At 59.9% G+C, this 56,343-nt stretch carries 55 protein-coding genes, 1 rRNA gene and 1 pseudogene; 28 read left to right on the top strand and 29 right to left on the bottom strand.

Translation table 11 applies throughout. The features are described from left to right. Window positions 1-33 precede the first annotated feature (33 nt). Both REA38_RS17235 and REA38_RS17230 read left to right on the top strand, forming a co-directional pair. Complete coding sequence (locus REA38_RS17235) at window positions 34-369, top strand: MbeD/MobD family mobilization/exclusion protein (RefSeq protein WP_033635672.1); 336 nt, start codon at window positions 34-36, stop codon at window positions 367-369. Window positions 370-436: 67 nt separating this feature from the next. Next, window positions 437-883 carry a DUF1198 family protein gene (locus REA38_RS17230; protein ID WP_025303978.1) on the top strand — a complete coding sequence of 149 codons (447 nt, stop codon included), beginning with the start codon at window positions 437-439 and terminating at the stop codon, window positions 881-883. 25 nt (window positions 884-908) lie between these two features. Here the strand turns inward: REA38_RS17230 and REA38_RS17225 are convergent, their stop codons facing one another. The 3 genes from REA38_RS17225 to REA38_RS17215 all read right to left on the bottom strand — a co-directional run bounded on the left by REA38_RS17225 (window position 909) and on the right by REA38_RS17215 (window position 3,515). Continuing rightward, the gene (locus REA38_RS17225) at window positions 909-1,247 is read right to left on the bottom strand and encodes a DUF2002 family protein (protein WP_016929830.1); all 339 of its coding nucleotides are present in this window, start codon (window positions 1,245-1,247) and stop codon (window positions 909-911) included. Between the two features lie 91 nt (window positions 1,248-1,338). Beyond that, window positions 1,339-2,520, bottom strand: a complete 1,182-nt coding sequence (locus REA38_RS17220) for an MFS transporter (RefSeq protein ID WP_033635673.1) — start codon at window positions 2,518-2,520, stop codon at window positions 1,339-1,341. A gap of 98 nt (window positions 2,521-2,618) precedes the next feature. Beyond that, window positions 2,619-3,515 (bottom strand): LysR substrate-binding domain-containing protein, encoded by an 897-nt coding sequence (locus REA38_RS17215; protein WP_308886308.1) that lies wholly within the window; start codon window positions 3,513-3,515, stop codon window positions 2,619-2,621. 105 nt (window positions 3,516-3,620) lie between these two features. Here REA38_RS17215 and REA38_RS17210 point away from each other — a divergent pair, with 105 nt between their 5' ends. Together REA38_RS17210 and REA38_RS17205 are read left to right on the top strand one after the other, a co-directional pair. Continuing rightward, window positions 3,621-5,003, top strand: coding sequence for an MFS transporter (locus REA38_RS17210; protein ID WP_308886307.1), 1,383 nt, complete (start codon window positions 3,621-3,623; stop codon window positions 5,001-5,003). After that, the gene (locus REA38_RS17205) at window positions 5,000-5,380 is read left to right on the top strand and encodes a DUF4440 domain-containing protein (protein WP_308886306.1); all 381 of its coding nucleotides are present in this window, start codon (window positions 5,000-5,002) and stop codon (window positions 5,378-5,380) included. Before REA38_RS17210 ends, REA38_RS17205 begins: the two co-directional genes overlap by 4 nt. A 195-nt stretch (window positions 5,381-5,575) precedes the next feature. Here the strand turns inward: REA38_RS17205 and asr are convergent, their stop codons facing one another. From asr to REA38_RS17125, 16 genes are all read right to left on the bottom strand, one after another. Continuing rightward, window positions 5,576-5,926: an acid resistance repetitive basic protein Asr gene (gene asr / locus REA38_RS17200; RefSeq protein ID WP_308886305.1), complete on the bottom strand. Its 351-nt coding sequence runs from the start codon at window positions 5,924-5,926 to the stop codon at window positions 5,576-5,578. Window positions 5,927-6,104: 178 nt separating this feature from the next. Further along, on the bottom strand, window positions 6,105-7,142 hold the full coding sequence (locus tag REA38_RS17195; protein WP_308886303.1) for a 3-deoxy-7-phosphoheptulonate synthase: 1,038 nt from the start codon (window positions 7,140-7,142) through the stop codon (window positions 6,105-6,107). Between the two features lie 29 nt (window positions 7,143-7,171). Beyond that, the gene (locus REA38_RS17190) at window positions 7,172-8,584 is read right to left on the bottom strand and encodes an FAD-dependent oxidoreductase (RefSeq protein WP_308886302.1); all 1,413 of its coding nucleotides are present in this window, start codon (window positions 8,582-8,584) and stop codon (window positions 7,172-7,174) included. Further along, window positions 8,581-9,039, bottom strand: coding sequence for a hypothetical protein (locus tag REA38_RS17185; RefSeq protein ID WP_308886300.1), 459 nt, complete (start codon window positions 9,037-9,039; stop codon window positions 8,581-8,583). Before REA38_RS17185 ends, REA38_RS17190 begins: the two co-directional genes overlap by 4 nt. Window positions 9,040-9,108: 69 nt before the next feature. Continuing rightward, window positions 9,109-10,878, bottom strand: coding sequence for a non-ribosomal peptide synthetase (locus REA38_RS17180; protein ID WP_308886298.1), 1,770 nt, complete (start codon window positions 10,876-10,878; stop codon window positions 9,109-9,111). Between the two features lie 44 nt (window positions 10,879-10,922). Next, the gene (locus tag REA38_RS17175) at window positions 10,923-11,858 is read right to left on the bottom strand and encodes a hypothetical protein (protein WP_308886297.1); all 936 of its coding nucleotides are present in this window, start codon (window positions 11,856-11,858) and stop codon (window positions 10,923-10,925) included. After that, a complete protein-coding gene (locus REA38_RS17170) occupies window positions 11,852-13,222 on the bottom strand; it encodes an aldehyde dehydrogenase family protein (protein WP_308886296.1) in 1,371 nt (456 codons plus the stop codon). Before REA38_RS17170 ends, REA38_RS17175 begins: the two co-directional genes overlap by 7 nt. A gap of 2 nt (window positions 13,223-13,224) precedes the next feature. Continuing rightward, window positions 13,225-14,283 (bottom strand): phenazine antibiotic biosynthesis protein, encoded by a 1,059-nt coding sequence (locus tag REA38_RS17165; protein WP_308886295.1) that lies wholly within the window; start codon window positions 14,281-14,283, stop codon window positions 13,225-13,227. 15 nt (window positions 14,284-14,298) lie between these two features. Further along, entirely contained in the window at window positions 14,299-14,934 is a 636-nt protein-coding gene (locus tag REA38_RS17160; protein ID WP_308886294.1) for a pyridoxal 5'-phosphate synthase, read from the bottom strand. Window positions 14,935-14,947: 13 nt separating this feature from the next. Continuing rightward, on the bottom strand, window positions 14,948-15,793 hold the full coding sequence (locus REA38_RS17155; protein WP_308886293.1) for a PhzF family phenazine biosynthesis protein: 846 nt from the start codon (window positions 15,791-15,793) through the stop codon (window positions 14,948-14,950). Further along, window positions 15,772-16,125 (bottom strand): hypothetical protein, encoded by a 354-nt coding sequence (locus tag REA38_RS17150; RefSeq protein ID WP_308886292.1) that lies wholly within the window; start codon window positions 16,123-16,125, stop codon window positions 15,772-15,774. Before REA38_RS17150 ends, REA38_RS17155 begins: the two co-directional genes overlap by 22 nt. Continuing rightward, entirely contained in the window at window positions 16,122-17,987 is a 1,866-nt protein-coding gene (locus REA38_RS17145) for an anthranilate synthase family protein (protein ID WP_308886291.1), read from the bottom strand. Before REA38_RS17145 ends, REA38_RS17150 begins: the two co-directional genes overlap by 4 nt. Continuing rightward, the gene (locus REA38_RS17140) at window positions 17,984-18,604 is read right to left on the bottom strand and encodes an isochorismatase family protein (protein ID WP_308886289.1); all 621 of its coding nucleotides are present in this window, start codon (window positions 18,602-18,604) and stop codon (window positions 17,984-17,986) included. The genes REA38_RS17145 and REA38_RS17140 overlap by 4 nt, the downstream gene beginning before the upstream one ends. A 79-nt stretch (window positions 18,605-18,683) precedes the next feature. After that, window positions 18,684-19,142: a PhzA/PhzB family protein gene (locus REA38_RS17135; RefSeq protein ID WP_308886288.1), complete on the bottom strand. Its 459-nt coding sequence runs from the start codon at window positions 19,140-19,142 to the stop codon at window positions 18,684-18,686. Between the two features lie 47 nt (window positions 19,143-19,189). Then, on the bottom strand, window positions 19,190-19,972 hold the full coding sequence (locus REA38_RS17130; RefSeq protein WP_308886287.1) for an SDR family NAD(P)-dependent oxidoreductase: 783 nt from the start codon (window positions 19,970-19,972) through the stop codon (window positions 19,190-19,192). 125 nt (window positions 19,973-20,097) lie between these two features. Further along, a complete protein-coding gene (locus REA38_RS17125) occupies window positions 20,098-20,484 on the bottom strand; it encodes a VOC family protein (protein WP_308886286.1) in 387 nt (128 codons plus the stop codon). Between the two features lie 550 nt (window positions 20,485-21,034). Here REA38_RS17125 and REA38_RS17120 point away from each other — a divergent pair. Both REA38_RS17120 and REA38_RS17115 read left to right on the top strand, forming a co-directional pair. Then, window positions 21,035-21,763 (top strand): DUF2461 domain-containing protein, encoded by a 729-nt coding sequence (locus tag REA38_RS17120; RefSeq protein WP_308886285.1) that lies wholly within the window; start codon window positions 21,035-21,037, stop codon window positions 21,761-21,763. Between the two features lie 83 nt (window positions 21,764-21,846). After that, complete coding sequence (locus REA38_RS17115; protein ID WP_308886284.1) at window positions 21,847-22,155, top strand: YqjD family protein; 309 nt, start codon at window positions 21,847-21,849, stop codon at window positions 22,153-22,155. Between the two features lie 61 nt (window positions 22,156-22,216). Here REA38_RS17115 and REA38_RS17110 read toward each other — a convergent pair whose 3' ends face one another. Continuing rightward, complete coding sequence (locus REA38_RS17110; RefSeq protein ID WP_308886327.1) at window positions 22,217-23,650, bottom strand: PLP-dependent aminotransferase family protein; 1,434 nt, start codon at window positions 23,648-23,650, stop codon at window positions 22,217-22,219. 95 nt (window positions 23,651-23,745) lie between these two features. On the opposite strand from REA38_RS17110, the gene REA38_RS17105 reads away from it, so the two are divergent. The 5 genes from REA38_RS17105 to nrdF all read left to right on the top strand — a co-directional run bounded on the left by REA38_RS17105 (window position 23,746) and on the right by nrdF (window position 28,201). Next, window positions 23,746-24,177 carry a carboxymuconolactone decarboxylase family protein gene (locus REA38_RS17105; RefSeq protein WP_041036428.1) on the top strand — a complete coding sequence of 144 codons (432 nt, stop codon included), beginning with the start codon at window positions 23,746-23,748 and terminating at the stop codon, window positions 24,175-24,177. Between the two features lie 273 nt (window positions 24,178-24,450). Further along, entirely contained in the window at window positions 24,451-24,681 is a 231-nt protein-coding gene (gene nrdH / locus REA38_RS17100) for a glutaredoxin-like protein NrdH (RefSeq protein WP_033654333.1), read from the top strand. Between the two features lie 9 nt (window positions 24,682-24,690). Then, window positions 24,691-25,095, top strand: a complete 405-nt coding sequence (gene nrdI, locus REA38_RS17095) for a class Ib ribonucleoside-diphosphate reductase assembly flavoprotein NrdI (protein ID WP_033649781.1) — start codon at window positions 24,691-24,693, stop codon at window positions 25,093-25,095. Then, entirely contained in the window at window positions 25,077-27,221 is a 2,145-nt protein-coding gene (nrdE, locus tag REA38_RS17090) for a class 1b ribonucleoside-diphosphate reductase subunit alpha (RefSeq protein WP_072021607.1), read from the top strand. Before nrdI ends, nrdE begins: the two co-directional genes overlap by 19 nt. An 8-nt stretch (window positions 27,222-27,229) precedes the next feature. Further along, on the top strand, window positions 27,230-28,201 hold the full coding sequence (gene nrdF, locus REA38_RS17085) for a class 1b ribonucleoside-diphosphate reductase subunit beta (RefSeq protein ID WP_033635683.1): 972 nt from the start codon (window positions 27,230-27,232) through the stop codon (window positions 28,199-28,201). A gap of 62 nt (window positions 28,202-28,263) precedes the next feature. Here the strand turns inward: nrdF and REA38_RS17080 are convergent, their stop codons facing one another. The 3 genes from REA38_RS17080 to REA38_RS17070 all read right to left on the bottom strand — a co-directional run bounded on the left by REA38_RS17080 (window position 28,264) and on the right by REA38_RS17070 (window position 30,368). Then, complete coding sequence (locus REA38_RS17080; protein ID WP_033654334.1) at window positions 28,264-28,467, bottom strand: DUF1289 domain-containing protein; 204 nt, start codon at window positions 28,465-28,467, stop codon at window positions 28,264-28,266. 64 nt (window positions 28,468-28,531) lie between these two features. After that, entirely contained in the window at window positions 28,532-29,272 is a 741-nt protein-coding gene (locus REA38_RS17075) for an SDR family oxidoreductase (RefSeq protein ID WP_161727073.1), read from the bottom strand. A gap of 151 nt (window positions 29,273-29,423) precedes the next feature. Next, a complete protein-coding gene (locus REA38_RS17070; protein WP_308886281.1) occupies window positions 29,424-30,368 on the bottom strand; it encodes an MBL fold metallo-hydrolase in 945 nt (314 codons plus the stop codon). A 206-nt stretch (window positions 30,369-30,574) separates the two neighbouring features. Here REA38_RS17070 and REA38_RS17065 point away from each other — a divergent pair, with 206 nt between their 5' ends. Further along, on the top strand, window positions 30,575-31,546 hold the full coding sequence (locus REA38_RS17065) for a patatin-like phospholipase family protein (RefSeq protein ID WP_033649775.1): 972 nt from the start codon (window positions 30,575-30,577) through the stop codon (window positions 31,544-31,546). A gap of 97 nt (window positions 31,547-31,643) precedes the next feature. Here the strand turns inward: REA38_RS17065 and REA38_RS17060 are convergent, their stop codons facing one another. Further along, entirely contained in the window at window positions 31,644-32,999 is a 1,356-nt protein-coding gene (locus tag REA38_RS17060) for a 2-hydroxycarboxylate transporter family protein (RefSeq protein ID WP_033635692.1), read from the bottom strand. A 326-nt stretch (window positions 33,000-33,325) separates the two neighbouring features. Between REA38_RS17060 and REA38_RS17055 the strand changes: the two genes are divergently transcribed. Both REA38_RS17055 and REA38_RS17050 read left to right on the top strand, forming a co-directional pair. Further along, window positions 33,326-34,918 carry a sensor histidine kinase gene (locus REA38_RS17055; RefSeq protein ID WP_060423805.1) on the top strand — a complete coding sequence of 531 codons (1,593 nt, stop codon included), beginning with the start codon at window positions 33,326-33,328 and terminating at the stop codon, window positions 34,916-34,918. Between the two features lie 32 nt (window positions 34,919-34,950). After that, window positions 34,951-35,637 (top strand): response regulator, encoded by a 687-nt coding sequence (locus tag REA38_RS17050; RefSeq protein ID WP_033635694.1) that lies wholly within the window; start codon window positions 34,951-34,953, stop codon window positions 35,635-35,637. A 16-nt stretch (window positions 35,638-35,653) separates the two neighbouring features. Here the strand turns inward: REA38_RS17050 and REA38_RS17045 are convergent, their stop codons facing one another. After that, a complete protein-coding gene (locus REA38_RS17045) occupies window positions 35,654-35,812 on the bottom strand; it encodes a hypothetical protein (protein WP_158663939.1) in 159 nt (52 codons plus the stop codon). Window positions 35,813-36,044: 232 nt separating this feature from the next. Between REA38_RS17045 and proV the strand changes: the two genes are divergently transcribed. The 3 genes from proV (at window position 36,045) to proX (ending at window position 39,418) form a co-directional block, all read left to right on the top strand. Beyond that, window positions 36,045-37,247, top strand: coding sequence for a glycine betaine/L-proline ABC transporter ATP-binding protein ProV (gene proV / locus REA38_RS17040; RefSeq protein ID WP_033635695.1), 1,203 nt, complete (start codon window positions 36,045-36,047; stop codon window positions 37,245-37,247). Further along, window positions 37,240-38,346, top strand: coding sequence for a glycine betaine/L-proline ABC transporter permease ProW (gene proW / locus REA38_RS17035; protein WP_049194985.1), 1,107 nt, complete (start codon window positions 37,240-37,242; stop codon window positions 38,344-38,346). The genes proV and proW overlap by 8 nt, the downstream gene beginning before the upstream one ends. Window positions 38,347-38,416: 70 nt before the next feature. Continuing rightward, on the top strand, window positions 38,417-39,418 hold the full coding sequence (gene proX / locus REA38_RS17030; RefSeq protein ID WP_033635697.1) for a glycine betaine/L-proline ABC transporter substrate-binding protein ProX: 1,002 nt from the start codon (window positions 38,417-38,419) through the stop codon (window positions 39,416-39,418). A 29-nt stretch (window positions 39,419-39,447) separates the two neighbouring features. Here the strand turns inward: proX and REA38_RS17025 are convergent, their stop codons facing one another. Further along, a complete protein-coding gene (locus REA38_RS17025) occupies window positions 39,448-40,326 on the bottom strand; it encodes a LysR family transcriptional regulator (RefSeq protein ID WP_033649770.1) in 879 nt (292 codons plus the stop codon). Window positions 40,327-40,431: 105 nt separating this feature from the next. On the opposite strand from REA38_RS17025, the pseudogene REA38_RS17020 reads away from it, so the two are divergent. The 7 genes and pseudogenes from REA38_RS17020 to emrB all read left to right on the top strand — a co-directional run bounded on the left by REA38_RS17020 (window position 40,432) and on the right by emrB (window position 47,649). Next, window positions 40,432-41,533, top strand: a pseudogene (locus REA38_RS17020) (MFS transporter). 121 nt (window positions 41,534-41,654) lie between these two features. Next, window positions 41,655-42,401, top strand: a complete 747-nt coding sequence (locus REA38_RS17015; protein ID WP_033649769.1) for an AzlC family ABC transporter permease — start codon at window positions 41,655-41,657, stop codon at window positions 42,399-42,401. Further along, on the top strand, window positions 42,391-42,738 hold the full coding sequence (ygaH, locus tag REA38_RS17010) for an L-valine transporter subunit YgaH (RefSeq protein WP_033649768.1): 348 nt from the start codon (window positions 42,391-42,393) through the stop codon (window positions 42,736-42,738). The genes REA38_RS17015 and ygaH overlap by 11 nt, the downstream gene beginning before the upstream one ends. Before the next feature lie 161 nt (window positions 42,739-42,899). Next, window positions 42,900-43,418: a transcriptional repressor MprA gene (gene mprA / locus REA38_RS17005; RefSeq protein ID WP_004928879.1), complete on the top strand. Its 519-nt coding sequence runs from the start codon at window positions 42,900-42,902 to the stop codon at window positions 43,416-43,418. A gap of 27 nt (window positions 43,419-43,445) precedes the next feature. Further along, on the top strand, window positions 43,446-44,897 hold the full coding sequence (locus REA38_RS17000; RefSeq protein ID WP_033635706.1) for an efflux transporter outer membrane subunit: 1,452 nt from the start codon (window positions 43,446-43,448) through the stop codon (window positions 44,895-44,897). Between the two features lie 23 nt (window positions 44,898-44,920). After that, window positions 44,921-46,093 carry a multidrug efflux MFS transporter periplasmic adaptor subunit EmrA gene (emrA, locus tag REA38_RS16995; protein ID WP_033649764.1) on the top strand — a complete coding sequence of 391 codons (1,173 nt, stop codon included), beginning with the start codon at window positions 44,921-44,923 and terminating at the stop codon, window positions 46,091-46,093. Between the two features lie 17 nt (window positions 46,094-46,110). Then, window positions 46,111-47,649 (top strand): multidrug efflux MFS transporter permease subunit EmrB, encoded by a 1,539-nt coding sequence (gene emrB / locus REA38_RS16990; protein WP_033635708.1) that lies wholly within the window; start codon window positions 46,111-46,113, stop codon window positions 47,647-47,649. 58 nt (window positions 47,650-47,707) lie between these two features. On the opposite strand, the gene REA38_RS16985 is transcribed toward emrB, so the two are convergent. Beyond that, window positions 47,708-48,796: a tRNA/rRNA methyltransferase gene (locus REA38_RS16985; protein WP_015378876.1), complete on the bottom strand. Its 1,089-nt coding sequence runs from the start codon at window positions 48,794-48,796 to the stop codon at window positions 47,708-47,710. A gap of 207 nt (window positions 48,797-49,003) precedes the next feature. Between REA38_RS16985 and trxC the strand changes: the two genes are divergently transcribed. The 4 genes from trxC (at window position 49,004) to pssA (ending at window position 54,432) form a co-directional block, all read left to right on the top strand. Beyond that, complete coding sequence (gene trxC / locus REA38_RS16980; protein ID WP_004928868.1) at window positions 49,004-49,423, top strand: thioredoxin TrxC; 420 nt, start codon at window positions 49,004-49,006, stop codon at window positions 49,421-49,423. Window positions 49,424-49,537: 114 nt separating this feature from the next. Next, window positions 49,538-50,227: a tRNA-uridine aminocarboxypropyltransferase gene (locus tag REA38_RS16975; protein ID WP_308886280.1), complete on the top strand. Its 690-nt coding sequence runs from the start codon at window positions 49,538-49,540 to the stop codon at window positions 50,225-50,227. A gap of 48 nt (window positions 50,228-50,275) precedes the next feature. Then, window positions 50,276-52,924: a bifunctional acetate--CoA ligase family protein/GNAT family N-acetyltransferase gene (locus REA38_RS16970; RefSeq protein ID WP_308886279.1), complete on the top strand. Its 2,649-nt coding sequence runs from the start codon at window positions 50,276-50,278 to the stop codon at window positions 52,922-52,924. A 152-nt stretch (window positions 52,925-53,076) separates the two neighbouring features. Beyond that, the gene (pssA, locus tag REA38_RS16965; protein WP_033649759.1) at window positions 53,077-54,432 is read left to right on the top strand and encodes a CDP-diacylglycerol--serine O-phosphatidyltransferase; all 1,356 of its coding nucleotides are present in this window, start codon (window positions 53,077-53,079) and stop codon (window positions 54,430-54,432) included. Window positions 54,433-54,468: 36 nt separating this feature from the next. Here pssA and REA38_RS16960 read toward each other — a convergent pair whose 3' ends face one another. Then, complete coding sequence (locus REA38_RS16960) at window positions 54,469-55,779, bottom strand: MFS family transporter (RefSeq protein ID WP_033654343.1); 1,311 nt, start codon at window positions 55,777-55,779, stop codon at window positions 54,469-54,471. 439 nt (window positions 55,780-56,218) lie between these two features. Next, window positions 56,219-56,334 (bottom strand): 5S ribosomal RNA (gene rrf, locus REA38_RS16955). Window positions 56,335-56,343: the final 9 nt, after the last annotated feature.

The following is a 56,343-nucleotide window of genomic DNA, read 5'->3' as shown; positions in this document are numbered from 1 at the left end:
AGCCATCATTGAGTGCCGCAAAGGATCGAGCCCATGACAATGCGCGAGCTGGAAATCCAGTTTCAAAATGCGATGAATGAGTTGCAGAGCAGCTTCGAACGGCAACACCGCGAATGGCAGCAGAGCTACCAGGCGCTGCAGCAACTGCTGGAAGAAGCCAAACAGCGCGAAGCCGCGCTGCGGGCGCAGAATGAACAACTGGCGCGCAAACTGAGCACCGCCAGTTCGGTGCCGGAGCAGCATGCGCTGGTGAAGCAGATCAAAATGCTCGGCGCCCATCTGGATGCGCTGGCCAAAGACGCGGCCACCTTCAATCACCACCTGCGCCAACAGGGCGCGGTCGGTAATTTCAGCGGCGAACAGCATTGATAGCGGGCGCTGTCGCACAGCGCCTCCCGCCCCTCTTCTGGCGTATTGAGAGTGTAATAAAGCCTAAATGACCTGGATCATCCTCGCCGCCCTGATCGTCGTATTTATCATCGGTTACCGCATCCTGACGTCCGACACCCGCAAAGCCATCGATTCGCTGGCCCATCTGCTGAGGGTCAAGCCGATGCTGATCGAATCGATGATCCAGGAGATGGGCGGCCGCCAAAGCCAGACCTTTATCCGCATGCTGAACAACGGCTACACCGAAGAGATGCACCAGGCGGCTTACCTGCTGTTCATCTACCTGACGTTCATCAAACAGGCGGACGACGAGCAGATTGCCCTATGGCGCGACGTGCTGCTGCGCGCCGGGCTGTCGCCGGAGCTGCACGCCGAGCACACCGAAGCGGCGCTGTTTTACTTCGCCGAGCTGGATATCGATGCGTTTGAACTGGCGCAGTTCCGCCGCGCCTACAATGAGCGTTTCAACCGCGAAGCGTTGGCCCACGGCTGATCGCGTCCCCCGGGCGGGGGACCGATTACAGGAACATGCTGTAGAGGTAGCGCGACAGCGCTTCGCGCGAGCTGAAGCCGTGTGCGATGCCGTAACGCTGGTTCGGGGCGTCGCTGCTTAAATCCAGGGGAAACTCCAGATACTGCTCGCTGGTGCGCACCGGAGAGGTCGGCGTGGCGAAATGCACGCTTCTCTCTTTCAGCGCCGGGTGGATCACCAATGCGGTTCTGCCCATCCGCGCTTCGCGATTCACATACACGTAGTGTGTACCCTTGCGGTAGCCATAGGCCTGGTCGGTGACATAATCACGCTCAAAGCCGGTATTCTCCAACACTTTAGCCACTTCATCCGGCCGTAAATACATCGATTCCTCCTCTCATTCTGGACCGCTGAGCGACCTTACCGTAATCATTCACCGAAACAATGATTTTCTGGGGAGGAGTCCGGGTTTCAGACTATTCCTGAATGGCTCGGCTGCGCTGCAGCAGACGCAGGGTGAGCAGCACCCCGAGCGCCACCAGCAGCGCCGCCGCCAGATAGATCGACGGCACGCCCGCTTGCCCAATCAGCAGCCCGGCCAGCGGCCCAGTGATGCCCAGCGCCAGATCGAGGAATGCCGAATAGGTGCCGAGCGCCGTGCCCTGGTTCTGCGGCGGCACCTGTTTCACCGCCTCGACGCCCAGCGCCGGGAACACCAGCGAGAAACCGGCGCCGGCCAGCAACGCGCCGGTTTGCACCATCCAGGGTTCGCCGGCCTGCCAGATCAACAGCAACCCGACGATCTCGACCAGAAACGACGCCAGCGTCACCTTCAGACCGCCGTGGCGGTTGATGACGTTGCTGAAGATCAGGCGGATGCCGACGAAGGCGCAGCTGAACAGCGTCAGCGAAAACGCCGCGCCGCTCCAACCTTTGTCGGCGTAGTAAAGGGTGATGAACGTGGCGATCACGCCGAAGCCGACGGTGCCCATCGCCAGCCCGAGGCCATAGGCCCAAATGCGGCCGAACACCGCGCGAAAGGCGATGCGCTGCCCGGCGGCGATCGAAACGTCCGGCTTGCCGCTCGCCAACAGCAGCGCCACCGCAACCGCCAGCACGATCAGCGCCGCCACCCCGGCCAATCCCCACTGCTGATTCAGGTACACGCCGAGCGGCGCCCCGGCCGCCATCGCCCCGTAGGTGGCGACGCCGTTCCAGGAAATCACCCGCGCGGTGTGCATCGCTCCGACCCGGCCGATACCCCACAGCGTGGAACCGGTGCTGGCGAAGCTTTCGCCGACGCCGAGAAACACCCGCCCCACGCACAGCAACAGCAGGCTGAGCCACGGGTAACCGTCAACGCCGAACGCCAGCGCATAAAACAGGCCGCTGGCGCCGCAGCACGCCAGGCCGAACAGCACCACCTTTTTCGGCCCCAGCTGATCGGCATAGCGCCCGGCGTGCGGGCGGCTGAACAGCGTGGCGAAGTACTGCGCGCTGATGATAAGGCCCGCCAGCACCGAATTGTAACCCAGGTGGTCATGCACAAATCCCGGCAGCACCGCCAGCGGCAGGCCGATGGTCAGGTAGCAGACGAAGGTGAACATCACCACGGACAGAATGCGTCGGTTCAGCTGGAGGTTATTTTCTGCGGTCATCGAAGGTGGCTCGCATCGGACGGGGTAGACAGAGATTGCCAGCATACCCCGATGGGATCTGATGATAAATGAGAGAGTTATAACGAATTATTATTTCGCTAACGGTTAGCCGCCACCCGCGCGCGTAGAAAATCGATAAACGCCCGCACCTTTTCCGGCACGTGGCGGGTATTCGGGTAGAGCGCGTAGATGCTCTGCTCGGGGAAACGGTGATCCGGCAGCAACCGCTGCAGCCGGCCGGCGTCGATTTCGGGCTGCGCCAGCCACGCCGGCAGCAGCGCCACCCCGGCGCCATGCAGGGCGAATGCCAGCAATGCCGCGGCGCTGTCGCCGGTGAGCGTCGCGGCGTCCGCCACCTTGAACAGCACCGCTTCGCGCTGCGGCGTGGCCACCTGCCAGCTGAGCGGCGAACTGAGCCGGCTGTGGGCGATCCACTGCGCCTGCGCCAGCTCGGTCAGCGAATGAATCGGTCGCTCGGCCAGATAACCCGGCGACGCCACCGGAAAAATGGCGAAACTGTCGATCAGCGCCGCGCGGTGGCTGGAATCCGCCAGCTGGCCCAGGCGGATCGCCACGTCAAAGCGCTCCGAGATCAGATCGGCATGATAAGAAGAAGACACATGCTGGATGCGCAGCCGCGGATGCTGCCGCGAAAACGCCGCCAGCGCCGGCACCACCACCTGCGCGCCGTACTCCGGCGTACTGGTGATGCGCAGCACGCCGCTCAACCCGTGATGATCGCGGCGCACGTCGTCCAGCACGTTTTCCGCCTCCTGCAGCAGCTGCAGGCTGCGCTGGTAAAAGCGTTCGCCGGCGTCGGTCAGCGACAGCCGCCGGGTGCTGCGCGCCAGCAGTGACACCCCCAGCTCGTTCTCCAGCTGCTTGACGTTAAAGCTCACCACCGCCTTGGTTTGCCCCTGCGCCGCCGCCGCCGCGGTAAAGCTGCCCGCTTCCACTACCGCCGCAAAGATCGCCAGGCGCTGCAAATTCAGCATTTCGCCGCCCTTATTGTCAAAATCATTTTGACAGTGTAATCGCCCGCCGCCGATTTATCCGCACTTTTCCCCCCGATACACTGCTCGCCTTCAACCGGAGGCACCATGTCTTATCGCAGCAAAGTGGCAATCGTCTATCTGCTCGGCTTTTTCGTCGATCTGATCAATATGTTTATCGCCAACGTCGCCTACCCCGCCATCGGCCAGGCGATGCGGGCGTCGGTCAGCCAACTGGCGTGGGTCAGCAACGGCTATATTCTCGGCCTGACACTGGTGATCCCGCTCAGCGCCTGGCTGGCGCAGCGCATCGGCGGGCGGCGGGTGTTCCTGCTGTCGCTGGCGCTGTTCATGCTGGCCACCTTCGGCGCCGGCAACGCCGACAGCATCGGCGCGCTGATCGGCTGGCGCACCCTGCAGGGCATGGGCGGCGGCTTGCTGATCCCCATCGGCCAAACGCTGACCTATCAGCTGTACCGCAGCCATGAACGCGCCGGGCTGTCGGCGGCCATCATGTTGGTGGGGCTGCTGGCGCCGGCACTGTCACCGGCGCTGGGCGGCTGGCTCGTCAATCGGCTGGACTGGCGCTGGGTGTTTTTCGCCAACCTGCCGCTGGCGGCCCTGGCCCTGGCGCTGGCGGCGCGGTGGCTGCGCGCGGAAACGTCGGCGACGGCGCGCAAACCGCTCGACGGCAAAGGACTGCTGAGCGCCTGCGCGGCGCTGACGCTGCTGCTGCTCGGCCTGACCCGGCTGAGCGAGACCGGCCATCAGGTTTCCGGTGCGGCGCTGCTGGCCGCCGGCCTGCTGGTGCTGGCGTACTATCTGCGCCATAGCCTGCGCACCCCGCAACCGTTGCTGAACCTGCGGCTGGTCGGCGATCCGCTGCTGCGCAACGCCATGGCGGTTTATTTGTGCATTCCCGGCCTGTTCATCGGCGTCAGCCTGGTGGCGATGCTGTATCTGCAAAACCAGCTGGGGATGCCCGCCGCACAGGTCGGCGGCCTGATGCTGCCCTGGGCGCTGGCGTCGTTCCTGGCCATCACGCTGACCGGCAAAACCTTTAACCGCCTCGGCCCGCGGCCGCTGCTGATCGCCGGCTGCCTGTTGCAAGGCGCCGGCATGCTGACGCTGGCGCAGATCGACCAGGCCGGGCAGCACGCGTGGCAGATCGCCGCCTTCGCCCTGATGGGGTTTGGCGGCAGCCTGTGCAGCAGCACCGCGCAGAGCAGCGCGTTCCTGCAGATCCCCGACGCTCAGCTGGCGGACGCCAGCGCGCTGTGGAACATCAACCGCCAGCTCAGTTTTTGCCTCGGCGTGGCGCTGCTCAGCCTGCTGCTGAATCTGCTGCTGACCGGGCTGCCGCCCGCGGCGGCCTACCGAACCTGCTTCATTCTGGCGGGCGCCAGCGTATTTATCCCGCTGTTGCTGTGCCTGCGCCTCGCCAACCGCGCCATCGTGCGCCAACTCAACGCTCAACAGGATGCTTTATGAACCCGTATTTTACCGAAGTGATCGACGCCCACATCGCCATTGAACGCTGGCTGGGCAAAGGGGCTGGAGAAGAGCAGGCGCTGCTGGCGCGCTTTACGCCGGATTTCAGCATGATCGCGCTGAACGGCGCTCCGCTGGATTTCACCGCGCTGTGCGCCTTTTTCCGCGCGCATCGCGCCGCCAAACCGGGATTGGAAATCGTGATAGAAGAGATGAAGCTGGTGGCCGAATGGCCGACGGGCGCGGTAGTCAGCTACCGGGAAAAACAGAGTCTGCCGGGACAAAGCGCCACGCTGCGCCACTCCACGGTGGTGTTTGAGCGTCTGCCCACCGCGCTCGGCTGGCGGCATTTGCACGAAACCGCCGCGGCACAATAATCACAGGAAGCTGCCGGCCAGAAACAGTTCCCAACCGACGACCACCCCGCACAGAGTTACCGCGCTGAAAATGACTTCAAACAGATAGCGATTGATCATCGTGCGTAGCCTCAAAAGAAGACACCCGGATGAACCGGGTGTCTGAAATACGGGCTGGAGAGTGCGGAACCTCTCGGTCCCGCAAACATCACTTAATTAAGCTTTTTTACCGGCTTTTTTGTGGTGTTTTTTAGCGGCCTGAGCTTTCTGCACTGGCGCTTTTTTGTGGTGCTTTTTAGCAGCCTGGGCTTTCTGAGCTGGCGCTTTTTTGTGGTGCTTTTTAGCGGCCTGAGCTTTCTGGGCTGGCGCTTTTTTGTGGTGCTTAGCTTTTTTGTGGTGCGTTGCTTTAGCTGGCGCTTTTTCAGCAGCAGCCGCCGGCGCAGCAGTGGTGGTGGTCGTAGCTGGCGCGGTGGTGGTAGCCGGAGCAGTAGCTGCAGTATCAGCAGCGAAAGCAACAGAAGACAGACCCATAGTGGCAGCAACGATCAGCGCTAATACTTTTTTCATCTTTAAATCCTCAGAGTGTTGTTTCGGTAAGCTCCGGTGGAGCCGTTGAAACAGATACTAGTGGAATCAAACGGCCGTTTCCGTGAGTGATTGGTTTCGCCGAGTAACCAAATGTACAGCCTCGGTGAACGCTGTACATTGGCATCCGTCTTTCTCCGTTTACCTGCCGTCGGCGCCGCTAGAAACGCGAGTCAACGGCCTCGGCCAGCATGGCCAGCAACTGCTCGCTATCCGTCCAACTGAGACAAGGGTCGGTGATCGATTGCCCATAGGTCAGGGCCTGCCCCGCAACGACCGGCTGCGAACCTTCAATCAGAAAACTTTCCGCCATGACGCCGGCTACCGCATGCGACCCCGCACGAATTTGCCGGCAAACCTCTGCGGCGACCGCCAGTTGGTTGCGCGCTATTTTCTGGCAGTTACCGTGGCTGAAATCGATCATCAGATGCGCTGGCAGGTTACATGCCTGCAGTCTGTCGCAGGCGGCGGCAATATCCGCCGCATGGTAATTCGGGATTTTCCCCCCGCGCAAAATGATATGCCCGTAGGCGTTGCCCCTGGTCTGATAAACCGTCATCTTCCCATGTTTATCCTGCGAGAAAAACGTATGGCTGTTGCGAGCGGCCCTAATGGCGTCAATAGCGATAGTGATATTGCCGTCGGTGCCATTTTTAAACCCCATAGGGCAGGACAACGCTGAAGCCATTTCCCGATGTACCTGACTTTCCGTCGTTCGTGCGCCTATCGCTCCCCAACTGATCAGGTCGGCGATATAACGCCCCACCACCACATCCAAATACTCGGTGGCGGTGGGCAATCCAAGCTGATTGATATCCAGCAGCAGCCGGCGCGCCATTTCGATGCCGCGACTCACCTGACAGCTGCCGTCCAGCGCCGGGTCGGAGATTAATCCCTTCCAACCCACCACCGTGCGCGGTTTTTCGAAATAGGTGCGCATGACGATTTCCAGCCGATCCTGATAGAGCTCACGCTGTGTCGCCAGTAGCCCGGCATAGTCCAGCGCAGCGCTCCGATCGTGAATCGAACAGGGGCCAATCACGACCAGTAATCTTTTATCTTCCCCGTAAAGAATGCGTTCGATACGTTTACGCGCCGCAATGACATTATCGATAATGTCGGCGGAGGCCGGTAATTGCCCCGCTAATTTATCGGGTGTCACTAAACTGTCGATACGCAATTCATCTATTTTGTACATAATGTTCCCTAGTACACTGGTGTACATGTTTATACGATGAAATCTTTAATAAACTTGTAAGAAAGACTTTTATGGAGAGCGCATTTTTTGGCGGTGATGAATAACAGATCGGACAGTCTGTCTTTTAAGGCTTCACCGCACGTTTTAACCCCCATAATATCCTTGGTCACTTTGAATTGAATATACGCCAGCAGGTCATGCTTATAAGGATAAGTCGCCCCCAACCGGTCGGCGATCACCATGCCTGACACCACAGCCCCTTCATGTCCGCCCAGACTGGTGTCGACACCGCAAAACCACATGTTGGCGCCACCCTGTATTTCTCTCAGACGCGTCTTGTGCAAGAAATCGCCAGGCTGCTGTTTGGCCACGCGCCAGCGACAGGTTTTTACCCGTTTTTGCGGATCGATAGGCACTTTGGGGTCGAGAGTCACCAACAGTGGCGTAGTGAGATTCCGGTACGGTGATAACGCGTTAATCACCCGGGTTACGCTACCTGCTGGCGTTCCCTCAGGCGAGTCAGTGAACTGCCGGAAATTGAAGTAGTGCGGCACCGCCTTCTCCCCCAAATAACGCGTGTCATGGTGAGCTACGCTCTCGATATCGTGATAGGCAAAGTGGGACAGGATCTCCCGTTGCTTTGCCGTCGCCTCCGCCAAAAGCGATAGAGTGACCTCCGCAGAGGTGGCGAAAATCACCGCATCGAACATCTCCTCTTTTCCCGCATGGCGCAACGCAACGCCTTTGCCACGGGGTTTTACCCACTCTACCGGCGTATTCAGCCGCAAACGCTCCCCCAACGTGTCGGCCAGGCTTTGCAGGTAGCGATTCATGCCGCCGTCTACCTTGCGCCAATAGCCGGGGGCAAAGAACGAAACCAGATTGGCGTTGAACGACAGCGCGAAAAACATCAGCGGATAACTGCGCAGATCGACATTGCAGCCGGTAGAAATACTGATCATCGGATAGAGCGCCTGATAACTAAACCCGGGCGAATAACCGTTTTCCGCCAGGTAATCCGCGATCGACATCGTTTTATAACGCGCGTCGCCGGAGCTCATCACCTCCGACATGCCCAGTTGAAAGCGGCTAAACTCGTCCTGCATGGCCTGGCGCATGGGGCCATCGCAGTGAACGTTGCTCCAGTATTGCGCTTCTCCGGGAAAACGGGCGTGGAACGACGAAGGCGCCACGTAGTTTTCGATGCCCAAATATCGCAGCAAATTAAATACGTTCGGCGCAACGCGTTCGTTAAAGTATTCCACCCCCATATCCACGGGAATGTGTTCTTGTTCACCGGCGTCAACAGAGCACGTATAAACGTGCCCGCCGATATAATGGTTTGCTTCAAACACGGTCACATGATGCCGGTCGCGCAACAGCCAGGCCGCTACGGTGCCCGCTGCGCCGCCACCGATAATGGCGATATGTTTTTTCTTCATTGTGGTAACGCCTCCCGCCTCGGCGCACGCAGCCAATGCAGACACCGTTTAACGCCCATGCGTCTTTGCGTAAATTTTACTTCTATCAATTGCAGCCTCCATATTTTCAACGCCATAACGCGACTGATTGGATAACGTTCACAATATAAATTTCGCGCCTGCTCCTCATGTTCCGCAGACAACGGAGTAATATGAGCCTGATATTGCACCCCTTTCATCGACATCATTGACTTCACCGATGAAACAATGGTGCCGGAAACCATTGGTGCCTTGAGCATTAACTGCGAGTGGCGTGAATTGATATCGCTCATCAAATACAACACCATCTGATCTTTTTGGAATTGATAGAAACAGCTTGCCGACCACACCGCCCCTTCCGCAGCGACACTGAGCGTTAATACACGCTCCTGATTAATGAATTGGCATATTTCACGTAATTGCTGTTCGTTATTCATGGCCTCTCCTTAGCATGATCCCCGGATGATGCTCTGGATGCGTTGATAATATTCCCTGCAACCCGCCGCTCAGGTGTGTTGCAATATTTGCTCCGCAATCGCGTTGGGATTTTCGCCGCTGACGATCAGCGATACCGGGATCTTGCGCTGCAACTTCGCACTGATAATGCCTGCCGAAATCACGGCCAGCGCCGAATTGCCGCCGCGGTCGAAAAAGCTCGATGTAGCATCAAACGCTTTGCGGCCCAGCGTGGTCGCGAATACCTGACAAACCGTCTCCGCGATGGCTTGCCGTTGGGCGCTGTCTCGTGCGGGCAACGCGCTATCGATGTGATGATGCAGCGTGTTGCTCCAGCAGGGATCGGGCAGGGATTTTCTGTCGAACTTGCCGTTCGGCTGGAGAGGAAATTCAGGCAGTACCACAAACAGATCCGGCACCATATATGCGGGCAGCTTATTACCCAATATGTCCTCCAGAGACGCTTTGCTCAATGACGCCTGGCTGACGATATAAGCGGTGAGCATATCTTCGCCCTGTCCTTCAAACGGTCTGGCGGCGACCACCGCGCCCGCGACGCCGGGGATATTTTCCAGCTCTTGCTCGATCTCGCTCACACCGATGCGATTGCCGCGGATTTTAATTTCCCCTTCTCCGCGCCCCAGCCATTCGATTTTTCCCGGCTCGCGCAGGTGAACGCGATCCCCCGAGCGATAAAGCCTCATGCCGGTTTGCGGGTGAGTGATAAATACTTTTTCCGTGCCCTCGCGGTTACCGTAATAGCCTTGGGCCAGACCGTGCCCGGAAATATAGAGTTCACCTTGCTCGCACGGCTCAAGCGTTTCGTTCAGCACGTGCAGCTGGGTATTCGCCAGCGGTTCACCGATGGAAATATAATCCGCGTCCCACTCAACGCATTCGCACGATGTCCAGACCGTCGCTTCCGTCGGGCCATACAGATTCCATAGTTTGCCGCAGGCCTGGCTCAATTTTTTCGCCAACGCCAACGGCAGCGCCTCCCCACCGGCCAACAGCGTCACAGAGGTATCGGGACGCCAGCCGGTCGCCCACAAAATTTTCCATAGGCTCGGGGTCGCCTGAACGAAATGGCTTTGCTCAATCAGCGGGAGAATGCCTTCGATGGCGCTCACTTCATCATTGGTCGCCAACAGGACCGTCCCACCAACGCTCAGCGGCAGCAGCAGCTCAAGGATGGAAATATCGAACGCCACGGTGGTATGCGCCAAAAAGACATGGGACGAGCGCACTGCCAACCGTTCGGCAATGGCGGTTAAGAAGTTGCTCAGCGCCTGGTGGCTGATGCTGACGCCCTTGGGCTGTCCGGTCGAACCGCTGGTAAACAGGATGTAAGCGATGTCATCGCACCGCCTTGCCACGCAAACCACCTTCCCCGCCACGCCAGGTACGGGATACGTCACGTTATGGTGCAACTGCCGCGCCAGAACGCTCTCGTCCGGATGAGCGAGCAGCACTTTCGGCTTGGCGACGTCGACGTAGCGTTCCAGCCTGGACAGCGGATAGGCGGGATCCAACGGGACAAAGGTCGCCCCGAGAGCCAGTGTGGCGACCATCGCCGGGATCAGCCACCGATCGCGATGCAACAGCAACCCGACGACATCATTCGGCCCAACACCGACCTGCGTCAGCTGGCGCTGTACGGCAACCACGCGCCGTTCGAATTCGGTGTAATCCATGCGGCTCTCGCCGTTGATTAGCGCGGTTTTCTCTGGATGCTGCACGATTGACTGTAGAATCAGCTCGGCCGCGTTGCCGGTTTCGCTGATATTCACACTGCTGTTTCCTGTCGTCATGTCTGGCATGAGGAGCTCCTGTTGGCAAATCATGGAGAAACGCGTTGGCGCCGTTATTCAACCGCCGAGAGAGACGACGAGATATCGTCGACCCATTGTTCATCACGAAATGAGGCCGATACGCCGCCGAAATCCAGATTGAGGCTGCGTAAGAACGGTCCGATGCAAATGACGTCCGCCACACCGAAGCTTTGCATCTGCCGGATCATCGCCGGCACGGACAGCGTTTCCGTTTCGCCGCGCACGCACATCTGTTTGACGCCCTGCGGATCGTTAACCACGCCGATCTCCGGCAAACAGGTCACCACCGGATAACGCGGCGCAGGCAGCGTGCAACCCTGCAAATACGCGGCGACCTGCTCGGCGATCCGTCGGCGATAAGGGGTGTGATACGCCGAGTTGCACAGCGCCGGCGGTAGCACCTCCAGCACGCCGGAACCTTCCTGCCCGCGCCCCTCCAGCGTCCGACGCAAACCGGCGACCATCAACAGCGAGCCGATGCCTTGATGAATCAGGCCATAATCGACGGCGATGCGCATTTCCGGCGGTTGGTGGTAGAAAGCGCGCCCGCCTTCTTCCATCACCATGACAAATCCCACCGTTTCGTCATCGGCCTCAGGCATGTCGACCCGCAGGCGGATCAGCGCCGTTGCGTCGTCCAGAGTCAACCCGCCGGCCACACAGAGCGCGGCCACTTCACCAAGACTGATGCCGCCTACGCAGCTCGGCGCACCGCGTTGTTCAATGATGTCGTCGGCAATGCCCAACATGCCGGCGAGCAACCCCAGCGAAACCACCTGCATGCATGAAGCGTCATCAAGCAGCGGCGTCTTACGCAAGATCGTGTCGACGTCCACACCGGCGGAGCGCGCAACCTGTCCGAAGCGGGCACGAACCTGAGGGTGGGTATCGTAAAGACGCTGCATGTCTTTCATCATGTGGGAAACATCCGCAGGTCCAAAAATCAACGCATAGGGGGTGGTCACCATGTCTCTCCTTTAGTTTTATTTTCTGCCCAGGATGGCGCGACGCGAAATCCCCGATTGCACATCAGGAAATCACTTAGGTAGGCATCGTGGGGCACCGAATGGGCCATCCAGGTTGTGGGAATATCACCGATATAAACATTGCTGATGCTGGCATCGGCCAAAATCGGCGCCAGCAGCCGGGATTGCCGGGAAAATACCGTCACGGCCAGAGAGCCGGACAGCATCGGTGCGGTGCGCATCGCCTGATACGGCGCGACCGTCACGCAGGGGAAAGGCAACTCGCGCTGCACCCGCGGATCGTCAGGTTCAGTGACTTCGGTCACCAGCGGATGCAGCACGTAGCCTTCCGGCGTCGGGTCAACCTCAACGGGCAAGTCGAGCGCGCTGCGCAGCCAATCCACCGTTTGCCGCGATGCGCGCGGCAACGCCTCCGACGGCAGCTGTTGCAGTGCCAGCCTTAAACGCCGACAAAAGTCATGTGCATCGCCCTCCACCAGCACCGCGCTGGTCGACACGCAGGCGGCGCCGCCAAGATCGGTCATTGACCTCGCCACCAACGCGGCCGCGTCATCCAGGCAAGCGTCGGCGCCGACGACAATCTTGGCGCGCCCCGGCCCCTGTACGCGTACCCGGGGATGGAGACGGTATTTATCCACAATGTCCTGGCCGCCATACGCCAACGTCAGGTCGGCCGACGCCACCAGTTCGTCCGCCCCGCGATAGTCCGTGGGGATCAGCGCCGCATAATGCGCCAGGCCGGCTTGCGCCATCGCGCAGACCACCCGTTGCGCCGTGAAGGGTTCGCGCGTAGAAGGCCTAACGAGCGCACGGTAGCCCAGCGCCACCGCTTGCGGCCACAGCGCATGAATGCCCGGCCCGTTGCCGGCGGCCAGCACGGCGAAAATGTCGCCTTTGCGGCTGAATAAGCTGCATCCGGCCAGCGCCTGCGCATCGTGCCGCGACCAGCAGGCGCCTTGCGGCCTGCCCGCATCGATAATCTGCGGCATTTCGCGCAACGCCTGCGCGATCGCGGCCAGGGCGTTTTGCATCACCGCCGCCGGTAAGCCGGTGGTGCGGCGCACCCGCTGGCAATACGCATCGGGCGACAGCCCCGCGACCGCGTCATATTGGAAACTATCCGCCGCACGCGCCATCGCGGCATGAATTTCCGCCAGGGGGAGCGCGGGGGCTTCTCTCATCGCGCCGATGGCGCTATGGATGTAAACCGGCGGGGCGACCGCCATTTCCGCGACCGGAGCGCCGCACAGATCGTGGATCGCGACGCGCCGCCGAGTAGCGTACTCGCGCCCCAGCGCCACGGCCTCAATCCGCCCCACCGCCGCCGAGCCAAGAGGAGTGTTCATGGTTAATAAACCCCCTCGATAACCACGCGCCCGTCAATGGCCGCCAACGGGCCAACGTCGCTGACCGACGCGCCGGGGAAATCGTCGTTGCGCGGTCGGCGCACCGCAGTGTCACGCTCCAGGATATTGGGGAAGAAGGCGTAACGACTGAGATGATGCATGATCACTCGCCCGCATTCGCCAAACTGCACGGGGTGCAGCGTTTGCGGATCGACCACCTCCAGCAGGATATAGGGTGCGAAACTGTCGAAAATCACCGAATCGTCGGCACTCGCCGGGCAGCGCGCCTTGGCTTCCCCCAGGATCATCGTGCTGCCATAGCTGGCGTTGATCGGCACCGCCGGAAACACCTCCGTTTGCAGGAACGCCAGAGTATCGGGATCCATTTGGGTGCCGCCCCAGGTGATCTCTTTCAGCGTCCGGTTCATATACGCCACCAGCGCCGGACGTTGCGCCATCCGCTCCAGAATCGGCGGTGTGGCGATAAGGTACTGGATAGACTGCGTGTACAGGATATCCTCGGCCTGTTCGACGATATGTGCGGCATAGGCTTGCATCCCTGCCATATCATTGCGCTGAATGCACTTTTTGACCCAGCGCGGATCCAGATCGACGGTAAAGCACAGCCCACCTTTTGCCCGCGCGCGACGGGCATTTATCGCGCCGACGATATGCGGGCCGGTCGGAACCAGTGCCAACGTATTGCCGGGCTGTTCGTCGGCGCCGGGCCGCTGACCGGATAAACGCCAGCTCACCAACTCGTCCAGCCACTGCTCAAACACCACGATGCGTTTCGGCTTGCCGGTAGTGCCGCCGCTTTCAAATACGCCCGCCAGCGCCGAGTCATGCAAGCCACGCGGGATCAGCGCGTCTATCGAGACATCGCGCAGACGATCGGCAACATCGGGGAAACGCGCCAGATCGGCGAAAGTGTTAACCTCATGCAGCGGATCAAAATCGAGCGATTGGCGCATATCCAACCAGAACGGCGCGCCGGTTTGCGGTGAAAAATGCCATTTCATCATTCCCGTCAGGTGGGAAGTAAAATCAGGTAAATTCATCATATTTTCCCATGGTTACGGCTGTAGCCAGGCGCTTCGCCATTCGTTCCGGTGATACTCAGCCCGCAAACGCCGGTGCAGGCGATCCGAACTGGCGGCCCAAAACTCCACCGTTTGCGGTATCAGTTGGTAGACGGCGAAACGATCGGGGCAGGGCAATGCCCCCGCGTCCTCGAGGGCCTCGGCCGCCCGACGCAACGTCTCGCTGTCCAACAACGGTTCACTTTGGTGAGAGACCGTCGACATCGCATGCAACGGAATCGGCCGTTTTTCCCAGACCGCCCTGGCCGTGGCCTGCGGCAGTTTGACCACCCTGCCGCTGACCGAGAGCTGCCGCCCCAGTTCTTTCCAGTAGAAGTGAGCGCAAGCGTGGGGATGGCTGTCGATATCCTGGATCTTGCGGCTACAGCTGTGGGTGGCGAACAGAATGCCGCTCTCGGCAAAATCGAGGATCGCCATAACGCGCGAACTCATTTCCCCCTGCGCATTGGCGGTCGTCAGCACCATCGCGCGCGGTTCTCTGACCTGTTCGCGTATCGCTTCCCGCACCCAGGCGCAGGCGAGCTCAATCGGCTGGTTCAGCCGCGTATGGAAAGGCAAAAAGTCCGTATCCACCTTGCCGCTGACACTTTCAAACGCACTGCTTCCCATTTTTCCTTCTCCTTCAAATCGCGTAGGTGCCCTGCGCTACCTGGATGGCGTGCCCTCCGGCATACAGCCGGTACGCCCCTTCATCCCTTTGCGCCATGCCGTACATTTTTGACGGGTGCCCCATTTCCACCCCCTGCCAGATTTCCAACGACTGGCCATAGTCGCTCCAGCCGTGCCGTGCCAGATGCAGCGCCAAAGGCCCGGCGGCCGAGCCGGTCGCCGCGTCCTCCACGACGCCGTATGCCGGTGAGAACATCCGCAGGCGCCAGCGATTGCCGTCGCGGCAGAAACAGAGCGCGGCCATGTTTTCATGCTGCGCCAAGGCGCGCTGATCGGGGTTGAGCGATGCCAGCGTCTGCATGTCGGCGACGCCGACAAAGACGTGGCGCGGCCCGACGTCGTACTGTTCAATCGGCAAAGTGCTGTGCGTCACCCCCAGCGCGAGCAGCAACGCTTCAGCTTGCGCATAGGGTTGGATGAGCGGCGACGGCTGGAGCATATCGACATGGGCGACCGGGAGATCGCTGCGCAGCCTGGCATCTTCCAGCGTGAAGGGGAAAACGCCCTTCGCGGTTTCGATATTCAGGGTGGTTTTTTGCAACCGAAGAGACAGCGCCAGCGCCGTGCCCAGCAGCGGGTGGCCGGCGAACCCCAGTTCGTTCACTGGTGTAAAAATGCGGACATGCGCGTCGCCGCCGCGGCGAGGGCGCGACACGAACGTGGATTCCGAGAGCCGCATTTCCGCCGCTATACGCTGCATGGTTTCCGGCTCAAGATCGTCACAGTCGAAAAATACGGCGACCGGATTGCCGGCCAGCACGCGATCGCTGAACGCATTTACGATGACATAGTGGTGCATGTTTCCTCCCGACTCAGCAGAGACGCCCAGGGCGCGATAATCGACTCATTCAGGCAAGATGCGGCGACGGTGAACCGCAGCCGCACATCCGGCGGCCGGCCGATCGCCTCAGCGGCCGCATTCAGCGGCAACGCCGCGAGATCGGGCTTCTCATCACGCCACACCATCGCCGCTCCCCAGCGCGGCGGCGCCTCATTCATAATCCAGTATTTGGCCTGCAACGCGCCGATTCGCTGCCAGGCGGCCAGATCGACCTGCTCAAGCTGCGCCTGCAGTTGCCCGATGTCCGGCTCGCCCGGCGCCAGCTCCCACCACACGCATTCCATGATCATGAGGCCACCACCTGTTGGATTGATTCATAAAGGATCCGTGGCCCATCGATGGTCAACACCGACTCGGGATGGAACTGCATGGACGAAAAGCGCGGTCCGCGCAGGCCATAAATTTGGCCGGTCGCCTCATCCCGCGCGACGCGAATCTCGCCATACTCGCTGGCCAAGGCATTGCTGGCCGCCAGCCCGGTGAACGTGTTGTAAAACCCCACGCGTTCGACCTTGTCAAAGAAGGGGATCTCTTTTTGTATCCCCTGATTGGGTGACGCCAGCGCGACTATCGGATACCCCAGGGTGGCGCACAGAATCTGATGGCCGAAACAGATCGCGATAAAGGGTTGGCCTTGTTGCATGGCGGTCTGAATCAGCGTGCGGCTGCGGATCACCCGTTTGTCGTTCAGATCGCGCGGATCGCCCGGCCCTGGGCCGATGACCAGCAGCTCATGCGGGTTGGGTTGGAGAAGAGAAGCGTAATGCGCGAGCCGGACGTTGAATCCCATTGCGCGCAGCTGATACTCCATCATCGAGGTGAAAGCGTCTTCGTTATCAATCAGCAGCACCTCGCCCCGACAGCGCCTCGCATTCTCACCGGTGTCATCACGCCAAAAGGCGGCCAGACGATGATTGTGCTTTTGCAGCGCGACAGTGACTTGTTCATCCTGAAAAATGGACGTCGACTCGCCATTCAAGCCCATGGCACACTGTAACGCGGCGGCCTTCGCCCGCGTTTCCGCCGCTTCGGCGACAGGATCCGAGGTACGAACCAACGTCGCTCCCAACCCGATGGTCAGCGCGCCCGTCGAATCAATTTCACTCGTCCTGATCAGGATCGCCGAATCGATCGTCGGCTCACCGCCCTCAGAGCCCAGCAAGGCGGCAAAGCCGCTGTAGTAACCTCGCCCGGATGACTCATATTTAGCGATAACGCGCGTCGCGTTTTCCAGCGGGCTGCCGGTGACCGTCGGCGCAAACATGGAAGATCGCAAAATCTCCGGCATCGGCAGCGATGAATGCCCCTCGAGCCGATAGCCGGTATGCACCAGACGCGACATCGGCGTTAAGAAGGGGCCAAACGTTTTGACGTCGGCGTCGCAGATGCGGGTCATCATCTTCAGTTCTTCATCCAGCACCATCGACAGCTCATCCTTCTCCTTCTCATTGGATAAGAAGTCGATCAGCCCTTCACGAGTCGGCCCGGTGGCGGGATAGCGATAGGTGCCGCTGATCGGCGTCATGGAGACCCTCTGTTGCTGCAGGGTGATGTGCCGCTCCGGCGATGCGCCTATCAAGGTGACATCGCGGCACTGAATGAAAAAGGTCCAATAAGCGCCGCTTTCTTGCAACAGCAGGTTTTTAAAGAGAGTTAATCCCGTTTCGCAACCATAATCTTCGAAGGCGGCGGTAAAGGCGCGGCGGATAACGAAATTAGCCCCCTGGCCGGTGCCGATCTCCCGTTGAATGACTTGAGCGACCGTGTCCGCATACTCATCGTCGGAAGGCTCGAACGCGGCGGCGTTCACCTTCAACAGCGCATCGGGCAGCAGAGCCAGAGCCTCATGGAGCGGCACTTTACTGCTGCGCGCATTGACGAGCGCAATGAGCGGTTTTCCGTCGTCATTAACGGCGTAGCCCCGTTCAGCAATTTGCCGATACGGCGCGACCAGCAGCGTTTGCCGCCCGTCGCCGCCGTCAGCATTCGCCGGTAAATCCGCCAGATCTTGCAAACTGTTCAGATGCCGTTCTTCCCCCGTGATCACTTCGATTTCGGGAATCGCGCCGCGCCCGCATCTGAATAACAGCGCAAACGATTCATGGGTGCTGCCATGCCGCAGCAAAGAGGTGATTGCCGGATCTGTATTCATGCCATCACCTCGTCCACCGATAATATCGACGCACAACATGAAGCGGCGTAAGTCAGCATGCGTTGATGGGCCACCTGAGAAAAATCAGCTATCGCGTCCCGCGCCAGAAAGACCTCAATATCTCTGGAATAAGCATCCAGGGCGGTGGTTAAAATTCCAATTTGCGCATAGACGCCACATATAATTATTTGATCACGCTGCTGGTCAGAAAATATATTGGCAAGCTCCGAAGAGAAGAACGCACTATATCGCCATTTTTTCAATACCGGCTCTCCCGGTTGGGGCGATAATAATGGCGTAATTGCCGTATGCAACGGATCGGCATCCATGCCAGCCCCCCAGAAATCGTAAAGCAATCCGCGCTCTTGGGCGCTCATGCTGCCTTTCTGGCCGGTGTAAACCACGGGGACGGCATGTTTTCTCGCCCAGGCCAACAATTGCGCACAGTTCGCCAACAAGGTATTGCGTAATAACTCAGGCAACGGGTTAAGGAAGAAATTTTGCATGTCGTGAACTAAAAGCAAACTTCTGGCGGGAGTCATACGCCAGTCTACTTTATTTGGTATTGACGATGCCAACGAGCTGAGATCATAGTCTTCTATATCAGGTATAGCCATGTCATATCCCCAGTCTTATCAGGACGTAAAAAGGAATCACATAAAAACGAGATAAAGATGAATCAATGAAAAAAGGATATTAGGTCGGAATGCCTTCTCTGATTATTTCCGGCACATCAATACCCAGTGCGCGGAATTGCTGACAAGGATTCATAAACTCACGTTGAAGGATGATTTTTCCATTTTTAAACTGGAAGTAATGAATGAAGTGATTTTGATAAAACCCTTTTGGGTAGCCCTTAAAATTAATCTCTCCTTTCCCGTCACATTCAACCCAAAAAATATCCGGATCCTGCGTATCGAATATCTTCACGTTGTACCAACGCCAGTCGGGAAAGCAGGTCAACGACCATACCGCATGTTTAGCCAACTGCTTTTTGCTTTTGATAACGACCGGTTCACCGCTGTCCGTAGTCCAAAGCCCCCCGCATCCCTCCTCGTCAAACAGTTCGTGCCTGGATAAACGGGCCTGCCCGTAAGTATTCATATACTGTTCGACAATATTGCGATTGCTCGCGCGCACTTTACTTTCCATCATCACTGCTCCTTAATTCCATATAAAATGAGACAGCATTCTTGCTTTGATTATGCGATGCCAGCCAGACGTTGTTGCCCATCCTGAATGATCAACGCATTTAACGACTCACCCAACAGCAGCCGCAACGGCGGCGTATCCGTATCCACCAGCGTCATCATCGGTGCCACGGCGGCATCGGGAACGGCCAATGGCAAACGCGGCCAACTCTGCTGCATCATCTGCTCGTGAGAGGGATAGGCCTGCCCGCGTTCCGGGCGCACAGCCGAACTGCCGATCCAATCGGTAAGGTGGGGGCCAGGTTCCACCAACGTGACATTGATGCCAAACGCCTTGACCTCCTGAGCCAGCGTTTCGACCATGCCTTCCACCGCCCATTTTGTCGCGTTGTACATCGCCATGCCGGGCAACGCCAGCAAACCGGCAATGCTGGAGATCTGGATCATGTGCCCATGCCCTTGTCGCCTTAAATACGGCAGCACCGACTGAATGACCCACAGCGACCCCAGCAGATTGGTTTCGACAATCTGTCTGGCTTCCTTTTCCGGCACGTCTTCCAACGGGCAAAACAGACCGTAACCGGCATTGTTCACCACAACGTCAATGCGCCCGAAAGCGTGAAAGCCGGTTTCCACCGCTGCCGCCACGGCGGCGCGATCGCACACATCCATCTTCACCGGCAAGAGGCTCTCGCCGTACTGAGCGGCCAGATCGGCCAATTTCTCCGGCTCACGCGCCGTAGCGATGACGCCATCCCCCCTTTTTAGCGCCGCCTCCGTCCAAACACGGCCAAAACCACGAGCCGCACCGGTGATCAACCATATTTTTCTCACATGCTTCTCCTTGCATGCTAAGACGAACTCATGGGCCGATGTTCATCTCCCCCTAAAGCAAAGCGGTGTGACAAACCGACACCACTAACGCCACCTGTAGGTAAAGACAAAATCGGCCCGGCCGATTACAACTTCTCGATTCCGCTGGTGTCCGTCGCGCACAGGCGAATGCGGTGCCCGTCCGGATCCAGTGCCACAAAGGTGTAGCCAAACTCCAGCCTGCTCGGTGGCAACGCCATTGGGACATTGCGCGCTTTAAAGTCGCGGTAAATGGCGTCGACCTCTTCAATCGAAATATCACTCAGGCACAACTCAAACCCGCCGAATGCCGGTTGGGGCTTAGGCTCGATATCGTGCTTGGTTTGCAACCCTAAAATAAAACCATCTTTTAACGAGAACACGGAAAAACCGGGAAAAGCCTCGATCGGCCCCTCACCAAAAATAGCTTTGTAAAACGCGGTGCTGGCTTCGACGTTGTCAACGTACAAAATCACACTATTAGGCTTGAACATACCACTCCTCCTGTAAACAGCTTAAAGTCAGATTGATTCAATAGAGCTAGATGTATTTCAAATGCAAATGATTAAATATGAAATTAATCACCATAAGAAAGAGTAAGATTGAGGGGAAAGACAAAGATTTATGAGATAACCGCAGGAAAAACCACATCAAAAGAAGCAGGATTTTGCTATTCCTACCGGCACGAGATTGCCTGTGAGAACCAACCGGACAGTCAATGGCGTTAGCTATAACGTCAAGTATAAATATATTACCCTGATAATTAATAACTTGCCCACTCATCGTAAAACCTTCCTTATGGATGGTGTTTTATAATAACCAGCAAGAACTATTTCCTTCGCAACATCTGTTATGCTTTCTAATGCTTTGTTACCACGAGAATGCTTTACACATCGACAAATGTATATAAATTTTACACGCAGATCGTTTTTTGTTGATATAGATCAACAAACCGCTTTTCAGCAGGTTTTTTTATTGAAATGAACAATAATGATTATTTAATTAGATACACTTTACAGTAGGTGGCAAAAAATGGGGGCAACAATGGATGGTACAGCGACTCCACAGGGTCAGTTCAGCAAAGAAAGTATCGCCTTCTTAAGCGAAGTTAAACGGCAAAACAGCAAAGAGTGGTATGACAACAATAAGTCTGCATATAAAATACATTTATTGGAACCTTTTCAACATCTCGTTGAATCACTCACCCCGACGATGCAAAGAATCGATCCTTGTATTGAAGTCAGCCCCGCGATAGGCAAGACCGTATCCCGCATTTATCGGGATACGCGCTTCTCCAAAGACAAGTCCCGCTTTCGCGACCGAATGTGGCTGACGTTTAAACGCGATAAAAAGCACTGGATTGATTCTCCGGTTTATTTCTTTGAAATCAGGCCAGAGAGTTTTTATTACGGTTTGGGCTATTACGCTGCAACACGGGCCACGATGGACCGCGTAAGAGAAAATATTCTCCGCCGCGAAAATGAGTTCCGGCACGCCACGGCACATCTTTTACCGGTGTTTGAGTTGGCTGGCGAAGCGTACAAACACCCCTTGCAACCCGATCAGCCCGAAGAGATCGCCACCTGGTATAATCGGAAATCTTTCTCGGTCATGCAAGAAAATCACGATATTGCCGAGCTATTCAACCCACAGTTAGTTAATACGCTGGCAGAAGCCTTTACCCAGTTGGCACCGCTTTATACCTTCCTGATCCGCGTTGAAGAAGAGAAGAATAGCGACGTCGAGCAACAGCGTTCACGATTGTTCGGATAATCGCGCCGCGTTTTTTCCGTGATCGGCCACGCAAATCTCGGCATGGTCTACACTTAAAACACGTGTGTCGAATGGAGAGCCGAATGTTTAAGAAAGCGGAAAGAACCGAACGCGACATCGATCAGGACGTGACCCTATTGGCCGATACGTTGGATGAAGTGTTGCGTGAGTCCGGCGACAAGACCCAAGAGGAACTGAAAGCGCTGCACAGCAAGGCGAAAGGCGTGCTGCGCGACGCCCGGTCGCGGTTCAATGGCTCCACCAGTCTGACACAGCATGCGCGCGACGCGGTCGATCAAGCCGACAGCTATGTGCGTGACAAACCTTGGCAGGGCGTAGGGATCGGTGCCGCCGTCGGCATCGTGCTCGGCGTGCTGCTGGCCCGGCGTTAACACCCCTGCAGTCATAAAGATAAAACAGATGTGCGTCTGGCCCGCGGAAATCGCGGGCCGTTTAATTTAGGCGTTTGAACAGCTGCGCCAGCCCCTGCACCGCCCGCTCCGTCTCCTCTTGCCGAGTGAAATTGGCGAACCCCAGCAGTAACCCCTGCCCCGCCGGATGGTCGATTCGCCAGTCCGATAACGCCTGCGCCGCCAGCCCCTGCTGCCAGGCTTGTGCCGCCAACGGCGTATCCGCCACCCCGTCACGCAGCCGGGCCAACAGCTGAATGCCGCCCTGTTGCGGCACCGCTGTCAGCCACGTCCCCAGCTGCCGTTCCAGCGCCTGCGTCAGCCACTCGCGCCGCTGGCGGTACAGCGGCCGCATGCGTTTCAGGTGGCGGTAGAAATGCCCTTGCCGGATAAAATCCGCCACGCCGGCCTGCAGCAGCGGCGGGCAGCCGCAGCCACGTAGCCGGCTGCTGCGCGCAAAGGCCTCCGTCAGGCCGGCGGGCACCACCAGGTAAGCCATGCGCAGCGCCGGGAACAGCGTTTTGCTGAAGGTGCCGGCGTACAGCACCCGCCCCTGAACGTCGAGGCTCTTCAGCGGCGGCAGTGGCCGCCCGTGATAGCGAAACTCGCTGTCGTAGTCATCTTCCAGGATCCAGGCCCCGCGCTGCTGCGCCCAGTCGAGCAGCGCCATGCGCCGCGCCAGGCTGAGCGAGACGCCGAGCGGGCTTTGATGGGTCGGCGTCACCACCGCCAGCCGCGCCTCAGGCGCCGTCAGCATACCGGCGGCCACGTCCATGCCTTGTTCATCCACCGGCACGGCGAGCGGCCTGACGCCGGCGGCCCGCAACAGCGGGCGCGTGACCGGATAGCCGGGATCTTCTATCCATACCGCGTCGCCGGCGTGCAACAGCGTCTCCACCACCCAGTCCAACAGCGCCGGATAACCGGCGCAGAGGAAAATTTGCTCCGGCCGACAGCTGATGCCGCGCGACAAATGCAGATAATGGGCGATCGCCTCACGCAGTTCAGGCAGGCCGCCGGCCGGCGGCAGCGCCAGGGAAGCCACCGTGGAACCGCGCAGCCGGCGGGCGACAATGCGCTGCCACAGCGCCCGCGGAAACGCATCCAGCGCCGGCACGCCCAGCTGGAAAGGCTGCAGCATGCCCTGCGGCTGCAGCGGATCCGGCGCTATCGCCGCCAGCGGCGGCGCGGCGGATACCGCGCCCGGCGGCACATGCGGCAGCTGCGGTGAAACATAGGTGCCCGCCTGCCCGCGGCTCTGCAAGAAACCTTCGGCAATAAGTTGCGCGTAGGCGCTTTCCACCGTGGCGCGCGCCACGCCCAGATCGCTCGCCAACCCGCGCACCGAGGGTAACCGGCTGCCCGCCGCCAGGCTGCCCTGGGCGATGGCGTCTTTAATCCGCAGGTAAATCTGCCGGTACAGCGGTTCGGCGAGCCGGCTGTCCAGCCGCAGCGTGGTCAGGAAAGTTGGCATTATGGCCCGGTTAAATAATCATTTTATGGCCCTATAGCATAGACCATAAGGCCGCTAAAGTAGCGCCATGATTTCGTTACTACCGATTGAGGTTGACCATGATTAAGCAACGTTTGAACTATGCCGAGCTGGCGCCCGCCCCGTACAAAAATATGGTAAGCGCGCTGATGGCGCTGGAGAAAGGTGCCCTGGACAAGGCGACCATCGAGTTGATGTTTATGCGCGTTTCGCAGATCAACGGCTGCGCCTACTGCCTGGATATGCACGGCAAAGCGCTGCGCGAAAGCGGCTTCAGCCATGCCAAGCTGGATACGCTGGCGGGCTGGCGCGTCAGCCATGAGTTCAACGAGCGCGAGCGCGCCGCGCTGGAATGGGCCGAGTCGGTGACGCTGATCGCCGCCACCGGCGCGCCGGACAGCGCTTTCGAGGCGCTGAAGGCGCACTTCAGCGATGCCGAGATCGCCGATCTGACCTTCGCCATCAGCATCATGAACGCCTTCAACCGGCTGGCCGTCAGCATGCGCCAGTAATGCGTTCTCTTCCCCCCTCTGCACTGAGAGGGGGAATTTCTCACCCGCAAAAATTTTTTCCCTCGCCTTTTCCAGCCCCGGCGCGGTCTGCGCCTTCACCCTTACAAAACACCATATATGGCGTGGTTGATAAAATAAATATCAACATATAGTATTTTATAGGTCAGCCGCAGGGAGTGTCGTTCGGTTGATAACGCCGTCAGAAACGCCAGGAACAATGCTCCGTTATCTGACTTGTCCGCCTTTCCTTCAGCCTAAAGGTAAATGCGAATCATGAGCATTATTATTTACAGTAAGCCGGACTGTGTCCAGTGCAACGCCACCTATCGCGCATTTGATAAACAGGGGATTGATTATCAGGTGGTCGATCTCACCCTGGATCAGCAGGCGCTGAACCACGTTAAATCCTTAGGTTATCAGCAAGTTCCGGTAATTATCGCCGGAGACGATCACTGGTCCGGATTCCGGCCGGACAAGATCGGCGCGCTGGCGCTCACCTGCTGAGGCCCGCCGATGAATCCGCTGGTTTATTTCTCCAGCAGCTCGGAGAACACCCATCGGTTCGTTGAGAAACTGGGCCTGCCGGCGATCCGCATTCCGATCGCCGGCGCCCGCAGCAAGCTGCTGATGGAACACCCCTTTATCTTGATCGTACCCAGCTATGGCGGCGGCAGCGCCGTCGGCGCGGTGCCGATCCAGGTGATCCGCTTTCTCAACGTTCCGCAAAACCGTTCATACCTGCGCGGCGTCATCGCCGCCGGGAACACCAACTTCGGCGCGGCGTACGGCATCGCCGGCGACATCATCGCCAAAAAATGCCAGGTGCCTTTTTTATACCGCTTTGAGCTGCTCGGCACGACGCAAGACGTTGAAAACGTTAGACAGGGAGTAACCGCATTTTGGCAACGACAGAACTGACCAGGCCCGAAACGGGCGCGCTGGATTACCATTCGCTCAACGCGATGCTCAATCTTTACGATGCGGAAGGCCGGATCCAGTTCGATAAAGATCGGCTGGCGGCGCGGCACTACTTCCTGCAGCACGTCAACCAAAACACCGTGTTTTTCCACAACCTGGAGGAAAAGCTGCGCTATCTGGTGGAGGAAGGCTACTACGAGCCGCAGGTGCTGGCGCAGTACGAATTCCCGTTTATCAAGCAGCTGTTTCAGCAGGCCTACGCCAAAAAATTCCGCTTCGAGACCTTCCTCGGCGCCTTCAAGTACTACACCAGCTATACGCTGAAAACCTTCGACGGCAAACGCTATCTGGAGCGCTACGAAGATCGGGTGTGCATGGTGGCGTTGACGCTGGCGGCGGGCGACACCGGGCTGGCGCAGGATCTGGTGGAGGAGATGATTTCCGGCCGCTTCCAGCCGGCCACCCCGACCTTCCTCAACTGCGGCAAACGCCAGCGCGGCGAGCTGGTCTCCTGCTTCCTGCTGCGCATCGAAGACAATATGGAATCGATCGGGCGGGCGGTGAACTCCGCGCTGCAGCTGTCGAAACGCGGCGGCGGCGTGGCCTTCCTGCTGAGCAATATTCGCGAGGTGGGCGCGCCGATCAAGCGCATTGAGAACCAGTCCTCCGGCGTCATTCCGATCATGAAAATGCTCGAAGACGCCTTCTCCTACGCTAACCAGCTCGGCGCGCGCCAGGGAGCCGGCGCGGTTTACCTCAACGCCCACCACCCGGACATTCTGCGTTTTCTCGACACCAAGCGCGAAAACGCCGACGAGAAGATCCGCATCAAAACGCTGTCGCTGGGGGTGGTGATCCCGGATATCACCTTCGAGCTGGCGAAGAACAACGAAGAGATGTACCTGTTTTCGCCCTACGACGTCGAACGGGTGTATGGCGTGCCGTTTTCGGAGATTGCCGTCAGCGAGAAGTACCGCGAGATGGTGGACGACAAGCGCATCCGCAAGTCGCGCATCAACGCGCGCGAGTTCTTCCAGGTGCTGGCGGAGATCCAGTTCGAATCCGGCTACCCCTATGTGATGTTCGAGGACACGGTTAACCGGGAGAACCCGATCGCCGGGCGGATCAACATGAGCAACCTGTGTTCGGAGATCCTGCAGGTCAACCGCGCCAGCACGTATCACGAGGATCTGAGCTACGATCGCATCGGCAAGGACATCTCCTGCAACCTCGGCTCGCTGAACATCGCCAAAACCATGGACGCGCCGGACTTCGGCAAGGCGATCGAGACCGCGATCCGCGCGCTGACCGCGGTGGCCGACATGAGCGATATCCGCTCGGTGCCGTCGATCGCCGAAGGCAACCGCAGCGCCCGCGCCATCGGTCTGGGCCAGATGAATCTGCACGGCTACCTGGCGCGCGAGCGCATTTTCTACGGCTCGGAAGAAGGCATTGACTTCACCAACCTCTATTTCTATACCGTGGCCTATCACGCCATCCGCGCCTCTAACCGGCTGGCGATCGAGCGCGGCGGCGCCTTCGACGGCTTTGAGCATTCCCGCTATGCCAGCGGCGAGTACTTCGATAAGTACACCGAGCGCGACTGGCTGCCGCAGACCGAGCGGGTGCGCGAGCTGTTCGCCGCCGCCGGCATCGCCATTCCGAACCGCGACGACTGGCGCGCGCTGCGCCAGTCGGTGATGCTGCACGGGCTGTACAACCAGAACCTGCAGGCGGTGCCGCCGACCGGTTCCATCTCGTACATCAATAACGCCACCTCCAGCATCCACCCGATCGTTTCGCGCATCGAGATCCGCAAGGAAGGCAAGATCGGCCGCGTTTACTACCCGGCGCCCTACATGACCAACGACAACCTGGCGTATTACCAGGATGCCTATGAGATTGGCCCGGAAAAGATCATCGATACCTACGCCGCCGCCACGCAACACGTCGATCAGGGGCTGTCGCTGACGCTGTTCTTCCGCGATACCGCCACCACCCGCGATATCAACCGCGCGCAGATCTACGCCTGGCGCAAAGGCATCAAGACTATCTACTACATCCGCCTGCGCCAGATGGCGCTGGAAGGCACCGAGGTGCAGGGCTGCGTGTCCTGCGCGCTGTGAGGCAACTTATGACGACCGTAACATCGGCGCCGCTGGTGCGCGCCATCAACTGGAACATCATCGAAGACGACAAGGATCTGGAGGTGTGGAACCGCCTGACCTCCAACTTCTGGCTGCCGGAGAAGGTGCCGCTGTCCAACGATATCCCCTCCTGGGCCACGCTGACGCCGAAGGAGCAGCAGCTGACCATTCGGGTGTTCACCGGGCTGACGCTGCTGGACACCATCCAGAACACCGTCGGCGCGCCGGCCCTGATCGCCGATGCGCTGACGCCGCACGAAGAGGCGGTGTACTCCAACATCAGCTTTATGGAGGCGGTGCACGCCCGCTCGTACAGCTCAATCTTCTCCACCCTGTGCCAAACGCCGGACGTGGACGACGCCTACCGCTGGAGCGAGGAAAACCGCGCGCTGCAGAAGAAGGCCGGCATCATTCTGGCGCACTATCGCAGCGACGATCCGCTGCTGAAGAAGGTTGCCAGCGTGTTCCTCGAGTCGTTCCTGTTCTATTCGGGCTTTTACCTGCCGATGTACTGGTCAAGCCGCGCCAAGCTGACCAACACCGCCGATCTGATCCGCCTGATCATTCGCGACGAGGCGGTGCATGGCTACTATATCGGCTATAAATTCCAAAAAGGGCTGGAGAAAGTGGACGCCGCACGGCGCCGGCAGGTGAAAAACTTTGCCTTCGATTTGCTGCAGGATCTGTATGACAACGAGGTGCGTTACACCGAGGAGCTGTACGACGGCGTCGGCTGGACGGAAGACGTGAAAACCTTCCTGCACTACAACGCCAACAAGGCGTTGATGAACCTCGGGTATGAGGCGCTGTTCCCGCCGGCGATGGCGGAGGTCAACCCGGCTATCCTGTCGGCATTGTCGCCAAACGCCGATGAAAACCACGACTTCTTCTCCGGCTCCGGTTCGTCTTACGTCATCGGCAAGGCGGTCAACACCGAAGATGAGGACTGGGATTTCTGAGGACTGGCTGGCCGTATCAGGAAAAGGCTTTCGCGGGAGTGCGACGTGTCGTGCTCCCGCGACTATGTGTTTTGCTTGAAGGCCGCACGCAGCTCAAGCCGCCGCCAGATGGCGCGTTTCTCCGCGTCGCCGGCGGTCGGCCAGGCGGCGATCTCCGCCCGCGTGCGCCGGCATCCCCGGCACTGCTGGGTTTCGTCGTCGATGCGGCACAGGCTGACGCAGGGCGATCTTACGCCGTGCTGGGATTGCTGATTGTCGCCCGCCATAAACCGCCCTTGAAGTGATGTGTGCCGCCACAGGATACCCGATCCGGCGGCGGCGCGTCGTCAATCAGATGATACCGCCGTTGGCGCGCAGGGTTTGGCCGTTGATCCAGCCGCCGTCGGCGCCGGCCAGGAAGGCCACCGCCGCAGCGATATCGTCCGGCGTGCCCAGCCGCTCCAGCGGCGCCATCTTCGCTAGCCGATCGATAAGCTCCGGCGTTTTGCCGTCGAGGAACAAACCGGTGGCGGTCGGCCCCGGCGCGACGGCGTTTACCGTGATATTGCGGCCGCGCAGCTCTTTCGCCAGCACGCTGGTCAACGCCTCGATCGCCGCCTTGCTGGCGGCATACATGCCGTACCCCGGCTGCAGCAGCCCCACCACGCTGGAGGAGAAGTTGATGATACGGCCGTTGTCACGCAGGCGCTTCGCCGCTTCACGCATCGCATTGAAGCTGCCTTTCAGGTTGATGTCGATCAGGCGATCCGCGTCTTCATCGCGCATGTCCGCCACCGGCGCCAACGCAATTACCCCCGCGTTATTGACCAGCACGTCGATGCCGCCAAATGCCTGTTCGGCGCTGTCGAACAGCCGGGCGACCGCGGCCGCATCGCTGACGTCGGCTTTGGCGCTCAAGGCGCGGCCGCCGCGCTGTTCTATCTTGCGCACCAGCTCATCGGCCGGCGCCGGGTTGCCTGAATAGTTAATGATGACGGTAAAGCCGTCGGCGGCCAGACGCTCGGCGATGGCGGCGCCGATGCCGCGCGATGCGCCGGTGACGATAGCGACGGGGGGAGTTTTCTGGTTCATCGGAGATCCTTAAAGAAAACGACGAGGGTAACGTTAATCATGCACTCTTTATCGCGGCGAATAAGCCCCGATTGTCTGGCATCATCATCCCAAATTATCGAACAATGCGTCTGCACTCGTTCGATGGTCGCCCAACGGGCGGCCATCCCCGTTACAGCGCGCCGTAATTCAGCGGCACCCAGCTGTACCCTTCTCCCTGGCGGTTCAGGTAGCCCAATCCCGGGAACGACAGGTGTGCGCCGCCCACCAGCTCGTTCTGCCGCGCGCTGTCGCTGAACACCCGCAGCCGTTGAGCGACCGCCGCCTTGGCGTCGCTGTCAAAGCTGATAGCCACCTTCGGATGCGGCATCTGCACCGCCGCCACGTGGATCAGATCCCCCAGCAACAGCAGCTTTCTGCCCTGGCTGGTCACCTGATAGACACTGTGGCCTGGCGTATGGCCGTGAGCGGCAAAGGCGGCGATGCCCGGCGAAAGCCCGCCGTCGCCGTTGAACGGCTTAAAGTGCCCCGCCGCCTGGTAAGGCTTGATCGCCGCCATGGCCTTTTCGAAATTGCCTTTGTTCTGCGCCTTGGCCTGTTTCAACCGGTCGGCGCTCAGCCAGAAGTCCGCATCCTGGCTGGCGGCGCGCACCACCGCATTGGGGAATACCGCCTTGCCGTCGTGCGTCAGGCCGCCGAGGTGATCCGGGTGCATATGAGTCAGGTAGATCTCATCCACCTGCTCAGGCTGATAGCCCGCCGCGCGCAGATTATCCACCAGCTTGCCCAGGCCGTCGCCCAGCAGCTGGCCGGCGCCGCTGTCGATCATCACCAGCTTGTCGCCGGTATTGATCAGATAGGCATTGACCGAGGTGACCACCGGCAGGCTTTGATGCCGCTCGGCCAACCCGGCGGCGATCTGCTGCGGCGTGGTGTTGAGCAGCAGTTTGTCCGCCGGCAGGCGAATGATACCGTCAGACAACGCGGTCACTTCAAAACTGCCCAGCATGATGCGGTAAACTTCCGGCGCCGGGGTTTTGGCCTGCGGCGCGGCGGCGCCAGCCTGTAATGACATAACGGCCAGCGCCGCGCCCAGCAGACAACGTTTCCAGAACATGATGACTCCTTGCGAGAATTGAACAGCGCTAAGTATTGACGCAAAAATCCCGATGCGCCTGTTTAATAAATGCCTTTAATAAATATATAAATAATATATTTATTATGAATAGTTTTGTTTGCCGACTCACACAACCCCAATCAATATTTTCTCGCTCGCCACTTGGTTATTTTTCTTACTCCCTAAACCAAGAGTGAGGAAATATCATGAACTATCAATTCGAAAATCTGGTCTTTGAAGGCGGCGGCGTAAAAGGCATCGCCTATGGCGGCGCGCTGGAATTGCTGGAAGCCAAAGGCATCATGCCACAGATCAAGCAAACCTCCGGCGCCTCGGCGGGCGCTATCGCCGCACTGCTGGTCGGCTTGGGCTGCAGCTCGGCGGACGTAACCAAAATTCTGTCGGCGATGGATTTTAAAAAATTCCTCGATTATAACGGCGGCTTTTTCGGTACGCTCCACGATGCCTATCGCCTGTTCAATCAATACGGCATCGCGCCCGGCGATTATTTCTATCAATGGTCGCGCGATATTATCAAGCAATACACCGGCAAGCCGGATATTACCTTCGAGCAGTTCGAAGCGATGAAAGCGGCGAAAGGGTTCAAGTCGATTTACTTTATCGGCGCCAACCTCAACAGCGGCCAGCGCGAGGTCTATTCGCATCGCACTACGCCGCGCATGAAAGTGGCGGACGGCCTGCGCATTTCGATGTCATTCCCATTCGCCTTCGTGGCGAAGAACAACACCCTGGGCGACCTGTGCATCGACGGCGGCATGATCGACAACTACCCGGTGCGGCTGTTCGACTATGACTTCTCCGCCACGCCGCCTTACATCGACGCTTCAAGCCAGCGCATCAACACCCGCACGCTGGGCCTTCGCCTGGACTCCGCCGGCGAAATCGCCCAGGCAGCCGGGCAGGCAGGTCCGCGCACGCAGGTCAACAACCTGTTTGATTTCACCCTGGCGGTGGCCAACGTGATGCTGGACATCCAAACCAAGGTGCACCTGGACAGCGACGACTGGAAACGCACCGTGTATGTCGACACGCTTGACGTCGGCACGCTGGAGTTCGGCATCAGCGAGGAGAAGAAACGCGCGCTGATCGAATCCGGCCGCCGCGGCGTAGAGCGCTACTTCGCCTGGTACGACGCCGCCATGAAACAGGCGGCATAACCCCCATCCACCCCGCCCGCGCGTACGGCCGGCGCGCGGGCAAAAAAATCCCCGCGGGGGCGGGGAAAGGCAAAGTAACGCTAAGGATTTATAGGAGTTATACGAAGAACTTGGCCAACACCAGCAGCGACAGCGAGACGTTGATAGCGCCCCCGATTCGGGTGGCGATCTGCGCGAACGGCATCAGCGACATGCGGTTGCCGGCGGTGAGGATCGCGACGTCGCCGGTGCCACCCTGCCCGCTCTGGCAGCAGGAGACAATCGCCACATCGATAGGATGCATGCCGATTTTCTTGCCGACGAAGAAACCGGTCGCCACCAGCGCGCTGACGGTCGTGACGATCACGATCAGATTCTGTACGGTGAACGCGTCCACCAGCTCCTGCCACGGCGTGATGGCCACCCCGACCGCGAACAGGATCGGATAGGTCACGGCGGTGCGGAAGAATTTGTACACCACCTGCGAGCCTTCCTGAATGCGCGGCGACACCCCATGCGCCAGCTTCACCGCCACGGCGGCGAACAGCATGCCCACCGGCGCCGGCAGGCCGATCAGACGGTGCAGCAACATGCCCACCATATACAGCAGGATGGCCAGCAGCGCGCCGCAGGCGATGGTGCTGACGTCCACCTTGCCGCTGATTTTTTCCACCGCGTTCATGTCGCTGTCGCCCTGCTTGCTCGGCATCAGGCTGCCTTCGCCGGTCAGGTGCGGATAACGCTTGCCCAACTGGTTGAGCAGGCCGGCGATGACGATGGCGGTCAGGCTGCCGAGCATCACGATCGGCAGAATGCGCCCCAACGCCACGCCCTGCTCCATGTGCAGGATCGCCGCGTAGCCCATCGACAGCGGGATCGCCCCTTCACCCACGCCGCCGGCCATGATCGGCAGGATCAGGAAGAAGAAGATCTGGAACGGCTCCAGGCCCAGCGCCATGCCGACGCCCATCCCCACCAGCATGCCGACGATCTCGCCGCACAGCATCGGAATGAAGATGCGCAGGAAGCCCTGGATCAGCACCTGCCGGTTCATGCTCATGATGCTGCCGACGATGATGCAGCAGATGTAGAGATAAAGAATATTGGTCGATTTGTAGAACTTGGTGGTCGACTCCACCACCACGTCCGGCAGCAGGCCGTAGTGCACCAGCGCGGAAGGAATGAAGGTGGCGCAGATCGCCGCCGCGCCCATTTTGCCGATCAGCGGCAGGCGCTTGCCGAATTCGCCGCAGGCGAAACCGAAGAACGCCAGGGTGGCCACCATCACCACGATATCGCTCGGCAATTTGCCTTCCAGGCAGTCGAGCAGAATCAATACGCCGGCCAGAATAAAGAACGGTAACGGAATAATCCCTACTTTATAATTGTCCAGTATCCGCCACCATTTCTCGCGCAGAGGAATATCGGCGGCCTTGTCTTTGGCTACGAGGTAAGAATCATCTGTTGTGCTCATAATCTGGCCTCTTATTAGTTTGTTCAGCCATCATAGAGAAGCGCACGGATTATCTGCTGTGATTATGTTCAAAGTTAAAAAGGGTTTTTAATGGTGGTTATGGTTTCTATGGGGTTAATTAAGATTATGTAAAAACCGGCGTGGTTTTAATGGTGTTAATGCCGTTTTTATTTTAAATCTTATCAACTTTATCGCAGACGAACAATTCTCGTCCGGTTCACTTTAATCCCGTGTGAGGGATCACAAGTTGATCGGGCGCAATATTACAGACCCCGCTTCTCGTGATAGGGTAAGGCTTCAGGATCTCTTTACGGTGAAGCTCCGCCATGCGGCTCAAACTCTCATTTCAAATCAAGCTGTTTCTGTGCCTGGTGGCCTTCTCCTGCCTGCTGCTGACCTGCATCGGCGCCTACACCTATTACCAGCTGGATGCGCAGCTGCACCGCGATCTCGGCGCCCGCGCGCAGGTGCAGGCGCGGGAAATCGCCCTCATTCCTTCGCTGGTCGATGCGGTGGAAAACAACGACGCCGCCCGAATCACTGCGCTGATGAAAAAAATCCGCGCCAGCAGCGACGCCAGTTATATCGTCATCGGCGATAATCACGCCCGCCATCTTTATCATTCCGAATATGAAGGCCGTCTGGGCACGCCGATGATCGGCGGCGATAATAAAGAGGTGCTGGAAGGGAAAAGCATTATTTCCATTCGCAAGGGCGGCATCGGCGTTTCATTGCGCAGCAAGGCGCCGATCCTGGATGAAAATAATCATGTCATTGGCATCGTTTCCGTCGGCTATTTGAAATCGCACATCGATAATTTAAATGCCAGGACGCTGACGCAAATTATCGGCTCCATCGTCCTGCTGCTGATCGCCCTGTTCGTCTTTTCCTGGCTGCTGTCGAAAAACCTCAAGCGCCAGATGTTCTGGCTGGAGCCGAAAGAGATCGCGCTGCTGGTGCGCCAGCAAAAAGCGCTGCTGGAAGCCATCTATGAAGGGGTGATCGCCATCGATCCAGAGCTGCGGATCATCACCATCAACCATGCGGCGCGCGAGCTATTGGATCTGCACCAACCCGCCGCCGGCTTGCTGGGCCGGCCGATCGGCGACGTCATTCAGGCGCAGCCGAACTTCTTCGCCGCCGCGCAGCTGGGCCAGGATACGCACGACGAGGTGTGCCGCTTCAATCACGTGCGGGTGATCGCCAGCCGGGTGCGCATCATGCAGGAGCAGGAGCTGCAAGGCTGGGTGATCAGCTTCCGCGACAAGAACGACATCAATACCCTGAGCAGCCAGCTCAGCCAGGTGAAACGCTATGCCGACAACCTGCGCATCATGCGCCACGAACAGCTGAACTGGACCGCCACGCTGGCCGGGCTGCTGCATATGCAGCGCTACGACGAGGCCATCCGCTACGTGGAGGCCCAGTCGGAGGGCGCGCAGGAGATCCTCGATTTCATCTCGCAGCGCTTCAGTTCGGCGGCGCTGTGCGGCCTGCTGCTGGGCAAATATTCCAGCGCCAGAGAAAAAGGCATCGAGCTACGCTTCGATCCGGCCTGCCAGCTGCGGCAGATCCCGGCGGCGCTGAATGAGACCGAACTGATGTCGATCGTCGGCAACCTGCTGGATAATGCGGTGGAGGCGACGCTGCACTGCCCGGCCCCGCACGACGCGATCGAGCTTTATATCAGCGACGGCAGCGACGAGCTGGTGATCGAGGTGGCGGATCGCGGCACCGGCATCGCCGAGGAGATTCGTGATACGCTGTTTGAACAGGGCGTCACCACCAAAGCGGATAAAAGCGACCACGGCATCGGCCTGCATCTGGTCGCCAGCCACGTGGCGCAGGCGCACGGCAGCATAGAAGTGTCGGACAACGAGCCGCACGGCGCAATATTCTCTATATTTATCCCTAAATAAAACCCATAACCCGATTTTTTGAGCACCCGATTATGTCACACCAAGCACTGGACGTTCTGATCGTGGAAGACGAGCCGCAACTGGCGACGCTGCACGCGGAGTTCATCGAGAAAAATTTCAACCTGCGGGTGGTGGCTTACGCCGCCACGCTGGCCGAAGCGCGGGCCAAAGCCAATGCGCATCAGCCGCGGCTGATCCTGCTGGATAACTTTCTGCCGGACGGCCAGGGCATCGAGCTGATGGAAGAGCCGGCGGTGAAGAACCCCGCCTGTTCGGTGATCTTCATCACCGCCGCCAGCGACATGCACACCTGCAGCCAGGCGATCCGCAACGGCGCCTTCGACTACATCATCAAGCCGGTATCCTACAAGCGGCTGCGCAATTCGCTCGAACGCTTCATGCAGTTCGTGCAAACCCAGCGCACCTTCAAGATCATCGATCAGGACAACGTCGATGCGCTGTACAACCTGCAGTCGAAGCAGTTCTCCAGCGAGCCAAGCGCCAAAGGCATCGAAACCAATACCCTCGAGCTGGTACAGGCGCTGTTTATCGCCCAGCCGGCGGTGGCGCATGCGGTGGAAGATGTGGTGGAGCAGGTCGGCATCAGCAAGACCACCGCCCGCCGTTATCTGGAATATTGCGTCGCCACCCAGTTCGTGCGGGTGGAGATGCTGTACGGCAATATCGGCCACCCGCGGCGGCTGTATCGCAAGGCCTGAGGCTGCCATCTGGCTGTCATATTACGGCGATAACATAGCGCCCGACGATATCCCCCTCGATATCGGCACCTGTCGTTAAAACTGATGAAATACTGATGACTTTTACCCGGCCTCTGGTCGGGTTTTTTATTATCCGAAACGGCTGGCGCAAAAGCGAAATATCCCATTGCTTCACGCCGCGTTATTTCCCTAAAAACCAAACCATTATGGCGAATAGCGGCCGTCAATTTCGAGTCATGGGCAAAATTACCATAACTAATTAAAACCTTGATGTAAACCACTAATATCCCATTTAAATGACATTGAGGGTTGTCTCAGATATTCACTGTGTTAGGGTAAAAAGCTCTTTTATTTTGCTAAGGACAGCCCATAACGCGTTAATTAAACCAGAGGAAACAGCAAATTGCATGGCAATTAAACTCGAAGTAAAGAACCTGTATAAGATATTTGGCGAACACCCGGAACGCGCATTCAAACTGCTGGATAAAGGTCTGACAAAAGATCGGCTGTTTGAAAAAACCGGCTTATCGCTCGGCGTAAAAGACGCCACTCTGGCCATTGAAGAAGGCGAGATATTTGTCATCATGGGGCTCTCCGGTTCCGGCAAGTCCACCCTGGTACGCCTTCTCAATCGTCTGATAGAACCCACCCGCGGCCAGGTGCTGATCGACGGTGAGGACATCGCCAAAATATCCGACGCCGCGCTGCGCACCGTGCGGCGAAATAAGATCAGCATGGTATTTCAGTCATTCGCGCTGATGCCGCACATGAACGTCCTGAATAATACCGCATTCGGTATGGAATTAGCCGGCATACCGCTGCAGGAACGCCAGGAAAAAGCGCTGGATGCCCTGCGCCAGGTCGGGCTGGAGAATTATGCGCTGTCTTATCCGGATGAATTATCCGGCGGCATGCGCCAGCGCGTGGGATTAGCCCGCGCCCTGGCCAATAACCCGGATATATTATTGATGGACGAAGCCTTCTCGGCGCTCGATCCGTTAATTCGTACCGAAATGCAGGATGAGCTGGTGAAATTACAGGCCCAGCATCAGCGCACCATCGTGTTTATTTCCCACGATCTGGACGAAGCGATGCGCATCGGCGATCGCATCGCCATCATGCAGGGCGGTGAGGTGATCCAGGTCGGCACGCCGGACGAGATCCTGAACAACCCGGCCAACGACTATGTGCGCACCTTCTTCCGCGGCGTGGACATCAGTCACGTATTCAGCGCCAAGGATATCGCCCAACGGCGCCCGGTGACGCTGATCCGCAAAACCCCCGGTTTTGGCCCCCGATCGGCGCTGCAGCTGCTGCGCGATGAGGACCGTGATTATGGTTATGTTGTTGAACGCGGAAAGAAATTTATCGGCGTGGTGTCGATAGAGTCGCTGAAAAAGGCGCTGTCCGCCAATCAAACGCTGGACGATGCCCTGCTCGAGGCCCCTGCCGCCGTGCCGGCCGACACGCCGCTCAGCGATCTGATTTCCCTGGTCGCCCAGGCGCCGTGCGCGGTGCCGGTAGTGTGCGAAGAACATAACTATCTCGGCATCATCTCCAAGGCCATGCTGCTGCAGGCGTTGGACAAGGAGGGCTCCGCCAATGAGTGATACTACGCAAACCCAAGATCCCTGGGCTACCGCACCGGCCGATACCGGCGCCGCACCCGCAAACGATGCCGCCGCCAACGCCGGCGACGCCTGGTCCAGCGCGCCGCCGCCGGCCACCCATGACGCCGCCGGACAAGGCGCCGATTGGCTCAGCAGCGCCCCGGCGCAGCCGGAACACTTCAGCCTGCTCGATCCGTTCCACAAGGCCTGGGTGCCGTTCGATACCTGGGTCACGCAGGGCATCGACTGGCTGGTGCTGCACTTCCGCCCGCTGTTCCAGGGCATCCGCGTGCCGGTCGACATGATCCTGAGCGGCTTCCAGCAACTGCTGCTGGGCATGCCGGCGCCGATCGCCATTCTGGTGTTCTCGCTGCTCGCCTGGCAGGTCTCGGGCCTCGGCATGGGCGCCGCGACTCTGCTCTCCCTGGTCGCCATCGGCGCCATCGGCGCCTGGTCGCAGGCGATGGTCACGCTGGCGCTGGTGCTGACCGCACTGTTCTTCTGCATCCTTATCGGCCTGCCGCTCGGCATCTGGCTGGCGCGCAGCAAGCACGCCGCCAAAGTCATCAGGCCACTGCTCGACGCGATGCAGACCACCCCGGCCTTCGTCTATCTGGTGCCGATCGTCATGCTGTTCGGCATCGGCAACGTGCCAGGCGTGGTAGTGACCATTATCTTCGCGCTGCCGCCGATCGTGCGCCTGACCATTCTCGGCATCAAGCAGGTGCCGGAAGATCTGATAGAGGCCGCCGAGTCCTTCGGCGCCAGCCCGCGCCAGCTGCTGTTCAAGGTGCAGCTGCCGCTGGCGATGCCGACCATCATGGCCGGCGTGAACCAGACGCTGATGTTGGCGCTGTCGATGGTGGTCATCGCCTCGATGATCGCCGTCGGCGGTCTGGGCCAGATGGTGCTGCGCGGCATCGGCCGGCTGGACATGGGCCTGGCCGCCGTCGGCGGGGTCGGCATCGTGATCCTGGCGATCATTCTCGATCGCCTCACCCAATCGCTGGGGCGCGATCGCCGCAGCAAAGGCATCGGCCGCTGGTATCGCCGCGGCCCCATCGGGCTGCTGACTCGCCCGTTCATCAAGCAAGCCTGACGCTTTTCCCGCCGGCGGCTGCGGCCCCGGCGGGCTATGACACCACCACATCGAAAAAAGGGGAAACACTATGCGCACTACGGGCATCTGGGCTCTCGCCCTGACGACGCTGATTGGCTCACAGAGCGTGAGCGCGGCAGATTTACCCGGCAAGGGGATCGCGGTACAGCCGGTGCAAAGCACCATTTCCGAAGAGACCTTCCAGACGCTGCTGGTCAGCAAGGCGCTGGAAAAACTGGGTTACGACGTGAAAGAACCGCGTGAAGTGGATTACAACGTCGCCTACACCTCGATCGCCTCCGGCGACGCGACCTTTATCGCGGTCAACTGGGATCCGCTGCACGCCGATCAGTACAAGGCCGCCGGCGGTGACGCCAAGTTCTACCGCGAAGGCGTCTACGTCAACGGCGCCGCGCAGGGCTACCTGATCGACAAGAAGACCGCCGAGCAATATCACATCACCAACGTCGAGCAGCTCAAGGATCCCAAGATCGCCAAGCTGTTCGACACCAACGGCGACGGCAAGGCCGATCTGACCGGCTGCACCCCGGGCTGGGGCTGCGAAGCGGTGATCAACCACCACATCAAGGCCTACGGCCTGAGCAACACCGTCGAGCACAACCAGGGCAACTACGCGGCGATGATCGCCGACACCATCACCCGCTACAAAGAGGGCAAACCGGTGCTGTATTACACCTGGACGCCGTACTGGGTCAGCGATGTGATGGTGCCGGGCCGCGACGTGGTCTGGCTGCAGGTGCCGTTCTCCTCCCTGCCGGGCGAGCAGAAGAACGTCGACACCAAGCTGCCTAACGGCGCCAACTACGGCTTCCCGGTCAACACCATGCGCATCGCCGCCAACAAGCAGTGGGCCGAAGCCAATCCGGCGGCCGCCAAGCTGTTCGCCATCATGAAGCTGCCGATCGCCGACATCAACGCGCAAAACCTGCGCATGCATGAAGGCCAGGCTTCGGAAGCCGACATCCAGAACCACGTCAACGGCTGGATCAAGGCGCACCAGGCGACCTTCGACGGCTGGGTGAAAACCGCCGCCGAGGCGGCGAAGCCGTAACCGCTCGGGGGCGCCGCATCCGCCGCCCCCTACCCCGCCATATCGATGCCGCTGAACTGTAAAAAACGTGCGGCGGCGTTTGACAAGGGCTGCGGCCAGATGCAATACACTTGGCGTCGCGGCCCGTCTTCAATCGGAATCGACACCAGCGTGCTTAGTCGTTGCGCGGTCGAGATCGGTACGATGCCCGCCGCCAATCCGCGCCGCACCAGATTCTCCAACCATTCGATATGATCGATTTCAAAACTGACGTGCCGGCGGATGCCCGCCGCCTGGAAGGCGCGATCGGTTTGGCGCCGCGCGCCGGTGCCGCTGTAGAAATCCACCAGCGGCACTTCCGCCAGCGCCTGCAGATTCACCCGCTCGCGGTTGGCCAGCGGATGCTGCGGCGCCACCAACGCCACCAGCGGCTCATCGGTCAACTGCCGGTGCGACATCGGCAGCAAATCGACGTCGCCGGGCCAGATGCCGACGAACGCCATATCGCACTTCTGCTGACGCACGTCCTCCAGCAGGGCTTCGCTCATGCCGACGTACAGGCGGATGTTCACCGCCGGATAGTGGCGATGAAACTTGTCGAGCTTTTCGGTCAGATCAATCGCGTTTATGGTTGAAATGGTGCCGATGGTCAAGGTGCCGGACACCGCATCCCCGGCGGCGGTCACCTCTTCCACCAGCGCCTGCTGCGCCGCCAGCAGCCGCTGCGCCGAGGGAATGAAAGCCTGGCCGGCGGGGGTCAATCGCACCCGACGCGAGGTGCGCTCAAACAGCGTACAGCCCAGTTCTTCTTCCAGTTTAGCGATCTGGTGGCTGAGCGCCGACTGCACCGTATGGCAGCGCTGCGCCGCCCGGGTGAAGCTCTGTTCCTCCGCCACCGCCAGCGCATAGCGGATCTGTTTCAGGTTCATGGCATCTATCTTGAAATGAGATAAATCAAATGAAAATTATACATTGGTTTCCGCAGACGCATTGCCGGATACTGCGCGCTATCTTCTTCCCGTGATGAAAAAATCATGAACCAACAAAACGTCCACCCGGGCCTCAGCCCGGCGCTGACCGTGCTGATCGCCATCGCTACCGGCCTGGCGGTCGCCAGCAACTATTACGCGCAGCCGCTGCTGGAAACCATCGCCACCGGCTTCAATCTGTCGGTCAACCAGGCCGGCTTTATCGTTACCGCCGCGCAGCTCGGTTACGCCACCGGCCTGCTGCTGCTGGTGCCGCTCGGCGATATGTTCGAGCGCCGCGGGCTGATCGTTTTCATGACGCTGCTGGCCGCCGGGGGCATGCTGATCACCGCCACCTCCGCCACGCTGCCGATGATGATCCTCGGCACCGCGCTCACCGGGCTGTTCTCGGTGGTGGCGCAGATCCTGGTGCCGCTGGCCGCCACGCTGGCTCACCCGGAAAAGCGCGGCAAGACCGTCGGCATCATCATGAGCGGCCTGCTGCTTGGCATCCTGCTGGCGCGCGCTGCCGCGCTATAAGCAGCACTCCGGGCTGAACTACCCGCAGCTGCTGGCCTCGATCTTCAGCCTGTTCTGCCGCACGCCGCTGCTGCGCACCCGCGCCATCCTCGGCGCCCTGTCGTTCGCCAACTTCAGCGTGCTCTGGACCTCCATGGCCTTTCTGCTCGCCGCGCCGCCGTTCAACTACTCCGAGGGGGTGATCGGGCTGTTCGGCCTGGTGGGCGCCGCCGGGGCGCTGGCCGCTTCGCGCGCCGGGCATCTGGCGGACAAGGGCAAGGCCGGGCTGACCACCACCGTCGGCCTGGTGCTGCTGCTGCTGTCATGGATACCCATCGCGTTGGCTAAACAATCGCTGTGGGCGCTGATCGCCGGCATCCTGATCCTCGATCTGGCGGTGCAGGCAGTACACGTCACCAACCAGAGCGTGATGTACCGCATCATGCCGGACGCGCGCAACCGCCTGACCGCCGGCTACATGACCAGCTACTTTATCGGCGGCGCCCTCGGTTCACTGCTCTCCGCCTCGGCCTATCAGCATGCCGGCTGGTACGGCGTGGCCGCCGCCGGCGGGGTGTTATGCCTGCTCAACCTGCTGACCTGGTGGCTCGGCAAGCACCACGATCCGCAGGGGCCGGCGACAATCTGATTATCGTGCAAATAGTAACTTAAGAAATTTATTAGCGGTGCAGGGTATAAACATTACTTACTCTCTGGTAATGTTCTGGCCATAAACTATTGAAGTCCTATCTACCCTGCGACCCACAACCATGCAAAGCCAAGCTGCAGACAGCCTCAATCCGCCCGCCGTCAGCGCCACCTTCGCCAACGGCGTCGTCGACAGTTTGCCGATCGTCATCGGGTATGTCCCGGTAGCGTTCGCCTTCGGCCTCAGCGCCGTCAAACTGGGCTTTTCCCCGCTGGAAAGCATTTTCTTCTCCTGCATCATCTACGCCGGCGCCAGCCAGTTCGTGATCACCGCCCTGCTGAGCGCCGGAATGTCGCTGTGGGTCTCCGCGTTGACGGTGATGGCGATGGACGTGCGCCACCTGCTGTACGGCCCGGCGCTGCGTCACCGCATCGTCTCGCGCATGTCACCCGGCAAAACGGCGATGTGGGCCTTTGGCCTGACCGATGAAGTTTTCGCCGCCGCGACCGCCAGGCTGATGCGCAATAACCGCAGCTGGAGCGAAAACTGGATGCTGGGCATCGCGCTCTGTTCCTGGCTCTCCTGGGTGGCCGGCACCGCGCTCGGCGCGCTGTTCGGCAACGGCCCGCTGGAGCAGTTCCCGGTGATCGAAGCCTCGCTGGCCTTCATGCTGCCGGCGCTGTTTCTCAGCTTCCTGCTGGCCGCTTTCCGGCGCCCGCAGAGCCTGACTATCGCCGCCGCGCTGGCCGGCGCACTGCTCGGCGTGGTGCTGTTCTCCATTCCGGTCGCCATTTTGGCCGGCATCGGCGCCGGCTGCGTCGCCGCCCTGTTCCAGCCAGCCCCTGCGGAGGCCCCCCATGAACACTGATGTGCTGGCGATCGGTCTGGTGGTGGGCTGCGCCAATTACCTGTTCCGTTATCTGCCGCTGCGGCTGGCGCCGGCGCGCGCCCAGCCCGGCCTCAAACGCGGTAAAGCCGCCCTGCTGCTCGACAGCATCGGCATCGCCTCGATCTGCGCCCTGCTGGTGGTTTCCAGCACGCCGGTGGTGATGCGCGAACCGGACAAGCTGCTGCCGACGTTGGTGGGGTTCGCCGCGCTGGCGCTGTGCTTCTACCGCAGCAAAAGCATCATTCTGTCGACGCTGCTCGGCGCGACGGCCTTTGGCGTCACATTAAAGCTGTTAATGCTTTTCGGTCCGGGCTGACGCCGCTCCGATCGTTTGGCTTCACTTTGGCGTTTTCAGGCGCCACATCTTTACAAACACTGACAAATGACACGAATTGCTAAATTATCCGCACGGCTGAACATTTACATTATTAGTCACCGTCGTTACTATCTCGAACGAAATTAATGAGGCCCTAAATTATGGAAAGCTCGTTTGCCCCCATAGAACAAATGCTGAATTTCCGCGCCACGCGGCAGAAAGATTTCCCTTATCAGGAAATCCTGCTGACCCGCCTGTGCATGCACATGCAAGGCAAGCTGCTGGAAAACCGCAATAAGATGCTCAAGGCGCAGGGGATTAACGAAACACTGTTTATGGCGCTGATTACCCTGGATGCGCAGGAGAGCCACAGCATCCAACCTTCTGAGCTAAGCTCTGCCTTGGGCTCCTCGCGCACCAATGCGACCCGCATCGCCGATGAGCTGGAGAAACGCGGCTGGATCGAGCGCCGGGAAAGCGACAACGATCGCCGCTGCCTGCATCTGCATCTGACACCGCAGGGGGAAGAGTTTCTCAGTCAACTGCTGCCGCCGCAGCACCAATGTCTGCATTTCCTGTGGTCCACGTTGACCGACGATGAGCAAAAACAGCTGGAACAGCTGACGCGCAAATTGCTGGCACGTCTGGATCAAATGGAAATCACAGAACAGTTACCCTAATTCACAATTTCTGTTCAGGTACCTATTATGCGATCCCCATTTAACTGGAGATTCACCCCGCTGTTCGCCGTGTTGCTGCTGGCCGGGTGTGCTTCGACCGATAATATTGCCCCGCAATCCACGCTGATGGATCCGCAGAGCCTGCAGTTGGCTCAGCCGAAAGTCAGTTCGCTGGCCGTCAGCCCGCAGTGGTGGCGCGCCCTCAAGGATCCGCAGTTGGATACCCTGATGACGCAAACGCTGCAAAGCTCGCCGACCCTGCGGCAGGCCGCCGCCCGCGTGCGCGAAGCGCAGAGCGTGGTGGGCGAAGCCAGCGCCGCCAACGGGCCGAACCTGGATCTGAACGCCAGCACCCAGCGCCAGCGCGTGCCGCAAAACGTCAATATGGGGTTGGGGTATCCGCATAAACCGATCTATTCAAGCTCCAACTCGCTGGGGTTGAACCTGGCGTACGAGTTCGACTGGTGGGGCAAATACCGCAACCAGGTGAACGCCGCCAAAGCGCAGGTCAACGCCGCGCGCGCCGAGCAGGAACAGGCGGCGCTGACGCTGACCAGCTCGGTGGCGTCCGCCTACTATCAGCTGCAGAGCAATCTGGCGCTCGAGAAGCTGCTGCAGCAGGAAGTGAACAACAATGAGCGCCTGACCGCGCTGCGCCAACAGCGCTATCAGGCCGGCCTGACCGGCGTCGACGTGCCGCAACAAACCCAGGCGCAGTCCGACGTCGCCAAGCAGCAGATCCTGCAGCTGCAGTCGCAGATCGAGCAGCTCCGGCACCAGCTCGCCGCGCTGGCGGGCCAGGGGCCGAACGCCATGCAGCACCTGCGTCAGGTGCCTTTGCCCGCAGACAACCTGATGGCGCCGCAGGGCGAGCTGACGGCGGATCTGCTGGGCAAACGCCCGGACATCGCCGCGCAACGCCAGCTGGTGGAGTCTTACAGCCAGCGCGTCAGCGCCGCACGTAAAGAGTTTTACCCCAGCCTGACCATTTCAGCCTTCGCCGGCCTGATGACCACCAATACCAGTGGCACCAGCCCGAATCTGTTTGAAGCGGCCAGCCAGGCCTGGAACGTGATGCCGGCGATTTCGCTGCCGATCTTCCACGCCGGGGCGCTGCGCAGCAAGCTGGGCGAGGAATCCGCGCTGTATGACGAAGCGGTGGAATCCTACAACCAAACCATCCTGAATGCGGTACAGGAAACCGCCGACGCCATCACCATCCAGCAGAGTTCTGCGCAACAGCAGCTGCAGGCGGCGTCCGCGGCCCAGTCGATGCAACAGGTGTATCAGGTCGCCAACGCCCGTTACCAGGCAGGGATTATCGGGCGCGACGATCTGTTGACCAGCCAGACGCAGCTATTGCAGCAGCAACAGGCGGAGTTGAATGCCAGCAGCAACTTACTGCAGGCGAAGATAGGACTGATCCGTGCGCTGGGCGGTGGCTATCAGGCCCCGGCCGCAGCGGATTCGAAAGCATAATAATATAAGGCTTGGAGAACACCATGAGCGCAAGCGCGGAAATCCAAAACCCGCAGCAGCCGAGCGGCAAAAAGAAGCAGCGTAAATTTTGGCTGCTGTTGCTGACGGTTATTTTCATTGTTATAGGGGTGGCTTACTTAGTGTATTGGTTCCTGGTGCTGCGTCATCACCAGGAAACCGACGACGCCTACGTCTCCGGCAACCAGGTGCAGATCATGGCCCAGGTGTCCGGCAGCGTGAACAGCGTCAATTTCGACAACACCGACTACGTCAAGCAGGGCGACGTGCTGCTGACGCTCGATCCGACCGATGCCGAGCAGGCGTTTGAACGCGCCAAGACCGGCCTGGCCAACAGCGTGCGCCAGACCCACCAGCTGATCATCAACAGCAAGCAATATCAGGCCAACATCGCCCTGCGCAAGACCGATCTGAGCAAGGCCGAGAACGATCTGAAGCGCCGCGTGGTGCTGGGCAGCGTTGACGCCATCGGCCGCGAAGAGCTGCAACACGCTCGCGATGCGGTCGACAGCGCCAAGGCCGCGCTGGAAGTGGCGGTGCAGCAATACAACGCCAACCAGGCGATGGTGCTGAATACCCCGCTGGAACAGCAGCCGGCGATCCAACAGGCCGCCGCGCAGATGCGCGATGCCTGGCTGGCGCTGCAGCGTACCAAAGTGATTAGCCCCATTACCGGCTATGTCTCGCGCCGCAGCGTGCAGGTCGGCGCGCAGATCGCCGCCGGTTCGCCGCTGATGGCGGTGGTGCCGGCCGATCACATTTGGGTTGACGCCAACTTCAAGGAAACCCAGATCGCCAACATGCGCATCGGCCAGCCGGCGACGGTGGTCAGCGACGTCTACGGCGACGACGTGGTGTATCAGGGCAAAGTGGCCGGTATCGACATGGGCACCGGCAGCGCCTTCTCGCTGCTGCCGGCCCAGAACGCCACCGGCAACTGGATCAAAGTGGTGCAACGTCTGCCGGTGCGTATTGAGCTCGACGCCAAGCAGGTGGCCGACCATCCGCTGCGCATCGGTCTTTCTACGCTGGTGACCGTCGACACCGCCAACCTGGACGGCCGCGTGCTGGCCGACGTGGTGCGCGACAAACCGCTGTACCAGAGCGACGCGCTGGCCTTGAACCTGGCGCCGGTTAATCAGCTGATCGCCGACGTGATCCATGCGAACGCCGGCTAAGCGCGCGGGAGGCCATCTTGCCACAGAAACCGCTTGAAGGCGCCCAGCTCGCCTGGATGACGGTCGCGCTCGCCATGGCGACCTTCATGCAGGTGCTGGACTCCACCATCGCCAACGTGGCGATCCCCACCATTGCCGGTAACCTCGGGTCTTCCAACTCGCAGGGCACCTGGGTGATCACCTCGTTCGGCGTGGCGAACGCCATCTCGATCCCGATCACCGGCTGGCTGGCGAAGCGCATCGGCGAAGTGCGGCTGTTCCTCTGGTCCACCGCGCTGTTCGTCCTCGCCTCCTGGCTGTGCGGCATCTCCAACAGCCTCGGCATGCTGATCTTCTTCCGCGTGATCCAGGGCGTGGTGGCCGGGCCGCTGATCCCGCTGTCGCAGAGCCTGTTGCTGAACAACTACCCGCCCGCCAAGCGGGCGATGGCCCTGGCGCTTTGGTCGATGACCGTTATCGTCGCGCCGATCTTCGGGCCGATCCTCGGCGGTTACATCAGCGACAACTACCATTGGGGCTGGATCTTCTTCATCAACATCCCGATCGGCGCCTTCGTGATCGTGGCGGCGATGGCGACGCTGAAGGGGCGAGAAACCAAAACCGAGATCAAACCGATCGACACCGTCGGCCTGGTGCTGCTGATCGTCGGCATCGGTTCGCTGCAGGTGATGCTCGATCAGGGCAAGGAGCTGGACTGGTTCAACTCGACCGAGATCATCACCCTCACCGTCGTGGCGGTGGTGGCGTTGCTGTTCCTGGTGGTCTGGGAGCTGACGGACGACCATCCGGTGGTGGATCTGTCGCTGTTCAAGTCGCGCAACTTCACCATCGGCTGCCTGTGCATCAGCCTGGCCTACATGCTGTACTTCGGCGCCATCGTGCTGTTGCCGCAGCTGCTGCAAGAGGTATACGGTTATACCGCCACCTGGGCGGGGCTGGCGTCGGCGCCGGTCGGGCTGATCCCGGTGCTGCTGTCGCCGATCATCGGTAAGTTCGGCAACCGGCTCGACATGCGCCGGCTGGTGACCTTCAGCTTCATCATGTATGCCGTGTGCTTCTACTGGCGCGCCTATACGTTTGAACCGGGCATGGACTTCGGCGCGTCCGCCTGGCCGCAGTTCGTTCAGGGCTTCGCCATCGCCTGCTTCTTCATGCCGTTGACCACCATCACGCTGTCCGGCCTGCCGCCGGAACGCATGGCGGCGGCGTCGAGCCTGTCGAACTTCACGCGGACGCTGGCGGGTTCGATCGGCACCTCGATCACCACCACCCTGTGGACGCAGCGCGAATCGCAGCACCATTCGCAGCTGACGGAGTTCGTCAATCCGTACAACCCGCAGTCGCAGGAGATGTACCGGCAGCTGGAGCAGCTCGGCATGAGCAAGCAGCAGGCGTCGGCCTACATCGCCAACGAGATCACCGCGCAAGGCCTGATCATCTCCGCCAACGAGATCTTCTGGCTGTCGGCCGGGGTATTCCTGGTGCTGCTGGCGCTGGTGTGGGTGGCGAAACCGCCGTTCAGCTCCGGCGGCGGTGGGGGCGGCGGCGCTCACTAAGCTTCAATAACGAAACGGGCGCCCTGGGGCGCCCGTTTTTTATCCGACGTAGAAAAGATTACGCCTGATTCTGACGCCACCAGTCCGCCAGCAGAATGCCGGTCGCCACGGAAACGTTCAGGCTTTCCACCTTGCCTGTGCCGCCGATCGAGACGTTCATGTCGCCCTGCTGCCAGGCGCTGTCGCTCAGACCGTCGCGTTCCTGGCCCAGCACCAGCACCATCTTGGCCGGCAGCTTGGCCTGCGCCAGCGCGGTGCCTTTATGGCTGGAGGTGGTAACGATGGTGTAACCCGCCTTGCGGAAGGTATCCAGCACCGACAGGAAATCGTCGGCGTTGATCGCCTTGATATGCTCAGCGCCGCCTTCTGCGGTACGCACCGCCGCGCCGGACTCCAGCAGCGCCGGATCCTGCAGCAGCACGCCGTTGACGCCGAAGTGGGCGCACGAACGAACGATGGCGCCCAGGTTATGCGGGTTGCCTACTTCTTCCAGCGCCAGCACGCAGTCGGTCGCAGGTGCGCTTTTCAGGTAAGTTTGCGCGTCCAGACCCTGACGTTTTTTGATCAGGAAGCACACGCCGCCGTGGTGCTCGGTGCCGGAAGCCTTGGCCAGCTCTTCCTCATCCACCACGTGGTAAGCCTTGCGGTTGGCCGCCATCCAGCGCAGCGCTTCGCGGAAGCGCGGGGTGACCGACTGCACGAACCAGGCGCGCACGATCGCTTCCGGGCGGCTGGCGAACAGCGCCTGACAGGCGTTTTCACCGTAAACGCGGGTTTCTTCCGCGCGCTGGCGGCGCAGTTGCTCAGGATCGATAAAGCTTTTGCCGCTGATGCCGCCGTGATCGAACGCCGGCTCTTCATTCGGCGCGCGCGAGACGGTTCTCCACGGCGACTCGTTGCCGCCGCGATCTTCAGAGCGCGCCGGACGGCGAGGACGATCGCTTTCACTGCGGCGGGAGTCGGCGCCGCGGCGATCGTTGCCGCCGCGCGCCTTGTCTTGACCGGTGCGGCCTGAGCGCGCACCGTCAGCCGGACGGCCTTTGCCGGCCGGACGTTTATTCTTGTTGCGGTCGTCGCCGTTGTCGTCGTCACTGCGGACGTACATCACTTTGACTTTACCGTTCTTGCCACTAAATGAATCGTTCATTGTCTTCTCCACCAACGCGCAGGGCGCGAAGATTACCTGATGTTGGTGCACGAAGCCACCAACTTGCGCTAAAAGCTCCCAACTATCACATCCATTGAACAAACCTCATTGTTCATGCGCCGGGTTTTGCCGATAATTGTCAGCATTAAAGAAACATCTCCGCAACCGCGTTGCGGGGACCATGCTTTCTCTGTACCCGAGGTCAACATGAATACAGTTTGTGCAGCTTGCAATGCCACCAACCGCGTGCCGGAAGAGCGTCTGGCGGACAACGCGAAATGCGGCCGCTGCGGCCATGAGCTCTTCGACGGTGAAGTGATCAACGCCACCGCCGCCACGCTGGACCAGTTGCTGCAGGACGATCTGCCGGTCGTGGTCGATTTCTGGGCGCCGTGGTGCGGCCCGTGCCGCAGCTTTGCGCCGATCTTTGAAGACGTGGCCGAAGAGCGCGCCGGCAAAGTGCGCTTCGTGAAAGTGAACACCGAAGCCGAGCCGGAGCTGAGCGCCCGTTTCCGCATCCGCAGCATCCCGACCATCATGGTGTTCCGTCAGGGCAAAATGGTCGATATGCTCAACGGCGCGATGCCGAAAGCGCCGTTTGACAACTGGCTCAACGAGTTAGTGTGATTCGGCAAGTATAGGCCGTATCCCGCCATCGCGCGCGAACGTGCCGCGATCGAGCCCGCCCCTCCCGGCGGGCTTTTTTCTGCGTTACAATGGCGGTTTTTCCCCAGGATCGTTATGACCGACAACGCCGTACTTCGCCTGCGCCAATTCCGTTTAGACCGCGCCACCCGCCCTTTTCTGGCGCGCGGTTGCCGGGTGGCGCGTTGTCAGGGTTGCCTGCTACCGCATAAAAACTGCCTGTGCGACACCATTCGCCCGCAGCAGGCCGGCAGCCGTTTCTGCCTGATCATGTTCGGCGCCGAGCCGCTCAAGCCCAGCAACACCGGCCGCCTGATCGCCGATATCCTGCCGGACACCCAGGCGTTTCTCTGGTCACGCACCGAGATCGATCCGGCCCTGCTGGCGGCCATCAACGATCCGGCGCGGCAGCCTTATGTGGTGTTCCCCGCTTCCTACGCCGACGCCGAACGGCCGGTGTTCAGCGAGCTGCCCGCCGGCGGCAAACCGCCGCTGTTCATCATGCTGGACGGCACCTGGGCGGAAGCGCGCAAAATGTTCCGTAAAAGCCCGTACCTCAATCAATTCCCGGTGTTTTCCCTCAACGTCGACGCGGCATCGGACTACCAGTTGCGCGAAGCCAGCCGCACCGAGCAACACTGCACGGCGGAAGTGGCCGCCGCCCTGCTGCAACAGGCGGGCGATCTGCCGGCCGCCGACGGATTGAATCAGCATTTCCGCTATTTCCGTCAACAGTATCTGGCGGGAAAACCGACCCGGCCGGAGGCACCGGTCACAGCAATGTAGCCAGAAAGCGCCTAAAATCAGGCGTAACGTTGCCAAAAGGAGCCGTGCATGAGCCAGCGAGGGTTAGAAGCGCTACTACGTCCCAAATCGATCGCCGTGCTGGGCGCGTCGCAGCAGCCCGGCCGCGCCGGCAACCTGATGATGAGCAACCTGCTGGCCGGCGGTTTCGGCGGGCCCATCTTGCCGGTCACGCCGCGCTACAAGGCGGTATGCGGCGTGATGGCCTACCCCGACGTCGCCAGCCTGCCGCTGACGCCGGATCTGGCGATCATCTGCACCCACGCCAAACGCAATCTGGCGCTGATTGACGCGCTGGGCCAACGCGGCTGCAAAACCGCCATCGTGCTCTCTTCGCCGCCGGAACAGTTCGCCGAGCTGAAGGCCTGCGCACAGCGCTACGCCATGCGGCTGTTAGGGCCCAACAGCCTGGGGCTGCTGGCGCCGTGGCAGGGCATCAACGCCAGCTTCTCGCCGGTGCCGATCCAAAAGGGCAAGCTGGCGTTTATCTCGCAGTCCGCCGCCGTGGCCAACACCATTCTCGACTGGGCGCAGCAGCGCGAAGTCGGTTTCTCCTACTTCATCGCGCTGGGCGACAGCCTGGATATCGACGTCGACGACCTGCTCGACTTTTTGGCGCGCGACAGCAAGACCAGCGCCATCCTGCTGTATCTGGAAAACATCAGCGACGCACGGCGCTTTCTCTCCGCCTCGCGCAGCGCCTCACGCAACAAGCCCATTCTGGTGATCAAAAGCGGCCGCAGCCAACAGGCGCAGCTGCTGCTCAACAGCCAGCTGGGGCTGGACGCCGCCTATGACGCCGCCATCCAGCGCGCCGGCCTGCTGCGCGTGCAGGATACCCACGAGCTGTTCTCGGCGGTGGAAACCCTCAGCCATATGCATCCGCTGCGCGGCGAGCGGCTGATGATCGTCAGCAACGGGGCAGCGCCGGCGGCGATGGCGCTGGACGAACTGCTCGGACGCAACGGCAAGCTGGCCACGCTGAGCGATGAGAGCCTGGCAACATTGAGCGACACGCTGCCGGATTTCATCCGCGCCGGCAATCCGCTCGACCTGCGCGATGACGCCACGCCGCAGCGCTTCCTGGCGGCAATCGAAGCGCTGCTCGACAGCCACGACTATGACGCGCTGCTGTTGATCCACGCGCCGAGCGCGGCGGCGCCGGGCACCGCCACGGCGGAACGGCTGATCGACGCGCTGCATCGCCATGCGCGCGGCAAGCGCATCACGTTGCTGACCAACTGGTGCGGCGAATACTCTTCGCAAGAGGCGCGCCGGCTGTTTACCGAGGCCGCCATTCCCACCTACCGCACCCCGGAAGGCGCGGTGACCGCCTTTATGCATATGGTGGAATACCGCCGCAATCAGAAGCAGCTGAAAGAGACGCCGGCGCTGCCGATCGGCCTGACCGCCAACACCGCCGACGCCCACCGGTTGATCCATCAGGCGCTGGCCGAAGGCGCCACCCAGCTGGATACCCACGAGGTGCAATCCATTCTGCAGGCCTATGACCTGAGCACCCTGCCGACCTGGATCGCCGAAGACAGCGCCGAAGCGGTACACATCGCCGAACAGATCGGCTACCCGGTGGCGCTGAAGCTGCGTTCGCCGGATATCCCGCACAAATCGGAAGTTCAGGGCGTCATGCTCTACCTGCGCACCGCGACCGAAGTGCAGCGCGCGGCGGAGGCGATCCTCGACCGCGTGAAGCGCACCTACCCCCAGGCACGCATTCACGGCCTGCTGGTGCAGAGCATGGCCAACCGTGCCGGCGCCCAGGAGCTGCGCATCGCGGTGGAGCAGGATGCGATTTTCGGCCCGCTGATCATGCTGGGCGAAGGCGGCGTGGAGTGGCGCCAGGAAAATCAGGTGGCGGTCGCGCTGCCGCCGCTGAACATGGCGCTGGCGCGTTATCTGGTGCTGCAGGCGGTGAAAGGCGGCAAGATCCGCGGCCGCAGCGCGCTGCGCCCTTTGGATATCCCCGGGCTGAGCCGCCTGCTGGTGCAGGTCTCCAACCTGATCCTCGACTGCCCGGAGATCGCCCGGCTGGATATTCACCCGGTGCTGGCCTCCGGCAGCGAATTCACCCTGCTGGACGTTTCGATGCAGCTCGCGCCGTTCAGCGGCGATCCGCAGGCGCGGCTGGCGATTCGCCCTTATCCGCATGAGCTGGAAGAAACCATCGCGTTGAAAGACGGCAGCCAATGCCTGTTCCGCCCGATCCTGCCGGAAGACGAGCCGGCGCTGAAGCATTTTATCGATCGGGTGACCAAGGAAGACCTCTATTATCGCTACTTCAGCGAGATCAACGAGTTTACCCATGACGATTTGGCCAACATGACGCAGATCGACTACGATCGAGAAATGGCCTTTGTGGCGGTGCGCGCAGACGAGATCATCGGCGTGACCCGCGCGCTGTCCGATCCGGACAACACCGACGCCGAATTCGCCGTGCTGGTGCGTTCCGACCTGAAAGGCCTGGGTCTGGGCCGCCAGCTGCTGGAGAAAATGATCGCCTATGCGCGCGCCCATGGCCTGACCCGTCTGAGCGGCATCACCATGCCGAATAACCGCGGCATGATCGCGTTGGCGCAGCGGCTGGGCTTTGGCATTGAGGTGCAGCTTGAGGACGGCATCGTCAATCTGACGCTGCCGCTGCAGGCCGCCGACGCGCAGTGACCTGCGTCGCAATGCGCTACGAATCCACCACTTAACGCCAAAACATACGCACAATCGAGGCAACTAATGGTATTATCGCCCGATTATTCGGTTTAATGTTTTTATGCCTGTGGCGTTCCGGCCATCAATCATGAGAGAAGAAACGCACTGTGATGTTGTCAAAATTTAAACGTAGCAAACATCAACAACACCTTGCACAACTGCCCAAACTCCCCCAGACGGTTGCTGATGTTCGTACGTTGTACGCGCCGTCCGATTTTCGCACCACGCTGCTGGACGCCATCGCCAACGCTACCCAACGCATCTATCTGGTGGCCCTGTATCTGGAGCATGACGACGCCGGGCGCGAGATCCTCAACGCGCTGTATCAAGCCAAGCAGCGGCGGCCCGAGCTGGAAATCTGCGTGCTGGTCGACTGGCACCGCGCACAGCGCGGCCGCATCGGTGCCGCCGCCGCCAATACCAACGCCGACTGGTACTGCGCCATGGCCGGCCAACATCCCGAGCAGTCGGTGCCTATCTACGGCGTGCCGGTCAATACCCGCGAAGCGTTGGGCGTACTGCACCTGAAGGGCTTTGTGGTCGACGATACCGTGATCTACAGCGGCGCCAGCATCAACGACGTTTATCTGCATCAGCATGAGAAATACCGTTACGATCGCTACCAGCTGATCACCAACGAGGTGTTGGCCGATACCCTGATCGATTACATCAAGCAGCATCTGCTCACCGCCGGCGCCGTACAGCGCCTCGATCGCAGCGATCGGCCGAAAAGCCCGGAGATCAAAAACGAGACCCGCCTGTTCCGTTTCGCCCTTCGCCGCGCCGGCTATCACTTCCGCGGCAAGGCCGGCAACGATGAGTTGGCGGTGACGCCGCTGGTTGGGCTTGGCAAGCAAAGCGTGCTGAATAAAACCATTCATCACCTGATGTCGTGCGCCGACCAGAAACTGACGCTATGCACCCCTTATTTCAACCTGCCGGCGCTGCTGGTGCGCAATATCATTTATCTGCTGCGTCAGGGCAAACAGGTGGAGATCATCGTCGGCGACAAGACCGCCAACGACTTCTATATTCCGGAAGACCAGCCGTTCAAAATCATCGGCGCGCTGCCCTACCTGTACGAGATCAACCTGCGCCGTTTTCTGAGCCGCTTGCAGCGCTATATCGACACCGGGCAGCTGATCGTGCGTCTGTGGAAGGATGGCGATAACAGCTATCATCTGAAAGGCATGTGGGTTGACGAAGAGTGGCAGCTGATTACCGGCAATAATCTCAACCCGCGCGCCTGGCGGTTGGATCTGGAAAACGCCATTCTGATCCACGATCCCAAGCAGGAAATGCGCGAGCAGCGGCAAACAGAACTGGAGTGCATCCGCACTCACACCACCGTGGTCGGCCATTATCAGGAGCTGCAAAGCATTCAGCAGTACCCGATCAAGGTGCGCAAACTGATTCGCCGTCTGCGGCGTATCCGCATCGATCGGTTGATTAGCCGTATCCTGTAAGATCTACTCTGACCCCGGCCAAGGCCGGGGTTTTTATTACAGCTGTATTTCCTTGCCTTTACGATGCAGCCGGAGCGAGACCAGCAACGCCAGCAGGCACATGCCGGAAACATACCAGAAGAAGGCATTTTCCACGCCGAACGATTTAAGCGACAGCGCGACATATTCCGCCGAACCGCCGAACAAGGCATTCGCTACCGCATAAGACAAGCCCACCCCTAACGCGCGCACCTCCGGCGGGAACATCTCGGCTTTAAGCAGCCCGCTGATCGAGGTGTAAAAGCTGACAACGAACAGCGCCAGTACGATCAGGCCGAACGCCATAAAGGGGTTGCTCACCCCTTTCAGGGCGAACAGGATCGGCACCGTCAACAGGGTGGCCAATGCCGAGAAGATCAGCATCGAGCTGCGACGGCCGATTTTGTCCGAGAACGCGCCTGCCGCCGGCTGCAGCAGCATGAAGACGAACAGCGCGGCGGTCATGATGGCGCTGGCCAGCTTGGCGTCCATACCGGCGGTGTTCACCAGATATTTCTGCATATAGGTGGTAAAAGTGTAAAAGGTCAGTGAACCGGCGGCGGTAAAGCCCAACACCATCACAAACGCCTTGCGGTTTTTCCATAGCCCCGTCAGCGAACCGGCATCTTGGTGGTTACGTGTTTTCGCATCGGAGGTTTCATTCAGCGAACGGCGCAGATACAACGCCACCACCGCCAACACGGCCCCCAAGGCAAACGGAATGCGCCATCCCCAGGCCTTCAGCTCTTCGCCGGACAATATCTGCTGCAGGATCACCAATACCAGCAGCGCCAGCAGTTGCCCGCCGATCAGCGTGACATACTGGAACGATGCGTAGAAGCCGCGCCTCCCCTTGATTGCCACCTCGCTCATGTAGGTGGCGCTGGTACCGTACTCGCCGCCCACAGACAGCCCCTGGAACAATCGCGCGATCAGCAGCAGCGCCGGCGCCCAGCTGCCGATCGACTCATACGTCGGCAGACAGGCGATCACCAGCGATCCGGCGCACATCATGCAGACCGAAAGCAGCATTGAGTTTTTTCGGCCGTGTTTATCGGCAATGTAGCCGAACAGCCAGCCGCCGATCGGCCGCATAAAGAAGCCGGCGGCGAACACACCGGCAGTTTGCAGCAGTTGTGTCGTGCTGTTGCCCGCCGGAAAAAATGAGGCTGCAAAGTAGATTGAGCAGAAGGAGTAAACATAAAAATCAAACCACTCCACCAGATTGCCTGATGAAGCCCCGACGATGGCAAAAATGCGTTTTTTGTTATCCAGCGCCCCCTGTTCGACGCCGCGTTCATCCTCAAGAACCGAGGTTGTTTCTGTCATGGTATTTTCTCCGAGCCATAGCAATGATGAAATTCGGCGTCCTGCCGCTCTGGTTGTTACTTTATTGTTATTTATAAGTTAACAGCCAAACTTAATAGCGGACGAAGAATATCTGGCGTTTGGAGGGACAATGCGCGGAATTTGTGATGAATATTAAACCGCACGCTGAAAGCTGAAGCGGATTGCAACGGGGATTTTCCGTTTTACGCATAGCAAAAAGCCCTGAACTGATGTTCAGGGCTTTCGGCTTTGTTTGATGCCTGGCAGTGTCCTACACAATTCGTCTCATCCTGAGACTCTCCCCTCCGGGGCCGCCGCGAGCGGCGTTAAGGCCCGTTCCCGACGGGCCTTTCGCATGCCCATGCTCGTGCAGAACGCCAGATAACAGACAAAACAAAAAGCCCCATGCTTTCGCATGAGGCTTGTTGTTTTATTTGATGCCTGGCAGTGTCCTACTCTCGCATGGGGAGACCCCACACTACCATCGGCGCTACGGCGTTTCACTTCTGAGTTCGGCATGGGGTCAGGTGGGACCACCGCGCTATTGCCGCCAGGCAAATTCTG

It is taken from the genome of Serratia sp. MF1(2023), from assembly GCF_030954545.1.
In the GTDB taxonomy this organism is placed as follows: domain Bacteria; phylum Pseudomonadota; class Gammaproteobacteria; order Enterobacterales; family Enterobacteriaceae; genus Serratia; species Serratia sarumanii.
The sequence above is the reverse complement of the archived record's forward strand: the minus strand, read 5'-3'. Positions and strand labels throughout refer to the sequence as shown.

Excerpts from the sequence above, each read along its gene's own strand:
- REA38_RS17235 (WP_033635672.1), top strand. The coding sequence starts at position 34 with ATGACAATGCGCGAGCTGGAAATCCAGTTTCAAAATGCGATGAATGAG.
- REA38_RS17230 (WP_025303978.1), top strand. The coding sequence starts at position 437 with ATGACCTGGATCATCCTCGCCGCCCTGATCGTCGTATTTATCATCGGT.
- REA38_RS17225 (WP_016929830.1), bottom strand. The coding sequence starts at position 1,247 with ATGTATTTACGGCCGGATGAAGTGGCTAAAGTGTTGGAGAATACCGGC.
- REA38_RS17220 (WP_033635673.1), bottom strand. The coding sequence starts at position 2,520 with ATGACCGCAGAAAATAACCTCCAGCTGAACCGACGCATTCTGTCCGTG.
- REA38_RS17215 (WP_308886308.1), bottom strand. The coding sequence starts at position 3,515 with ATGCTGAATTTGCAGCGCCTGGCGATCTTTGCGGCGGTAGTGGAAGCG.
- REA38_RS17210 (WP_308886307.1), top strand. The coding sequence starts at position 3,621 with ATGTCTTATCGCAGCAAAGTGGCAATCGTCTATCTGCTCGGCTTTTTC.
- REA38_RS17205 (WP_308886306.1), top strand. The coding sequence starts at position 5,000 with ATGAACCCGTATTTTACCGAAGTGATCGACGCCCACATCGCCATTGAA.
- asr (WP_308886305.1), bottom strand. The coding sequence starts at position 5,926 with ATGAAAAAAGTATTAGCGCTGATCGTTGCTGCCACTATGGGTCTGTCT.
- REA38_RS17195 (WP_308886303.1), bottom strand. The coding sequence starts at position 7,142 with ATGTACAAAATAGATGAATTGCGTATCGACAGTTTAGTGACACCCGAT.
- REA38_RS17190 (WP_308886302.1), bottom strand. The coding sequence starts at position 8,584 with ATGAAGAAAAAACATATCGCCATTATCGGTGGCGGCGCAGCGGGCACC.
- REA38_RS17185 (WP_308886300.1), bottom strand. The coding sequence starts at position 9,039 with ATGAATAACGAACAGCAATTACGTGAAATATGCCAATTCATTAATCAG.
- REA38_RS17180 (WP_308886298.1), bottom strand. The coding sequence starts at position 10,878 with ATGCCAGACATGACGACAGGAAACAGCAGTGTGAATATCAGCGAAACC.
- REA38_RS17175 (WP_308886297.1), bottom strand. The coding sequence starts at position 11,858 with ATGGTGACCACCCCCTATGCGTTGATTTTTGGACCTGCGGATGTTTCC.
- REA38_RS17170 (WP_308886296.1), bottom strand. The coding sequence starts at position 13,222 with ATGAACACTCCTCTTGGCTCGGCGGCGGTGGGGCGGATTGAGGCCGTG.
- REA38_RS17165 (WP_308886295.1), bottom strand. The coding sequence starts at position 14,283 with ATGAATTTACCTGATTTTACTTCCCACCTGACGGGAATGATGAAATGG.
- REA38_RS17160 (WP_308886294.1), bottom strand. The coding sequence starts at position 14,934 with ATGGGAAGCAGTGCGTTTGAAAGTGTCAGCGGCAAGGTGGATACGGAC.
- REA38_RS17155 (WP_308886293.1), bottom strand. The coding sequence starts at position 15,793 with ATGCACCACTATGTCATCGTAAATGCGTTCAGCGATCGCGTGCTGGCC.
- REA38_RS17150 (WP_308886292.1), bottom strand. The coding sequence starts at position 16,125 with ATGATCATGGAATGCGTGTGGTGGGAGCTGGCGCCGGGCGAGCCGGAC.
- REA38_RS17145 (WP_308886291.1), bottom strand. The coding sequence starts at position 17,987 with ATGAATACAGATCCGGCAATCACCTCTTTGCTGCGGCATGGCAGCACC.
- REA38_RS17140 (WP_308886289.1), bottom strand. The coding sequence starts at position 18,604 with ATGGCTATACCTGATATAGAAGACTATGATCTCAGCTCGTTGGCATCG.
- REA38_RS17135 (WP_308886288.1), bottom strand. The coding sequence starts at position 19,142 with ATGATGGAAAGTAAAGTGCGCGCGAGCAATCGCAATATTGTCGAACAG.
- REA38_RS17125 (WP_308886286.1), bottom strand. The coding sequence starts at position 20,484 with ATGTTCAAGCCTAATAGTGTGATTTTGTACGTTGACAACGTCGAAGCC.
- REA38_RS17120 (WP_308886285.1), top strand. The coding sequence starts at position 21,035 with ATGGATGGTACAGCGACTCCACAGGGTCAGTTCAGCAAAGAAAGTATC.
- REA38_RS17115 (WP_308886284.1), top strand. The coding sequence starts at position 21,847 with ATGTTTAAGAAAGCGGAAAGAACCGAACGCGACATCGATCAGGACGTG.
- REA38_RS17105 (WP_041036428.1), top strand. The coding sequence starts at position 23,746 with ATGATTAAGCAACGTTTGAACTATGCCGAGCTGGCGCCCGCCCCGTAC.
- nrdH (WP_033654333.1), top strand. The coding sequence starts at position 24,451 with ATGAGCATTATTATTTACAGTAAGCCGGACTGTGTCCAGTGCAACGCC.
- nrdI (WP_033649781.1), top strand. The coding sequence starts at position 24,691 with ATGAATCCGCTGGTTTATTTCTCCAGCAGCTCGGAGAACACCCATCGG.
- nrdF (WP_033635683.1), top strand. The coding sequence starts at position 27,230 with ATGACGACCGTAACATCGGCGCCGCTGGTGCGCGCCATCAACTGGAAC.
- REA38_RS17080 (WP_033654334.1), bottom strand. The coding sequence starts at position 28,467 with ATGGCGGGCGACAATCAGCAATCCCAGCACGGCGTAAGATCGCCCTGC.
- REA38_RS17075 (WP_161727073.1), bottom strand. The coding sequence starts at position 29,272 with ATGAACCAGAAAACTCCCCCCGTCGCTATCGTCACCGGCGCATCGCGC.
- REA38_RS17070 (WP_308886281.1), bottom strand. The coding sequence starts at position 30,368 with ATGTTCTGGAAACGTTGTCTGCTGGGCGCGGCGCTGGCCGTTATGTCA.
- REA38_RS17065 (WP_033649775.1), top strand. The coding sequence starts at position 30,575 with ATGAACTATCAATTCGAAAATCTGGTCTTTGAAGGCGGCGGCGTAAAA.
- REA38_RS17060 (WP_033635692.1), bottom strand. The coding sequence starts at position 32,999 with ATGAGCACAACAGATGATTCTTACCTCGTAGCCAAAGACAAGGCCGCC.
- REA38_RS17055 (WP_060423805.1), top strand. The coding sequence starts at position 33,326 with ATGCGGCTCAAACTCTCATTTCAAATCAAGCTGTTTCTGTGCCTGGTG.
- REA38_RS17050 (WP_033635694.1), top strand. The coding sequence starts at position 34,951 with ATGTCACACCAAGCACTGGACGTTCTGATCGTGGAAGACGAGCCGCAA.
- proV (WP_033635695.1), top strand. The coding sequence starts at position 36,045 with ATGGCAATTAAACTCGAAGTAAAGAACCTGTATAAGATATTTGGCGAA.
- proW (WP_049194985.1), top strand. The coding sequence starts at position 37,240 with ATGAGTGATACTACGCAAACCCAAGATCCCTGGGCTACCGCACCGGCC.
- proX (WP_033635697.1), top strand. The coding sequence starts at position 38,417 with ATGCGCACTACGGGCATCTGGGCTCTCGCCCTGACGACGCTGATTGGC.
- REA38_RS17025 (WP_033649770.1), bottom strand. The coding sequence starts at position 40,326 with ATGAACCTGAAACAGATCCGCTATGCGCTGGCGGTGGCGGAGGAACAG.
- REA38_RS17015 (WP_033649769.1), top strand. The coding sequence starts at position 41,655 with ATGCAAAGCCAAGCTGCAGACAGCCTCAATCCGCCCGCCGTCAGCGCC.
- ygaH (WP_033649768.1), top strand. The coding sequence starts at position 42,391 with ATGAACACTGATGTGCTGGCGATCGGTCTGGTGGTGGGCTGCGCCAAT.
- mprA (WP_004928879.1), top strand. The coding sequence starts at position 42,900 with ATGGAAAGCTCGTTTGCCCCCATAGAACAAATGCTGAATTTCCGCGCC.
- REA38_RS17000 (WP_033635706.1), top strand. The coding sequence starts at position 43,446 with ATGCGATCCCCATTTAACTGGAGATTCACCCCGCTGTTCGCCGTGTTG.
- emrA (WP_033649764.1), top strand. The coding sequence starts at position 44,921 with ATGAGCGCAAGCGCGGAAATCCAAAACCCGCAGCAGCCGAGCGGCAAA.
- REA38_RS16985 (WP_015378876.1), bottom strand. The coding sequence starts at position 48,796 with ATGAACGATTCATTTAGTGGCAAGAACGGTAAAGTCAAAGTGATGTAC.
- trxC (WP_004928868.1), top strand. The coding sequence starts at position 49,004 with ATGAATACAGTTTGTGCAGCTTGCAATGCCACCAACCGCGTGCCGGAA.
- REA38_RS16975 (WP_308886280.1), top strand. The coding sequence starts at position 49,538 with ATGACCGACAACGCCGTACTTCGCCTGCGCCAATTCCGTTTAGACCGC.
- REA38_RS16970 (WP_308886279.1), top strand. The coding sequence starts at position 50,276 with ATGAGCCAGCGAGGGTTAGAAGCGCTACTACGTCCCAAATCGATCGCC.
- pssA (WP_033649759.1), top strand. The coding sequence starts at position 53,077 with ATGTTGTCAAAATTTAAACGTAGCAAACATCAACAACACCTTGCACAA.
- REA38_RS16960 (WP_033654343.1), bottom strand. The coding sequence starts at position 55,779 with ATGACAGAAACAACCTCGGTTCTTGAGGATGAACGCGGCGTCGAACAG.